The sequence below is a fragment of the Elusimicrobia bacterium HGW-Elusimicrobia-1 genome (genome assembly GCA_002841695.1).
Classification (GTDB): domain Bacteria; phylum Elusimicrobiota; class Endomicrobiia; order PHAN01; family PHAN01; genus PHAN01.
The window spans coordinates 1-52,484 of record PHAN01000009.1; the positions used below are offsets into that span (position 1 = coordinate 1).

Genomic DNA, 52,484 nt, shown 5'->3' on the forward strand with positions numbered 1-52,484 from the left:
CCAAGGCGGAATTCCAGACGGAAAACTTTACTTCGTATGCGCCGCTTAGAGGTATGCCGTTTTTGTCGGTGAGGCGGCCTTGAAGGTTCATCAGGCGGGGGACGGAGGCAAAAGAGACATTCACCAAAAATATCAAAACAACCGTCGAAAGGAACGACTTACAAAGGGAAATCGGCGCCATATTACCCCCTGCTATGCTGTTTGATCCACACTTTAGCATATACACAAATTTACCGCTGAAGTCAAGTTTTTATTAAGAGGCATCGAAACAAGACCGCCGCCCGCCGGTTTTTTGATAAAATACTCGTAATATGAATAAAATAGTCGCTTCGGCGGCGGTTTTTCTTGCGGTTACCGCCCTCTATGTTCGGGGGTTATCGCCGACGATAACATCGGACGATTCCGGAGAACTCGCGGGGGTCGCCCATACGCTGGGCGTGGCTCACTCTCCGGGCTATCCCGTTTATTCTCTGACGGGCGGGGCGGCCAAGACGCTGTTGCCTCTCGCAAATCCGGCTTACAGAGCGAATCTTGTGTCGGCGATTTCATCGGCGGCGGGTGTGACTGCTGCTTTTTTCTTTTTTGCGGCGGTATCGGGTTCCTCGGCGGCGGGATTCTGGGCCGCGCTTGCGCTGGGAGCATCCGCGCTTTTTTACGGAACAGCAACGGTTACGGAAGTTTACGGGCTGTCGATTTTTTTCTCGGCGGCGATGCTGTGGGCTCTGTCGTCGGGGATGGAAGCGGGCAAAAAACTCCGGCTGGCGTTTTTCGTATGGGGATTGTCTTTCGTGTCGCATTATATAGCGGCGTTCTGGCTGCCCGCGATTTTTTATTTCGCGTGGAAGGAAAAGCGGGTTGCCACGAGGGACATAGCATCATACGCGTTTTTCGGCGCGCTCGGAATGACTCCTTTGCTATTGATACCCGTAAGAGCCGCCGCGGGAGCCGTATACTCGTGGGAGGACCCGTCCACGGCGGCGCGGTTTCTCGACGTGGTTTTGCGTTCCAGATACGGCGCGGCCAAGCTGGCGCAGGGCGAAATGAATTTGCTCGACATTTCGCCGTGGATTCCGAAACTCCGATTTCTCGTCTCTGAACTCATCTCGTCTTTTTCGCCTGCCGGATTTCTGACCGGCTGCGCGGGACTGCTTTTAAGTTTCATCGTCAAAAAAAATAAAACGTCCGACGGAAAAGATAAAAAAACCGCGGGCGGCGGAATATTTCTTTTTCTTCTTTTTATCGGAGCGGGGCCGGCCTTTCTGGCGGCCGCAAACGTGGGCGTGGACAGAAACTCGTCGGCGCTGCTGTCGAGATTTCTTTACCTTGCGGGAATAGCGTGGTGCACTTATATCGCAATAGCGCTGGCGCGCCTCAAAGACGCGCGCGTCATCGCCGCGGCGGGGATTATTCTGACGGCGGCGGCGGTAAACGGGTCGGCCGTAAAAAACTCGTCAAGATATCATTTTACCTTCTACGATTACGCCTGCAACCTGCTTAAAAACACTCCGCCGGATTCTCTGGTCATATTCGACCGCGCGGATGAAATGGAATTTTGCGTGAGTTATCTTTTGCGAATCGCGGGAAAACGTCCCGACATCGATTTTCTCGACGCAAACGCGGGTGTTTCCAAAAGCGTTTATGGCGTCGATTACTATAAAATATGGGGCGCGGGGCGTCTTGCGCTCAGAAATAAAATCGAATCGGCTCTGATAGAAAACGCTTCCGCAGGCGGCAGGCGGGTTGTTTACGCCACATTCCTGCCGGCGCAGACCGTCACGCCTAAAACGCCGCGCGGACTTCTGCATATTTCGCGGGGCGAAAAAATTCCGGCGGTATTTCCCGACGAGATTTTCGTCCTGCGGCCTCCTGAAAAAGAAATCCGCAGCGAGGGAATTTATGCGAGTCACTTTTTGATTTTAGGAGATTATTACGCGGCGGCGGGCGACGCCAAACGGGCGGCAAGAAACTTCAAAACGGCTTTTTGGCTCGACAACCCGGGCGCGTACCACCGTCTGGGATACTTTTATTTTGAGCGGGGCGATTACTCCGCGGCGGCCGATACTTTCGGAAAACTTTTGCGGTTTTATCCGCGGGACGCCGACGCGCGGCTGAATCTGGGCGTGATATCCGAGAAATTCGGACGGCTCGACGAGGCGGAAATATTTTATCGGGAGGCCGCAATAGTCGAGCCGTCGAACGCGAGGGCGCACTACAATTTGGGCGCTTTGGAGTGGAAGAGAAGCAGATGGCGCGAAGCGGCGAAGGCATTCGGGCGGGCGGCATCCATAGAGCCGTCGAACGAGGAGTACCGAAGGTTTGCCGTCGAGGCGGCGGCGAAAAGTAAGTGATTAGTGGTTAGTGATTAGTATTTTTCTGCTGTGCCCCAATCACCAGCCATTCGCCACTGCTTTTTTGCTTTTACTAACCACTAATCACTAACCACTAACCACTGCTTTTATAATTCCACCGCCGATGATTTTATCTCCCTTGTAAAATACCGCCGACTGGCCGGGTGTCACTCCGAACGCGGGTGTTTCCAATTCTATTTTCAGTTTATCCCCTATGCGGGTCACGCGGCCTTTCATTTCTGCGGAGAGATAGCGGATTTTCACCCCGTATTCAGCGGGAAGTTTTTCGCCGGGCGCGTGCAGCAGCCAGTCGCCGACGGCAAACGTCTTCGAGAGCGCGCTTGGGCGCGGCCCCACCGTAACGCGCCTCGACGAAGGGTCGATATTCAGTACATACAACCGCTCTTTGGCCGCCACGCCTGCGCCGGAACGCTGTCCGACGGTAAATCTGAATATCCCTTCGTGACGTCCCAGGACTTTGCCGCTTTCATCGACGATGTCTCCCGCCGCCGAGGCGGACTTTTCTCCCGACGGAAACCCGCTCCGGCATACGCCTGCCAAAAATTTCTTGTAATCGCCGCCCGCGAAACACGCGTCGCGGCTTTCTTTTTTTTCGGCGACGCTCAGACCCGCGTCGAGGGCTATGCGGCGTACGGCGGATTTTTTGAGCCCGCCTATCGGAAACATCGCGGAAGCCAGCCGCATCGGAAGCACCCGCCACAGAAAATACGTCTGGTCGCGGGAAGGGTCGGCGGCCTTTGTCAAAAGTAATGTTTTGTTTTTTCCGCGTCCGGCGAAGGATGTCCGCGCGTAGTGCCCCGTGGCAAGATAATCAAATCCGAGCGAAACGGCCTTGTCGACGAGGGCGCCGAACTTTATGGTTTCGTTGCAGACCACGCACGGATTGGGAGTCCGTCCCGCCAGATATTCGGCGACGAAATAATCCGCGACTTCGCGCTTGAAGACATCGGAGAAGTTGAAGACGTAGTGGCGTATGCCCAACCTGCGGCAAACCGCCGCGGCGTCGGAAACGTCGTCGAGAGAACAGCAGCCGGAGCGATGTTTGTCGTCGGAGGCGCTCCAGAGCCGCATTGTGGCGCCGACCACTTCGTATCCGGCTTTTTGAGCCAGCAGGGCGGCGACGGAACTGTCTACTCCGCCCGACATCGCCGCCAGAACCTTTATATTTTTTTTCATCGCCGGTAATTCCCCGCCCGCCTCGACGGCGACACGCTGTCACAGCGCCCCAGCTGCCCCGCAAGCCACGGCGCGGCTTCGCACGCGGCGCGCACGGCCGCAAGAGCTCCGTTCATTTCGGCGGCGATTTGTCCTGAAATCGGCGAGGTCGCCGACAAGCGGACGTCTTTCGCCGCTACGCGATAGTAAACGAATATCGGCGCGCCGCCGGAGCTGATTTCGCCGAGCGCAAACGCGCGCGGATATATTTTCAGGAACGCTTTCTCGACGGCGGCGTCGGCCGCAGACATCCGCGACATCATATAAATCATATCCTTCCGAGGAGGAGACAAAAACTCAAAATCCGCCGAAGAAACATAACATCCGAAACGTGATTTCCACACGGTTTCGGCAAGAAATGTCACGGCCGGATTCGTATAAAAACTCATGGGCGCCGCGACGTCTCCCGAGGCCGTGAAACCGCCCGCGTTTTTTAGCGCTTCTATCTGCCACGAACCGAAAGCCTGGCGCGTTACGGCGGAGTCCGCCCAGACAGAAAAATAATTTCTCAACTCGCCGAAAGCCAAAAAAACCAGAAAAGCCGCAACTAAATATTTCGCCGACTTTTTACGCGGCCATCCGCGGTAAACCGCAGCCGCAAAGTATCCACAGAGAATAAAAACCGGCGGCTGAAGCCCTATGGTTCTTAAAGCGTGGGGCGCTTCCGACGAAAATATCGACGGAATACCCATGATAGCCGCCCAGCCGATAAGAAATCCGCCCGGATTCCCGTGCTCAAAACTTGGCCCGAAGTTTTTGCCGCAGGGCGGGCCGATAATCATATTTTTTACGGCAAGAAAAAAACCGCCCGCGAAAAGCGCGAACAGCGGCAGCGAAAACATAGGATATCCCGGGATATTGTGACGGGGATTGGCGTCGCCCTCCACACCGAACATAAGAGCGACTTTGACAAGATTTGCCGCCGCAGATCCCGTGTCCAAAACCTCGCGGGCTCGCGCCGCAAAAAACTCAGGGTGATGTATAAAGTGAATCCAGAGCGGCGCGCTCGCCATCGCCATAGCCGCAAACGCCGTCGCCGCGCCGCGCGAAATGTATTCCGCGCCGGTTTTTCCGCCGGCAACCGCCTGTCGCCGCCAACGAATCAGAAACGCCAAAACCGCCGCAACCGGAACGAGTCGGGCCGGCAAATAAGTATAAAATCCCAAGCCCAGAAAAAGTCCCGACAGGGCAAAATCCCGTTGCGCGCGCGTCCGGAAAGCCCTGAATAAAAAGTAGAAAGCAAAAACCGATACCGCCGGAAGCAATATCCCCTGGAAGGCGATGCGGCTAAAATTGATATGCCATCGACAGAAAGCCGCGACAAACGCGGCGACAAACGCCGCAAAACGCGCAAAATCGTCGACGGACTCGGGCGGACGGACTTCAGACGGCGGGCGCGGCCGCCTGAAAATCTCAAACGTCAGAAGAAATATCCCCGCGACCGTCAATGCTCCGGCCAAACCCGCCACAAGCCGCAGGGAAAATACGGACGCGCCGAAGATTTTGAAACTCACAGCCGCAAGATACGCGTACATCGCGTCGACGCCCCAAAGCCGGTTGAAATAAGCGGGGCGGTCGCTCCCGTCGACGATGTCCGACGCGCACAAGCCATAAACGCCCTCGTCGAGATAAAATCCCGGCGGGATGCCGTCGAGATTCCATACTCTTGCCCCAAGCGCGGCCGCAAAAACCGCGGCCACGGCGACGCCGTAGAGACAGCGGCCGCTCAGGCGGGATGTTTTCCCGACGGACGCGGGCGCTCTTGAAGATGATTTCATTTTGATTTGTACAGAGGCGAGATGGCCCGGAGTTTTTTCACCGCCGGCGGGAGTATGGCCAGAACATTGTCGACTTCCCGCTCGGTGTTAAACTTTCCCAGCGAAAATCTTATGGATCCGCGCGCCAGAGCCGGCGGACAGCCGATGGCCGTAATAACGTGACTGGGGTCCGTCGAGCCGGAGGCGCAGGCCGAGCCCGTGGAAACGCAAACGCCTTCCATATCGAGAGCCACGACCAGCGACTCGCCGTCCAGATAATCGAAGGCCGCGTTCAGCGTGCCGGCCAGCCGCTCCGAGGGATGTCCATTGACTCGAACGTCGGATATGGCCGAGAGTATGCCGCTTTCGAGTTTTTGCCGCAGCGAAAGAATTTTCGCGCCGTCTTGGGCCGCCGAGGCAACGCCGAGTTCAAGCGCCCGCGCCATTGCGACGGCTCCGGCCACGTTCTCCGTCGACGCGCGGCGATTGCCTTCGTGATGGCCTCCGTGCAGAAGCGGATGGAAATCCGCGCCCGAGGAAGCGTATAGACATCCGACGCCTTTGGGGCCGTAAAATTTATGCGCCGAAACGCTTAAAAAATCGACTCCCATTTTTTGGACGTTTATGTCGATTTTTCCCGCCGATTGCACGGCGTCGACGTGATAGAGCGCCCGCGGCTTGGATGCGGCCTCGCGGCGGCGGTTTGCGTTTTTGAGCAACCGGCCGATTTCTTCGACGGGCTCTATGGTTCCTATCTCGTTATTGGCGTGCATAACGCTCACCATCACGGTAGTGTCGCGCAATGATTTTTCCACATCTGCGGGGTCAACGAGTCCGTGCGTGTCCACAGGCAAATACGTAATTTCAAATCCGTGCTCGCGGGACAGATACTCGCAGGTATTTAACACTGCGTGATGCTCGACGAGCGTGGTTATTATGTGATTTCCGCGCGAGCGATTGGCAAACGCCGCGCCTTTTATGGCGGTATTATCGGATTCGGTTCCGGAGGCGGTAAAGACGATTTCGGACGACTTAGCGGCGCCCAGAAGACTCGCGATTTTTTCCCGCGATTCTTCAAGAGCGGCTTTGGCTTCCTGCCCCGCGGAGTGCACGCTCGACGGATTACCGCACAGCGTGCGGGCGGTGACGGCCATAAGTTCTATGACTTCGGGAATGGCGAAAGTGGTTGCGTTATTGTCGAAATATATGCGTTTTTTCATACTTGCGGAATTCCAAACTCTCAGATTCTGTCATTCCCGCGAAAGCGGGAATCCAGATAAAATAATGGATTCCCGATAAAAACATTCGGGAACGACGAACGGAGAAAGGAAATTTTTAACAACCAAAATAAAGTCATTGTCCGAATTATATCACAATTATCCGGACTTGGCCAAAGGAATGCCCAGCGCCTTGCAAACTTCAAAATGACAGAGCAGACGCCGCCCCTTAAAAAACCTCGCGGTATCGCAGGAAAAATCGTCTATCAGAAGAAGTCGGGAAGGCGCGCGCGACGACGATTTGCCGCCGAACCGTCTGCCGAATTCCGCCTTAAAATCCACAAGTTCTATTCCGGCCCGACGGCACGGAGCGCGGGCGACGCGATTCATTTTAAGCATCGCGGAGCGTATCGCGGCGAGTTCGCGGGAAGTTGCGTGACTCAGAATCTGTTTTGAATCAAGAAGAGGGTCGTCGAGCATATCGGATTTAAGCGTGTATTCAACAACCGGACGTCCGAACGCCTCAAGCGCCCTGACCCGTCTTTTTGCTCCGCGCGACAGATAACTGCCCCACGCGCGGTTGCGGCAAATAAACTCGACGCCGATTCGCCGCGTTTTTTCGACGACAACGTCCGTCCGCGACGGCCTCCCTCGAAAATGCGTCGGAATCCCGCCCGCTTCGAATTTCTTAAAAAAATATTCGCACATCGCGGCGGAAGCCGCGCCTTTGCCGGCGCGCGTGCCGACCACTTCGTTTCCGCCGGAATCGGGCCGGCCCGCACGTCCCAGCAGATTATCCTTGAATCTCAAAAGAAGAAAGCGTCGTCCGCGGCTTGCAAATGCCGCGACGTCCTTGGTTTTTCCCCTGTAAGAAAAAACCGGACGGGCGGGGGCGGCAGGATTTTTCATATGGCGCCTATGAAAACAAAAGAGGCGAGCATCGCGCCCGCCCCTCTTATTCGTATTTAATATCAACCGCGAAGCATCAAAGCACCGCGAGATATTTTTTAATCTCGTACTCGGTGACCTGAGTGCGGTACATATCCCACTCTATCTTTTTGTTTTCTATGAGTTTGCCGAACACGTGATCGCCCAGAGTTTTTTTGAGCAGTTCCGATTTTTCGGCGGCCTCGATTGCCTCTATGAGCGAACCCGGAAGGGTTTTTATTCCCTCTTTTTCCCTTTCATCCTCGGTAAGATGGAAAATATCTTTTTCGATGGGTTCGGGCATCGGGTATTTGTTACGGACGCCTTCAAGACCGGCGGCAAGCATTATCGCAAACGACAGATACGGATTGCAGGCCGGATCGGGGAAACGAAGTTCAATCCTGGTGGCCATTTCCTTGCCGGGCTTGTACATCGGAACGCGCACCAGCGCCGAGCGGTTTCTGCGCGCCCAGGAAATATAAGCCGGCGCCTCGAATCCGGGAACAAGCCGTTTGTAGGAATTGACCCACTGATTGGTGACTATGCACATCTCCGGAACGTGTTTAAGCACGCCCGCGATGAAATGCTTTGCCATCTCGGAGAGATGATATTTGTCCTTCGCCTCGTAGAACGCGTTTCTTTCCCCGGAAAACAGGGACATATGCGTGTGCATTCCTGAACCGTTGACGGACGCAAGCGGCTTGGGCATAAAAGACGCGTAGAGGCCTTTTGAGTAGGCCACCTGTTTTACCACGACTTTATATGTCATTACCGTGTCAGCCATTTTGAGCGCCTCGTCGTAACGCAAATCAATTTCGTGCTGCGACGGAGCCACTTCGTGGTGCGAATACTCCACTTTGATGCCCATTTTTTCAAGTATCAGTATCGTCTCGCGCCTCAAATCGCGCGCCACGTCCAGGGGCACCGTGTCGAAGTAACCGCCCTCGTCGATAATTTCGGGGGCATTGTCGGATTTGAAATAGAAGTATTCAAGCTCCGGTCCCACAAAATAGCCGAATCCCTGTTTTTTGAGTTCCGCCAGATTTTTTTTGAGTATATAACGCGGGTCGCCTTCGTACGGGGTGCCGTCGGGATTGAGGATGTCGCAAATCATTCTGGCCGAGCCCTCGCCTTCGGGACGCCACGGCATAATGGTGAATGTGGCGGGATCGGGTTTTGCTATGAGGTCCGACTCGAATATCCGGGCAAAGCCCTCTATCGACGAGCCGTCGAAACCCATTCCTTCCGCCATTGCGCCTTCGAGTTCCCTGGGCGTAATGCTGAACGATTTAAGTTTGCCCAGAATGTCGACGAACCACAAGTTGATAAACTTGATGTTTTTTTCTTTGACGATTTTCAATACTTCTTCGGCTGTATACATTGTATTTTCTCCTTAAAAAAAGAAAAATCCTCAAACTCCGTCGTCGGTATTTGCCCGCTTCGGTATTGAGGACGTCGGCGTCCGTTCTGTCGTCGGGCAGTATATCAAAATCACTTTATCTTGTCAAGGATTGACGGGTCGCTCTTCCATCTTCTGTGCAGCCAGAACCAATGGTCGGGCCTCATACGCACAAAATCTTCAAGACGGCGGGTGTAGTTTTGCGTAAATATTTTAACGGCTTCCTCCGTCGGAAGGCCTTCCGGCGGACGCTCGACTTCGGCGAAATATATTTTGAAACGGCCGTCGTCTCCGCGGATTATGAAACCCGTAACGAGAGGAGCGCCCGTCTTCAGGGCGAACGTCGCGGGGCCTTTGGGCGTGGAAGCCGGCTTGCCGAAAAACTCCACGAAAACGCCGTGTTCTCTTGCGTCCTGGTCGGAAAGCATACACACTATCTCGCCGGATTTAAGAGCCCTCAACACATTTTTGAGCGCCATCTCAAGAGGAATTATTTTAACGCCCTTGCCGAGACGAAGATTATTCAGCATACGGTCGGCAGGAGCGTTTTCCTGTTTGCCGACGAGCAAATTGACGGTGATATACTTATTCAGAGCCGCGCCCATCAGTTCCCAGTTGCCGAAGTGTCCCGAAATGAATACGGCGCCGCGCTTTTCGGAAGCGAGTTTCTTTATCAGGCCGAGACCTTCTATGTCCACGAGATTATTGATATCATCGACGGAAAGATTGGGAAAATACACAAGTTCCGACATGGACACCATAAATTGAATATAGGAATCTCGGGCGATTTTAACGGCTTCCGCCGGAGAAATCGCGGGGAACGCCGCGGCGACTCTTCCGATGACTTCTTCCCTGCGAATTCTTAAAACGCTCCAGGCGAAAATACCGAGCCATCGGCCGAATAATCTGGCGCCGGACAAAGGAAACAGCAATATCGCCTCGGACACGACGCGCAAAAGAATATACAATGAGTAATAGAATATTTTTTTAGGCATAATTTATTTCCGCCGCGCGGAACTCCGCCTTGTAAGAACGTCGGCCAGACGCGAATATTCTATATCTATGGCTTTGTCCGGACAGAGTTCGTGGCAGCACATACACTCGATACAGAGAGATTTATCGACGACAAGACGGTCTTTTTCAAAAAAAATCGCCTTTGCGGGACAGGTGTTGTAACAGATACGGCAGCGGGTGCAGACATCGGCGTCGATGCGCGGTTTCGCCCAGAATATTTTTTTAACCAGCGGCCCGAGGAATCGCGGCACCATCCTGATCTTCCAGTTCGACGGTTTTTTGAAATCGCCAATTATGAAATCTTCGAGGCGCCCGTCGCCGACAATCTCTATGCGGCTAAGGTCCGCCGTGCCCAGCCCCAGACGGGCGCACGCCTTGAGCGTGTGGTCGCGCAACGGGTCGAAACCCATTATCGCGGCCATTACGGCGTCGACGGCCACGGAATCGGCGCCCATGATTATAAGACCCGTGCGACGCTGCTCGCCGGCCGAGGGACCTTCGCCCTCCATAGACACAATGGCGTCGACTATGGAGAAACGGGGCTTCACTATCAGCGTTATGTCGGCCAGAAGCTCCGCGAAATCGTCGGGGTGCACGGCCATAAAATGGTAGTGCGCTTTTCTTAAACCCGGCACGCATCCGTAGAGATTTTTTATGGCTCCCGTAAAGAGCATAAGCGTGTGGGTTTTCATTTTGGGAAGCGAAACGAGCGCGTCCGCGTCGAGCGCGGCCTTGGCGATGTCGATGGTTTTTATTCTTTTGTTGCGGGGATTTTGCGATTCAAACGGCACGGAGCCGGTTTTTTCAAATATGACTTTATAGAGATTCTCCGACTCGCATACCGCGCCTATTCCGGTTTCGTTCCACACGCGGCCCGTGCCGGACACGGCTCCGCCGGGAGAATCTCCGGCGGAAATTTCCGTAGTGATTTTTTTGAAAACCCTCGAAACGGCTCTCAGAAATTCCGGATGAGTTGTGACGGCGACGTCGGGTTTTTTGGCGGAGAGCATATTCGGTTTAAGCAGCACGCTCTCGCCGGCCCGGAAGAACGCGGAAATCCCGCCCAGAACGTCAAAGCCCCTCTCGACGGCGGCCGCGACGCGGCCGGCATCGTAATCGGGACATCTTATGATTGCCACTTGCGAAATTTTTTTCATTGTGTTTTAGCTACGAGCGTCATTTTCATCCTGATTATTTCCGCGACGAACAAAGGCAATCTTGCGATGCGGACGAAACGTCGCGGCTCGGACATCAGCCGCCAGAGCCATTCGGCGCCCAAACCGCGGAAAATCGCCGGCGCGCGGCGGAGTCGTCCGGAAAGAACATCGAAAGATCCTCCCACGCCGACGGCAAGGCGCACGCTGGACAGAAGATGCTTGTTGCGGGCTATCCAATATTCCTGCCGCGGCGAGCCGAGACCGGCCAGAAGGATTGTAGCGCCGGAGGCGGCTATTTCGCGGGCTATGCCGGCGGACTCGGCGTCGTCGAAAAAACCATCGCGGAAACCGGCTATGCGCAAGGGCGGGAAACGCGCCGAAACGGCGCGGGAGGCGGATTCGGCCACGCCGGGCCGTCCGCCCAGAAAGTAAAATGCGGCGCGCGAAGAGGGCGCCAAAGAGGAGTCCGAAGCAAAAAGCGCATCGAGCATGTCTATTCCGGCAAGCGGCGATATCTTAAGATTATACAAAAACTTCGCCGCCCACTTTATGCCCGAAGATTCGGCCAAAAGCAAATCCGCCGAGCGCAGGATCGCGGCAAAATCAGGGTCGGCAAGAGCGTCGAGATACATCAGGGGGTTGAAGGTGACCAGGTGAACCGGCCGCGACGACGTCGAAACGGCGCCGGCGCGCGCCATAATTTCGTCGGATGTGAGGGATTCCAACTCGAAACCGCCGATCTTCAAGCGCATAACCGCGATGGCTCCGTCCGCACGCGAATGCCCGACGTCACGCCGAAATCGCTTCGCCCGCGGCACGCTCGAACTTCATGGAGATGGCCTTTGACACGCCGAATTCCTCCATTGTTATTCCGTATATGACATCGGCGCGAAGCATGGTGCGCTTGTTGTGGGTGATGATAAGAAACTGCGAGCGGTCGGTAAACGTCGACAGGAGGTTCAGGAAACGCTCGACGTTGGCTTCGTCCAGAGGCGCGTCGGCTTCGTCCAGCAGGCAGAACGGAGCCGGCCTGACCAGATAAAACGCAAACAGCAGCGCGACGGCCGTCAGCGCCTTTTCGCCGCCCGACAGAGAAATGCTCTTGGTGGTCTTGCCCGGGGGGCGCGCAATAATTTCGACGCCGCTGTCGAGTATGTTGTCGGGGTCGGTAAGAACGAGGTCGCCCTGTCCGCCTTCAAACAATTTCGCAAAAACGTTTTGGAAGTTTTCGCGCACGCGGACAAATGTCTGGGTGAGCTGCTCTTTGGTGGTCTTGTTGATTTTCTGAATTATTTCTTCAAGGTCGGATTTGGCCTTATCAAGGTCGTTTTTCTGGGCGAGTATGAATTCGTATTTTTTGTTCAGTGCCTCGTATTCTTCCGGCGCGGCGAGGTTGACGGCGCCCAGTATTTCGATGCGCTTCTTAAGTTTCGCCATTTCTTCGGCGTCCAGCAGCGAATCGGTTACCATCTGCCTGGCGGATACCTCGTTGGTCTCGTATTCTTCCGAGAGCCGCGAAAGCGACGCTTCCACTCCCACGGTAAGCGTTCTTATCTCCATCTCAAGTTTGTGTATCTCGTCGTTGATTTCGTCTTTTTCCGACGAGAACTTGCGAATCTCGTCTTCAAGCGCGTCGAGACGGCGCCGGGCTTCTTCTTTTTTGGCGAAAACACCCGACAGCGCGACGTCGAGCGTCTCTTTTTGGGCGCGGGAAGTCGAGAGCGCTTCGATTTCGGACGCTTTTAGTTTTTCGTGTCCGGATATTTCCGTTTTCCAGGATTCCATCTCCCTTATATTCTGTTCGACGGAAGATGATATCATTCGGGTCTGTTCGGATACGGATTCCATTCTGGATTTCAGCGATTCGATTTTGGGTTCAAGCGTGTAGAGTTCCGCGCGGACGGCCTCATACTCGGATCTGCGGCGCCCGGCATCAGGGAGTATCTGAGCGATTCTTGCGCCGACACCGGCCAGAGCTTTTTTCAATTCCTCGTCGGAAGCTTTTATTTGACGCGATTTCTCGTCGAGAGCCGCTATGCGCCCGCGCGATTCGGATATTTCACGTTCCGCAAGGGCTATCTCGCCGCGCAGCGTGACTACAAAATCACCGCGCTCGGCGGACATTTTCTCCATCTGGCGCGCTTCGCCGGCGAGCCATTCCACGCGGGCGGAACGGGTTTTCAGCTCGGATTCAAGGACGTTTTTTTCGTCTTCGGCGCGGGACGCTTCCAGAGATTTGGTTTCCATCCGTGCGGCGACGGCCGACAGATTGGAACGCTCGGCGGACAAATTGTCAACACGGTTTTTTACCAGCACAAGGGTATCGCCCGCGGACGACGGATTTTTCGCGCCGCCGCGCACGACGGCTTTTGAAAATATTACGCCGTCGGAATGGCGGGTGTCGGCCAGAAGATACCTTAATATATTGATGTCCGACGGACGGGCGCAAACGGCGCCTTCAAGCAGAGATTCATCCCACGCGGCGGCGGCGGGGATTTCGGCTTCCACCACGAAAGACAGGGCGCTGAGGCCTTCGCGTTTAAGGAAATCCACGGCTTCAAGCGCCGTCTCCCGCGTACGGACAGGGACGTAAAGAGCTTTTTCGCCCAATGCCCTGAGAATTATTTCCTTCGATTGTTCGGGCGCATCAAAAATATTTATGACCGCCTCGCCTATTTCCCCGGAGCGCACGCCCGACGCCTTGAGGGCTTTTATCGACGACAATGTCGGATCGCTTTCCTCGAAACGCCGCATCGCGGCGATTTCGCCTTCGAGCACCGAAACGGCCTGCGACGCCTCGGCCGCGCGCGTTCTGAGAGCGGCCAGATCCTCGGATGCCGCCGTTGAAGCGGCTGCGGCCTCGGAGAATTTGGCATCGAGAGCTTTGGTTTCCGACTCGAAAGATATTTTCTGCTCTTCCTTGGCTTTAAGCGCGGCTGATGTTTCCCGCGCGGCGGCTTCGGCTTCCTGGAGTTCCTTGCGGACCCTGTCGAGACGGCTTTGGGCGTGATCCAAATCGGACTCAAGACGGGTTTTCTCCGACGATGTTTCCATCATCAGCGGCATCTGCGCGAAAATTTTGGACGATGCGGCCTGTTCCTCTTTTTTGAGTTCGTCGAGACGCGAAGATACGATGTTATGCTCGTTTGAGGCCGTTTCGTGTCGGGCTTTTACGTCGGTGGCGGCGGTTTCAAGCGGTTCGAGTTCGGCCTGCAGCGTTTGGAGCTCGCCGGCGAGGCGGACGGAATCGGCGGTGAGCCGCTCGTTTTCTTCCTTGCGTGAGGATATTCTTTCGGCCGCGGAACGCGCCATGTCGTCGGCCTGGGATATGCGCGAATCGGCGAGTTCCATCCGCGAGGAAAGTTTGGATATTTCTTCCTGACGGGAAATTATCTCTTTGTCCGTCTCGGCGATTTCGGATTTTATCTTTTCCGTCTCGGCCAGAATCCCGCCGGAATCGGCGATGTTTCTTTCTCTTTTTTCTATAAGGGGGTCAAGACCGGCTTTGAGCGTCAGGTTTTGGGCGCGGGAGGCGTCGATTCCGGACAATAAATGCGAAAGCTCCGCGCGGCGGAGTTCGTCTTTTAATTTCTGATGCTGTTTGGCCTTGCGGGCCGCCGACTCCAGCGACCTTACCTGTTCCTCGTGCAGAATGAGCACGTCGTTGATTCTGGATATATCCTGCCGGACGCGCTCAAGTTTTCTTAACGCCTCTTCTTTGCGGAATTTATATTTGGAAATTCCGGCGGCCTCTTCTATGAGTTCTCTTCTCTGCTCGGGCTTGGATTCAATGATAAACTCGACTTTCCTTTGCTCGACTATGGAATATCCGTCGGCGCCTATGCCGGTGCCGGCAAAAAGGTCTCTTATGTCCTTGAGACGGCAGGGAGATTTATTGATGAAATATTCGCCGTCGCCGGAGCGGTAAAGTTTGCGGCCTACGGTAACTTCGGTAAAATCGATGGGGAGGGTTCCGTCGGTGTTTTCAAAAGTAATGTTGACTTCGGCCATACCCAGAGCCGGACGGCGGTTCTCGGTGCCGTTAAAGATTACATCGGTCATTTGGGAAGTGCGCAGCGACTTGGCGCTCTGCTCTCCCAACACCCATTTTATGGCGTCGGAAACATTGGATTTTCCGCAGCCGTTGGGGCCTACTATTACGGAAATGCCGGGTCCGAATTCGAGTTTGATTTTTTCGGCGAATGATTTGAATCCTACGGCTTCCAGAGATCTAAGGTACATTATTTCCTTCCTCGACTTTCAACAACCGCAGTTTCAAACCTGCGTTCGGGAAAACGCCTTGTCGTGTATTCCATATTTTACCGGATTTTATCATATAAGCGCGGGTATTGTCAAGTAAGTGTGGAGACGGATAACTACCTCCATCCTATTCTTTAACGCGGATTTCGTATTTGGAAACCATCTTGGCGGGATGATAAGACATTTTGGCCTTGCGGAGGTTGGCAAGACCGAGGTCCTCTTCCTTATTAATATATGTATACCCCATCTCAACGGCCCTTTGAGCGGACAGGCGGGACATTGTCTGATAGGAGCCCGCAAAAGACGTGTCGGCTTTTTCCAGATGCATAACCAAAGTATCGCGGTTCAGCCGCTCGCCGACCGAAAAAGCCGCGACTTCGCCTCCGACAAAAATCGCGCATCCGCAAAGATTCAGCGCGCCGAAGTTTTCAAGAAGCTCGCGCGCAGCGGCGTCCTCGTCGAGTATGGATTCGGGGGCGTCATAAAGCTTCATCCCCTTCCATTTTTTCTGCAGCCCAAGACAAATTCCGGCCGTCGCGGCATCCAGAAGACGATACTCGAAAGCATGGTTTTTTTTGAACCTGTTGACGAAATTGCGCTTGGATTGATAGCGGTCGCCGGCCAAATCGGCCAAATCGCGGGACCGGTACACATAGTCGAAATATTCCCTCTGGGGCAGAATGTCCGCGACATCGCCGGCAATACGGCGGGTAGCGTCGGCGAGATACTGCGCCGCGCAGATCATCCGCATTTTTTTTCCTTTCAGGGCAAGAAGCGCGTCAACGCACGCGCGAGCGGTTGATTCAGGCGAAACGGCGGTCATTCCCGACGGAACCGGCGGAAAAAGAAAATCCGCGCCCGAAATCCTTCCCCTTATAAGAATATGTCCGCCGAACCGCGACAGCCCCAGAACAAGCGGGTTTCTCCACGAGTAAAGGTATCCGAAGCAAAACTCGGATGTCTCCGGATTAAGCGCGGCATAGGCATCGTCAAAAATCTTTTTATGCCCCTGCGATAACGGCGTGAAAGCCGGAAAATGTGGCACGTTCTTGTTATCGGATAATGACATTATTTATATATTTTCTATCTTATGAGTATACGCCGGCCACTGCCTGAATAGTTGATAAACACAGTTTTGGTTTCGGTGAAAAAATTTAATCCTTCCTCTTCCATTTCGCGGTCGCCGTAACTGGTGGATTTAGTCCCTCCGAACGGAAGCTGCGCCTCGCCGCCGACGGTCGGTTCATTGACATGAGCCATCCCTATTTCAATATTTTCGATATACTTCATGGCATTGGCGATTATCGACCGACGGACCGAGTGTGACATCTCGGTCCAGCCCGTAACCGGATTTTATTCGTCCGACTTTTTCGATAAGTCCCTTGATAAATTCTTCTTTCACCTTTTTGTGCACCAGAACCCTGCTCGCGCGTCATGACTTTGGCTATATTTTCGGCTTCTCTTTTGGCTATTTCGGCGACTTTCAAGAGATAGCGCCCCCTTTCCGGAGCGGGCACATCTTTCCACGCTTTGTAGGCGTTTTGGGCCGCTGAAACGGCGTCGAGAATATCGTTTTCTCCCGCCGCCGGGAATTCCGATATAACATCCATGATATTTGCGGGGTTCACATTTTTTATTGTTTTGTCCGACCCGGGCCGAACCCATTTACCGTTGATAAAACTTCCTGTCCGCATTTTCATTCCTCCTGTGAAAATATCCGGCGCGAATCCCCAAGTTTCTTAACGGTGTTAATACAAGATATTTGAGGAATCTTGCTAGCGTAAATTGCCCGCCCCGCGGAAAAACTAAAAAACATCCCCGTTCATTCATTTGACGAGGACGGCATTTTTTTAATATAATCGCTTAACTTTAACCGAACACGGGCAGGTGGCGGAGCGGTTAATCGCACCAGACTGTAAAAGCGGCCCCGCCGACGAAAAATCTCAGACGAAAAAGTGAAATCACCGACGACAAACGGTGATTTTTTTATTTGTATGACTTTGTGCCAATTTGGCCGAATTTGGATGCTGAATGGACACTTTTTGGACACTTTCGGCGTCCCGCGAAAGCGCCTTTTTTCGCACCGGAGTTTCAGCGCGGCGCGGAGTTGTAACAGCGGAATTTTAGTCCCGCGCCCAGGATTTAGTATAGCATTTTGGACACTTTTTGGACACCGGCGGGCGCCGCTGTTTTGGACATCGGCGGGCGCGCTTTTTGGGGCCGCCGCGCGCCTCTATTTTGGACAGTCGTCAAAAATACACGCTTGTAAATTTGACATGTGGTTAAAATACTTGTATAATCCCATATTATGAAAAGATACCTTTTTGAACAGATAAAAACGGACATAAAGAAAAAGATGGTTTTTCTGGGTGGTCCGCGTCAGGTCGGCAAGACCACCCTCGCGCTCGATATTCTGGGCGACAAGCGCGGCTATCTCAACTGGGACGCGCCCGAGCACAGGGAGAAAATATTAAAGCGCGAGCTCCCGTCCGGCGATACGCTGGTCTTCGACGAAATACACAAATACAAGTCCTGGAGAAATTATCTCAAAGGTCTTTACGACCTCCGCCGCGGGAAAACAAAAATACTCGTCACCGGAAGCGCGCGGCTCGATTTTTACCGCTTCGGCGGGGATTCCCTTCAGGGGCGGTATCACTTTTTGCGTCTTCACCCTTTGTCCGTCGGAGAACTCGGAATCAAAACGCAAAAAGATTTTATGGAACTCCTTGAACTCGGCGGATTTCCCGAGCCGTTTTTAAGCAACTCGCGGGTAGACGCGAAACGCTGGTCCCGCGAATACAGAACCCGTCTCATCAGGGATGACCTTATGTCGCTTGAGCGTGTTCAGGATGTCGGCAATCTGGAACTCTTGATGCTCCGCCTGCCGGAACTCGTCGGCAGCCCTCTTTCATTAAACGCCCTGCGCGAGGACTTGCAGGTAAGTCATAAAGTTTTATCCAAGTGGATGGATATTCTTGAACGTTTGTACGCGGTCTTTCGCGTTATGCCTCTGGGCAGCCCCAAAATCCGCGCCGTGAAAAAAGAGCGCAAGCATTATCATTTTGATTGGTCGTTGGTTCCGGCTCTGCCGCAACGTTTTGAAAATCTCGTGGCATCTCATCTATTAAAAATGGTTCATTTCGAAGAGGACACTAAAGGCCGCGATATGGAACTGCGCTATTTCAGGGATGTCGATGGGCAGGAAGTTGATTTTGTCGTGACGGAAAATAAGAAACCCGTTTCATTTGTGGAATGCAAATGGTCGGACGATGACGTGAGTAAATCCCTCATCTATTTGAAAAGAAAGTTTCCGAATGTCCCCGCGTGGCAGATCCACGCCGCGGGCAAGCGCGATTATCAGACGGCGGAGGGGATACGCGTCGCCCCGGCTTTGACATACCTTCGAGATTTGATATAGACGGAATTACTGCCGTTTCGCTCACTCGGGGAATCGGTGGGATTTCCGGGGATTTTGAATTGAATCGCGGACGCTCTTCTTCTTGACTTGCAGCGGCGGCAAGTTATTTAATGTCAACTAAAGTGGACAATCGTCCATTAAAAATGACATTGACGGCGGGATTGCGATCCCGCGTTTGAAATTTAGCGCGGCATTTTCTTTTTGACTTTGTAGTCCATCGTAATATGTTTTAACGGTGCTGGTGAGGCAAACTCAAGGCACTCGTTGGTTATCAAGTGTAAATACTTGATGCCTGGCGAGTGCTTTTTTTTATTTACCGTCGTTGCTTTTGTCCGAAAATATCCCGAAGGGATACGCCAAAAATCTTTGTCCTTTGTATTTAGGCTTATTCTAAGTGTTTAAACTAAAAGCTTGTACTAAAAGCTTACAGGAATTCGAATGTGTTGAAAAATCAGAGCGAACTCGTATGCGAAAGTGGCAAAAAGTGACATATGCGGTGGCAAAAAGTGACATGTCCGGTGGCATAGGGTGACATATCAAGTGGCAAAAAGTGACATATCCGATATGACGCGAGAATCGAAGCAGGAGATTATAAAAGTCGAGGGCAACTTCATCGAGCTGTTCCCCGCTCGCTTTGAACGGGCGCGGTCTCGCCGCAGCCGTCCGGACTCTCCGGTGGAAACCATAATCACGCCCAACGGCAAAATCACCGTCAACCACCACAGCCGACTTTTCAGCGCATTCGATATGGATGTGATGCTCGCGGCTTTTGCTCTTGCGTATCGTCACACTGAACGCCGATTCCAGGCGGTATTAGCCGACTTCGCCCGCGTTATGCGGCTCAACCCCTTCGGCAAGAATCTGGTCAAAATCCGCGAATCGCTGAACGAACTCGCGCTGACCCCGGCGGAGTTCGTCGAGTCGTGGCGGGACAACAAAAACCGGCGGTACACAAGCGAGGCGGTTACATCGTTCATCGCTTATCGGCTGGTTGCCCGCCGGGAAATCGTCGAGTCCAAACTCAGCCCGAAGGAAATACGGGACGGCTCGTGGATTGCCATACCGGATCTTTTTTACGATAGTATCGACGGCGGTTATTTCAAGTATATTGACACCGAAGTTTATTTTTCGCTCCCGTCGGGATTGAGTCGCGCCGCATTTTTGTATCTTGAAAAACGGCTGGGGTTGAAAAATTATTACGAAGAAAATATCGGCTCGGCTCTCGCGAACATCATCAAGCGCCCGGCAAAGCCTCAGGACATAAAGGACTTCAAACGGCGCACACTGCCAAAACTCTCCGGCGTATTTCATTTCGACAAAACCAAACTTGATAATGGGACGCTCGTCATTGCCCGCCAGCTTTCGTTTCGCAGCGCGTCGCCGGGAACAGCGACCACAGCGGCGGCGGAAGCGGCGACAGAGGAGAAAGCAGATGCGGCGGCAACGGCGACAACGGCAGCTGTCTCGGTGGGAGCGGCTGCGGAAACGACAGCGGTTGCGGGCGCGGCGGCAGCTGCGGAAACGGCAGCGATTGCGGATGCGGCGGCGGTTGGGATTGGGGCGACGATTGCGACCGTGGCGGCTACGGCGATGGCGGCGGCGGAAGTGTCGGCGACGATTGCGACCGTGGCGGCGACAGCAGACGGAGATTTTACCCCCCGCACCGCGATGGGCGTCTCAGCCGATTTGCCAAGTAACCCCGCGACGCCGAGCATCCGGGGCGATGCTCGTCCAGTCCGGCCATCACTCCCTAAAAACCTCGCCGCTCACAGCGACACAGCCCAAGTTTCACAACCGCGCGTGGCCCCGCCGCCCCGCAAAAAACTCACATCTCACGGCGAGTATGTTTTGGAAAGGGCGTGTATATTTTGTAACCGCGACGACGATTATTTCAAGAACGTCATCAAGAAATACATCTTCATTTTGGGGTCGGACCTTGTTGACGGGGCAATAGGCGATACCCGCGACGCCGACGCCGAATCAAAGGACAGGTATCTCATTCATCTTCTTAAAAATATGTAGCAATCCATGAAGGCGCGAGAGCCGGAAATATTGGCTTGACCTGACACGGCGCCGCTTATATTTTGTCAGTATTTTTGTTATGCACCATTGCACAATGTGCTTCCGCTAAATTTCCGCGTCAATGTCCGCGCTTTCAGTTTCGTGTAATTCCGCTTGGCACAGGGTCGCGGCAGCGCAAAAATTATCACCGGCTTCATAAGGAGCGACAATCGCAATGCTTACTTCGATGAAACTCTCCGGCAACATAGAAGACATCATGGCCTATCACTGCCGCGAAGAGAACTACTACTTCAAACAGGGCCGCGACCTGGTGGACGAGCTGGCCGACAAAGGCATCAAAGCGCGCAGCGAGGAGGCCTTGAGTTACGTCCTCGTGCGCGGCAAACTCTGCGAGCGGCTGGGCTTTACGGACGGCCAGAAGATAAGCGAAATTGACTTTGAGAACCTCTTGGCTGGGCGAAATTCTCGCGGCGATAAAATCGCCCGCGCTCACAAATGCCACGGCATAGACCTGACCTTCTCTGCGCCGAAATCGGTAAGCATAGCCGGGCTGGTGCTCCATGATGGAACGCAACGGGCTGTAATGTACGCGCACCAGAAATCCGTTGAAGACACGATGAGGGAGATAGAAAAACGCGCCTACGGCCGGCTCACTTCGAACACGAAAGACCACACCGGCAAAATGGTCTGGGCCGAGGTACAGGACGGCTATAGCCGCGAGAGAGACCCCCACCTTCACACCCACTGCGTGGTGATGAACCTCACCGAAGTCGGCGACAAGGTCGTGGCTTTAGACGGCAGAGAAATTATGAAGCGCGACTTCAACCAACTATTCGGCGCGCTCTACCGACAGCGACTGTCCGAGCGACTTTACAAGGATCACGGTTACGAAATTGACTACGCCAAAAACGGCGAGTGGCGACTTAGGAAAGTGCCGCGCGAACTTGAGGAGAAGTTTTCCAAGCGTCGGCAACAGATACTCGACGCGGAAAGCGAAGGACTACGCGGTATTGACGCCTGGCGCAAGACCCGCAAGGACAAAGACAACAAGGCCGACAAGGCCGCCGTCCTCGCCAGTTGGCAGAAAACACTCGCCGAGTTCAACCATGCCCGGAAGACCAAACCGGCCGACCGGCAAGACGGCGCGGCGTGGCGCAGAGACTGGAGCCAGAAAGCGGTTTACAGCGTCGAGGCCGAGCAGGAACGGGGAGGCGACAGGGAAAATGCGAGTAACAAAAAAAAGTGGCAGCTCGCCCTGAGACGCGCCACGCAAAACGAGGCGACGACGACAAAAGAGACGTTGCTCCATCAGTTTGTTTGTGAACAGATGCGCGACGAGAAATGGAACTCCACGACCTGCGAGCGCGTCGTCGTCGAACTCGATGAACAAGTAAAGCAGGGCAACATCATCGAAGTTGACGGACACTACACATCTTGGGAAATGGCGCGTAGTGAGCGGGAGTATATTTCATTTGCGGACGATAAAAGCGAGACGGTCATTTCCGCGCCGAGGGAAAAAATCATCGATTGGGAGAAAGAACAGGCGCGTAAACTCTCCCCGATACAAAAAGAGGCGGTGGCTGGAATTTTATCAAGCCGTGAGCGGTTGGTCGTTGTTCAAGGCGACGCGGGAGCAGGCAAGACCACGACGCTAAAAGCCGTCGCCGATATTTACAAAAACGAGGGCTTTGAAGTTATCGGACTTTGTATGCAGGGCGTCGCCGCACAGAAACTAAAACAAGAAACGGGCGTTGCGGCGTTCACGCTCAAATCTTTTTTCAGCCGCAACCCACGCTCTTTCCGCGAGTCGTCGGGACAGCGTGTGCTAATCTTCGACGAAGCGAGTATGCTTGACAGCCGAAACGCCGCGAAACTATTCCGCTCGGCAAAAGAAAACGGCGATAAAATAATTTTAGTCGGAGACCGCAACCAGTTGGAGTCAATCGCGGCGGGGAGGGCTTTTGAGCGACTCTGTGAAATCAAAGAGCGCAAAGGCCTTTTGATTGAGATGAACGAAAACTTCCGTCAGCGCGACGAGCGGCTGCGCGAAGCCGTTGTCGAGGCCCGAAAAGGCAGGATGAAAAAATCATTAGACATACTTGATAAGCGCGGCGACATTATCGAGATATCAAACAGATTTATCGGCGGAAAGAATAGCGCCGCCGAACGCCGCAGCATTATCGCCAAACAATACGGCAAAGACACATTGATAATCACAGGCACACAACAAGCCAGAGACGAGCTGAACCTTTTAATCAGAACATCTTTGAAATCCGACGGCAACCTGAAAAAAGAAAAATCGTTCGACCTTGCGCGAACCAACCGTGAAGGAATCGACGAACCCCTGAAAATGAATATCGCCGAAGGCGAGTTAATCGTATTCACAAAAAACGAATACAAGAATTACGACGTCAGAAACGGCGAGCGCGCGACGGTCGTAAAACTTCACACATTAAAGCCGCACACCATCACCGTCCGCACAGAAGACGGCCGCGCAATCGACATCGACACAAAAAAATACAAAAACATCGACTACGGCTACGCCCTCACCACCTACAAATCACAGGGTCAGACCTACGACAAAGTAATCGTAGACGCCGACACATCCGGCGCGCCCGCCTTAAACGATATGCGCGCGCAATACGTCAACATCACACGCGCCCGCGACAGCGTAAAAATCTACACCGACGATAAATCCGACCTGAAAGACCTCGCTCGACGGTTAGAGCACAAAAGAGACACGCTCGGCAGAACCGACATTACACTGGAACAGGCGATTGAAAAAGAGGGAACTTTAGAGGCGGGCCTTAAAGCAAGTTACCAGAGCGAGCGGGAACTGACAAATGATGAGTCCGAAACCAAAAGCGCTGGGAGAGGGCGTGGGCGGGGGTTTGTGAGGAGGATATGACAGTAAATATTCCTCCCCATAACATACAAAATTCAGCGGCGCTTGGCGAGTATCTCTCTGGCAAGCTGTCTGCTCGTTCCGGCCGCTTCCCTTTTTCTGACGCCGTCGGCATGGTAATGGATATACCAGATTTTCCCCCTTTTGTAGAGCCCTCTTTCTTTTGTGTTATTCATAAAGACCCCCGTTGCAGAACGACCGTACTTTTGAAACCAATGCGTCGGTTATCGCTCATCCTTTTTCTGATTTCAATTCCCGTAGTATCGGTGTCTTCAGTGATTGCGCATCGGGAAGCTTGCCCTTAAATTCTTTGGGCAATTTTTTTGTGATGTAATACTCGGCCACGCCCAGCGGCTTTTTGACGCTACGCAAGGCGTATTCCACGACGATATCGTCTTTATCCGCGCACAGGATAATTCCTATCGGCGGGTTCTCATCTTTTAATCTCGTTTGTTCATCCAACAGGTGCAGATAAAAATCCATTTTCCCTGCATATTCGGGTTCAAACTTTCCGGTTTTAAGCTCAATCGCCACAAGGCATTTGAGAATACGGTTGAAAAACAAAAGGTCAACGAAATATTCGTTGTTCCCCAAGACAAGCCTGTATTGGTTACCGATGAAAGAAAATCCTTTGCCAAGCTCAAGCATAAACCGCTTAATCTTGTCCACCAAGCGCTTTTCTAATTCTCGTTCCAAGACCTCTTTTGTGATGCCAAGAAAATCAAGATTATAAACACTTCTCACGGCTTCATCCGCCTGTTCAGCAAGATACACCGGCAAGACATTAGGAAAATTATGGGTTTTCTGCCTAAGGCTTAATTTATAAGCGCCGGCTTTTATCTGATTGAGAAGCACGTTTCTTGACCAACCCATGTCGCGGGAAGATCTGATATAATATTCCCGTTCTTTATCGCCATCGACCTTTTCCATAATCAACAAATTATGTCCCCATGGAATTTCTGCAACAGCTTGTTGCAGAAATGGCTTATCCTTGTATTCCTCATAAAATCTGCGCATATTCCAAACGTTTCTCTCTGAGAATCCGGGCGATTCCGGAAATACCGCTTTCAAATCACGGGCAAGCAACTCAACTATAGCATCTCCCCACTTATACTTTTTTTGCCGTTCCGCAATCGTTTTACCGATGTCCCAATATAAAAGTATAAGTTCTTTGCTGACCGACCGAATCGCCTGAATCCGCGCCGTAACAATCCGCGATTTTATTTCGTTCAAAAAAATAACGTATTCTTTGCCTGTTATATTTTTCATTTGGACTTCAATAACTTTCTCTTTTGTCTCGGGACTGATTTGATGATTATACCTGTTTTTTCAAAAATTTCAAACGCGACAAACGCCCGTTTTACCTCAGAAGGATTTTTCGTTTATCAATGATTTTGTCAATATCCTGTTTGTCGAATTTGACCCGCCGCCCTATTTTGACATACGGCAGTTTCCTTTGATTTACCCAGTTATATATCGTTCCCCTGGGAACGGCGATATACTCGGTAAGTTCGTCAATAGTCAGCAGACGTTTTTCCATTTAATGTTCCTCCCGCATAAGCGTATTGTATGGCGGATTGCGCCCTGTATCTTTTTTTTACCTCAATCTCGACGGCGCGGCCGGCGCAGACGTCAAAAACGACATCGCCGTGGATTTTTTCCCGCCTCAATCGTTCGACGAAAGCGAGGCACGCTTCAAGCGGGATGGGCATTTCGCCGCAGGATAGGCCCGACGCCATATTTTTGCGGGTTTCGTCCCGCACGACGACTTCGCCTTTGACAAGTTTTACCACGATACTGCCGGTAATCCCGCCCGCACAGAATTGATTCAGATTTTCTTCCAGGTCCCGCGAGACGTTTCGCATTTTTGTCATACTCCGGATATGGTTAAATTTGAACTCTTAAATAAAAAAAGGCGCCCGCCAGTCCCTGTAATACAAGAACTGACAAGCGCCTCGGGCCTTTTCCCGTCAGCGCCGACAATAAAATGTTCCGCCGTCGGCCGCGCGGGGCCGACAATTACATTAATTTTACCTCAAGAGGATTTTCTCCTCTATTTATTATCCGTTTCTTACTGGCTCACATTTATATCATCAATATAAAACTCGGCGCCCAGACTATTGGAGAATCCCTCGGCGCGGAGGTTGAGCGTTGCGTTTTGCGTCGGAGTACCGGCGTTGATTGTGATTAGCTCCCAGGCGTCCTGCGCGGCGCCGGTGGCCGAAATGCTCGTCGTCGTTATGCCGCGACCGCTTAAAGTAAGTTTCGGTTTTGTCGCGGAGCCGCCGTAACTTGTGTTGTAGCGGATGTATGCCGTTATCGTCAGAGCCGCTCCCGCTTTTACCGGAACGTCCCACTCCCAGACCGCGTCGCCGACGAAGCCGAAAGAATTGGGCCCCGTTCTTGCGGGTTTGCCTTGCGCGGATTTTGATTGGAACGCCCCGGGCTTTGTGCGCCACTCCTGATTTGAAGAATATCCGGAAACATTGTCGAGAACGTCTCTTGAGCGAACGCGGCAGTAATATCTTTTATTCCGCAAAAGTCCGGTGAATGTATAACTCGCGGCAATCCAGCCGGAATTATAAACATTACCGCCGAAATTGCCGCTCGTCGAGATTTCGACATAATACGGTGTCGCGTGAAGCCCCCCTCCCGAGTCTGTCGCGCCGCCAGAGGTTATCGTTATCGAAGAGACGCCCGAGGCAAAAGATATTACGGTCTGTCCCGACGGAGGTATCGTGTCAATCTTGACACAGTAGGTTGACGAGTAAACCGACCATGCTCCGTATGTGTCGGATGTGCGGACGAGCCAGTAATAGGCTCCGCTCGCAAGCGCGCCCGGCGGCTGATACTGCGCGGCGCCCGACGATGTGTCTCCTGAATCATTGGCTATTGCCCCGGTAAAGCCGTAAGGTGACGTTGCGGATTTGTTCGTGTGTGTGGCTATCTGGACGCGGAAGCCCGTCTGAGAGTCCGACTCATCGTCCACGAAGTTCCATTTGAATACGGGCTGGGTCGAGGAAATCCAGACGCTGTCCGCCGGAGAAATCAAATTCGGCGAGGTGGCGGTGTTTGTCGCGTATTGGATATTAACTTCAAGTAATTGCGGAGTTGAGGTAGAGACGCTCGTCGTGAACGATGAGATATACTGTATATAGCGCGCTCTCGGCGAAGCGATGGGTGTTCCGGTATTGACGGTGAACCATTCGCTTGCGGGCGACCACGCAGACCACGAGCCGTCGGGGGTTGATGTATCGCCTGTTCTGGTTTTGAGTTTTATCGAGGTGCCGGCGGGCACGCTTTGGCCCCACGAGACCTGTCCCCACTTCGAGCCTTTCGAGCCGGTGTCTATAGCGCGGGATTGGAGTTCGGCGGAGGGACGATAACATAAATATCTTACTATTACGATGCCGGAGCCGCCGTTGCCGCCTGCGGCACCAGCAACTCCATTACACCCACCCCCACCCCCACCGCCACCTGAACCAGTATTAGCGCCAGCGTTACCACCAGAATTTGGTGTTGGTGTCCCAGCAGTACCATTTGCTCCACTATTTAAAGCACTTCCTCCACCAGTACCAGCAGTAAAATTATAACTTCCACCACCACCACCGCCACCAAGTCCACCATTACCAGCATTATTATCAAGACCTGTACCACCGCCGCCAGCTGCCCAATAAAGATTTGTGCCATTGATTGAGTTAGAAACACCGTTTGCTCCGGCAGGTGCATTTGTGAGAGCGCTATTTCCATAACCACCGCCACCACCAGAGCCGTTCGAGGCGTAATAACCACCTGTACCACCACTTCCATTACCTGCACCACCCGGATTTGCTCCTGCATACGTGGACCCACCACCACTACCACCAGTAGCCCTACCAGAACCAGCATTAGTCGAAGGGTAGTGGCCTCCATAACCGCCACCTCCTGCAGTCAAACCAAACGCCGTGGTATCTTGCCCTGCCGATGCAGCAGTTCCAGAAGTTCCAGTAGATGTAGTCCCTATGCCGCCATTACCAATTATAATATTATAACCTTGCGCTGTTACATTTGTTGAACCAGACAAAACTCCCCCTCCGCCTCCTCCTCCGCCATTGTTTCCAGAACCTCCTCCTCCGCCACCAACCACCAAATATTCAACAGCCATAGTAGTATTTGGTGTGAATGTTCCGTTTGAAGTGAAAGTATGAATGGTATATTCACCTGAATAAGTAATTGTGCCACCTATGGCTTGAACTGTTGAAATCTCGACATAAGCAGCGGCACCGGTGCCTTTTACCGTCACCGATGACTTGACGAGACCGGCGTTGAAATCCGTGTCGGTTGTGTCGGTGGCTGTAGAGTAATTGATGGCATAGATTTTGAGCGCCGAAATGGCGCTTAGGAAAAATATGTAACAAGCGGCTATTAAAATGGGTCGTAAAGGCAGTTTGGGGGTATGGCGCGAGAGACGGCGAGACGGCCTTGAAAACAAAAACCCCGAGGTTTCATGCTTCCTCGGGTGTTTGGTTTTGGGTCGTTTGGGGGTTAACGCGCTTAAAGCGCCTTTTAATGCTTCATATTGACAGCAGATAGATAGATAGATAGATAGATAGATAGATAAGGAGCGTTTTTCATATCAGGGCCTTTTTGGGGGCATTTTGAGGCTAAAAACGGAGCGTTTAGGGGCGTTATTTTTGTCATTTTGTGAACTCTGTTTTTCGGGGCGAGGCCGGTGGCAGCGTCAACCTTGAGGCTATACCGCAATAATCCCCGCCTGCTACTGGAAAGATTCTACAAAAAACTTGTTACGAAGTTGTTACGGCGTCAAGGGTATGGCGGCGGCGCCGGCGATTCCGGACAGGGAGCGAAGAGCCGCGCGTTTCCTTTATGACTTTACTTCCTATTCTTTACATAAACTCAAAAGCGATTCCTTTTTGGGGCGGCTGAGAGACTTAATTTGCATTTCGCGGATGAGAGCTTCGGACCTGTTTTTCAATGTTTCTGTGTAAACAAGTTTTACGGGTCGATGGATGCGAGTATAGGCAGCGCCTTTGCCACTGTTGTGCTTTTCAATCCTTTTTGAAAGATTCTTGGTGATGCCAGTGTAAAGAGAACTGTTATTGCACCTTACTATATATACCTGCCATGGTTCCGAAACTGAGGAGATGTGTTTATCCTCACTTTTTTCTTTCATCCGATTAAGCATTGATTTGTATTTGGAGTTCATAGTGGAGAATTAACACCAGATTAAGACGTGAAAATTCAATATCTCAACCCGTCCATAACTCCGTCCCGCAACTCGCACTATTTTTAATCCGGAAACTTCTCATCTGCCGGCGCACCGCCCAAACCCCAGTTTTCTTTTTCGACTTCGCCGATGACCACCTGAACGGCTTCCGGCGGACAGCCGATTGATTCAACCACAGCAGATGTCACGTTTTTAATCAGTTTTTTCTTCGTTCCTTTATCCCTGCCCTTCCACAAATCAATCCTCACAAAAGGCATGTTGTGTTCTCCTTAATCCGACAAAAAAATATATTAGCAGCGCCCACCCTTTTCTTTTTATACAATTTTTTAATGTTTAACTACTTTAACAACGATATTTTGACTCTTTTCAAAAGCAGTAACAAACCGTTCTATATCTCTAATAAAACCTGTATCGTAAACAACAAATAATAAATTACCATATTTTGTTTGATAAGCAAGTATATCGTCATTTATTTCTGCAATTATTTCTTTCTCACGAGTAGATTTGTTACACAACTTAATTTCTATTATAAGGTCTATTTTAGGAAGTGTAAAATCGGGAATATATGTTTTAGATGAATATTCTATTTTCTCTGCTTCCCGTGAATATTGAATATCAGCACCAACAAGTAAATTTTCAAGTGCCTCTTGAATTTCAATTTCTATATCAGGTTTTTTTCTAATCATTTTTCTAATTTTAAATTCTACAAGATTTATAATCTTAAAAATTTCACTAGATTCTGGAATTGTATTTTTGCCTTCATATACCAAAATCAAGTCCCTCTTCTGAAGATAATCATAAGCTGCAATTAATAAACCATGAGCACTTTCTAAGTCTTGTAAATATGCTATATGATGCTTTTTTTCTATAGATTTTTGCGGATTCCAAGAACCCTCAGGGTCCATTGGCCCTCCAACCAATAGAGAACCAGTAACTGACCAGTGAAAATTGGTAAATGTTGCATAATACCGAGAATTTCTGCCAAAAACTTCTTCTAAAATAATAATTACTCTATCAATCCACTGTACATGTTCTGCGGAAAATCTTTTTGATTTAGATAAAGTATTAGTTGTCTCTGCTAATATTTGTAATTCTTGCAAAGCTTCATCTTTTGTCCATTTTTTTGTCATTGTTTTCTCCAAAATCATTTTTTCAAGTTTTAAAAATCGGGAAAATATTAAGCGTTCTCATCCCCACCCCCCAAAAAACTATTCGCCTTGTGTGTCGTATGCTTGTTTTATTAAATCAAGTGCATAGTTTAATTTATCCATATTGTTAATTTTCATTTCCCTTGTTACCGTCCAGCCCCTTTTAGAAATATCTTTTGCAAACTTCTTCTGGTCTTTAAAGGTTCTCTCATTAACTCTCAGCTGGATTATCAGCCATTTTTTTCTCACATGAACAACCAAAAAAGTTGTTTTAACAGAATATTTAATATAATTGGGAGCATATCCTTCTTCAATATTGTCTCCCATCTTAAATACTCCATCTCTTAATTTGTCTAATAATAACTTCCCCTCTTTATCGGCTCTGTTTCTATGGTCTTCCAGTGTAATTTCTTTATGAGTCTGTTTACCGTTATAAATTTTCTGTTTTTTGAACTGATTTACAATAGGGTCAAGATGAATATCTAATTCGTTTTCGTGAAGAGTATAACTATAGCATTCAATTTCAGCGTCTAAATGCTTAATCAAACTAATATCCCAGTTAGAATATTGTTTTGCTACGCAAATTAAGCGAATTTTTGACCAGTCAACATCAATTTTTTTAGTAGTGTTATTCTCTTTAACAATTCTCTCAAACTCAAACTTTGTAGGTCTCTGCTTTAACCAATCATAATAAAAAACTATTTGGTTCAATACCGTATCTTCTTGCTTGTGCTTATATTCAATAATGCAGGGGTTCCCATCTTCGGTAATCGCAAGAGTATCAATTTCTCCGCTTGGTATTTTATGAAAACTTTTAAGAAAATAACATTGTAAGAGTTGGTTTAAGTAGCTTTCAATATATTTTTGTAATTGGTGTTCTGGGTTCCCACCGCTAAATTCCTGAGGTTTAATTATTTTGCCTGTTTTTAAATTTATCCTTGCCATACATATACCTCTTCCCCACCTTGGACTACCCCAACTGATTTTATATATAGTGTCTGATTATAGTTCATATTGTGGCTATTACAGGAACAGTTGTAGTATTCCTACCAAAAATCATTTTCTCAAGGTTTCAAATCAGAGGCACCCCAATTACTCATATAGTTTTTACACCAAATCTTATATCCAAGCAATTCTTTCGAAATCATTGGCACATCTCCCTAACAGTCGATTATTACAAACTCAATAACTGTTATCTTCCATTATCTTGCTATTTATATTCCACTCTCAATACGGTCAAGCAATAAGTATACCTTTACATAACTGCACCAACAAAAGCATCAACCCAACTATGACAAATATGAGTTGAAGCCAAACAAAAATAGTATTCGATTCGGCTTGGATAAGGCTTTGTTTCTCTACTGATCTTTCCCAGATATTGTCATCGGTAATCTCTTTTCTGGCTATACCTTCTACAACACTATATTTAGCTCGATGCCATGCACGAAAGAAATAATGATCTACAACCAACTGTACAATGCCCATGGGAATGGAAATTGCGATGAGCACCATAGCGAACATAAAGAGATATTTATCAAGCACGGTAAATTTCGTTACCTCTGTTCTGCTAAGCACATAAGGTCCCAAAGTCACAAGCACGGTGGCGGTAAGGATCAATTGCCGCACTAGTTCACGGAAGACCTCATTGGCTTCGGCCCTGTATCTTTCAGCATAATCTTCAAATTTGGTCTTCTGTTGACGTATATATTCATTGTTGGCCATAGTGAAATCCTCCAGGACAATGAATTCTATAAAATCTATTATTTAGATTTTTTGCTTGGAGCATCAGCTTTGGTATTATTGCCCGATAGTTTGGTGGTTGAAACAGGTTGGCTCGGAGTTATTGGCTTGGGATCTGGAAGCGTAGGGCTTGCCAAACTACTTTTTCTAATTATTTTATTGCTTTCAACGTTTTTAACATCTGGGGTCGTCGGACTAGCCAAACTTAACCCTCGGAATTCACCCACATCCTTTTTCTTTTCCTTATCCATATCCCGCCTCCTGATTAAATCGGTCATACTTGTTTTAATCCAACTCTCCGCCTCTTTTTCACCCTTCTCTATTGCCATTTCAACGCCACGCTTGGCGATGTCGAGAAGGCTTTTTGATAATGCTTTTGCGTTATACATCTCCGTGATTTTCTTCTTAAGCTTATCCTGAACAATTGCGGGCAAATCAGGTAAGATTATCCGTTTAAATTCATCATCCCCAATAGCAGTTAAAATTGTGCCGGAGCATCCTTTTTTAAGTTGTAATTGACCGACCAATGATCTGAGCAATACAAGCAAGGTTTCGGAATTTATCCTTTCTGAATTGATAACAAAAAAACCTGTTGAACATAAAGCGTTATCTAAATCATCGCTTACCAAAGCAATGCTTGAAAGAGCCCCTTCAATGGTCGAAACAATGACATCTCCGGCATCAACCTTACGCCTTGCCCTGGTAGGCAATTCTTTGCCTTGCGCTTCGATAAATCCGTTGATATTTCCATTAGCTGAGATATTCGCAAGCTCAATATAACGGTAAGTCACATCGTCTTTAGGCTGAAAATTCTTGTCCTTAACCTTAACAATCTCGGCCAAAGGTTTATAGCCTTTTCTATATTGCTTAATACGTTCGACGACTTCCTCATACTTCGGCTGGAAGTATTCGGCATCGATGCGCTCGCTGTTCTGTGTGTCGGAGAATCTCTTGACGAAGGATAGATAATGCTTCGGCTTCCAATTTACAAGGCCAAGCTCGGAGAGAAGGGTTTGTTCGGCTTGGGAATAAAGAGATATTGAATTTTCTAATAGTTCAAATGATTTTCTGACTATATCAGATATACTATTTTGCAGGCCAAGCAAAATCGGAACTGCCATGTTTAATACTGCTGGATTTCCAACATTTCTTTGTCGGATGCCTTTTGCCCAGCGTTCAATATGGTCCCTGCAATATTTTGAGGAAAGAACTATAAATAAAAATTCAGGTGCGTTGATTTTGTCTTGCTTTTTTAGTCTAAGAAGCGCAACTCTCTGATTCCATGACAATTTTTCTTTGGGCGGATTAAATATTAGTTGCACTTTTCCGACATCGGGAGGATCGCCGGTTAAGGTCATTAAAATATCATTGTGTTTAAGATATTTTGCCTTAAATTCCTCAAAATATTTTCTTGAAACTCTTTCCCATGAATTAAAATCTCGTTTTTGAGTAACATCACCTATCTTTGAAATATAAATTTCTCCTTCAAAAGAAAACTCGTTTGAATCAAATGCATGCCCATTAGAAAAACTAACACAATCAATCAAAGAAAGTATATTTATCCGGTTCAACTGATTTTCTTCTTCAATATATTTTGGCAACCAAAATTCCGACTCGTATCTGAAATCAGAATTTTCTTTTACCGTTTTATAATTTACAATGGATATTTGCATAATCAGACCTTTTTAGATATCTGAAAAATTGCGATTTTCAAGACCTGCCAACATAATTTAGCCGTATGCTCATCTGGATTAAAATGTTCGCTTGCTTGCGCATAAGGATGAATATAATTCCTAAAATTACGCAGTGCATGACTAAATTTTTTAACATCTTCATTTAGGAAATCGATCTCTTTTGCGACATCTATTAAATTGCTTAGAGCCCATTCATGAAATTGTAAAACTTTTCCGCTCTTATCTTTTGGACTTGATGTCGTCACATTAAACTTTTGTGGATTATTTGATGCGATTCCAAGCAGTATACCTTCGAGTGTGCTACCACAAAGAAAAATGGTTGCTAAAGCCGCCTTTGAGTGCAAACATTTTTTTATCTCGTCAAGCCTTTGTTCAAGTATGCTTGTTATCGCTCCATCCAGTTTTAAAGAACTAATCGAAACTTCTTTAAATTCTTTTTTTAGGAATTCATCTTCCGTGATATTTTCTTTACGCACCGATTTGCCGAGTAATCTATCGCCGATTTCCTTGCCTTTATCAACAAGGTTTTGAGGAAAATCGCTTTGCTTGAGAACCCCAATCAAAATTTGATTTTCGATGTATTCAATAAGTTTAATAATTGACTTGCCAGCCAAAGGATCTTCAGATACTTGCCAAAAGCCCCTCATACGGTTGGCTTTTGATCCGCTGGCATAATTATATTTTCCTTCATAGATATTAATACCAACATCATCATGGAAAAATTCTCCCATTGTTCTATCTGAAAAATTAAGGACGTAACCTCCGCTCATTTGAAAAAGTTTCTCTAATACTTGCTTGTCATTTGTAGATAGATTTGCCATTGTCAAAATTAGATCATTTCCAAAAACTTAATTTCTCTTTTTTCGCCCAATCAATAAACGCCTCGGCGATACCATCAGGAAGCTCGCCTTTATGGTTATGCAAATCGTGTTCAACGATTATGTGACCATATTTATCGAGTTTTGGCTTACCATTGCCATTCTTGACGTAAACATATTCACCAGAATTATCTTTGCCTGATTTATCAGAAACAGCAAAGAAAATGGGATAATCCTTTCTCTTAGGACAAAGTTTATCGTCCCATTTTTGCAGAAATAGAACACTTGTCTTTGTTCCGGCGTGAGGCTTAAAAGTGTTGCCGTGCAGGCCCACAACTGCTAATATGCGGGCTTTGTTGGCTACATATTTTCGAAGGTCTTTATCTGAAAAATTATTAAGCCTACCCTGAGGCAAAACTATACCAAGACGTCCGCCGGGTTTTATAAAATCGAGATTGCGTTCGATGAAAAGAATATCACGACCAACCTTTGACTTAGGTTTGTTTTGTTTATTATAACCGAGTTCATATTTATGAATGATGCGAGATTCTTTGATGTCACCGGCAAAGGGCGGATTAGCCATCAGGATGTCAAAAAGGAATTCCTTGTTCTGGCCTTTATCTTTCTTGAGAGCTTCAAGTCGTTTAAAACCACTGCCATAAGTCATAATCCAATCTTCATTCTTAGTGGTCTCGTTCCAGCGATCATAATCGAGAGTATTTAAATGCAAGACGTTTGTTTCACCGTCACCGGCAATCAGATTAAGTGTTCTGGCGACACGGACGACCTTTTCATCAAAGTCAATACCGAAGACTTTAAGAACGTCCTCTTTTTCTTCTTGTGAAATCTCGGTATTTTCAAATAGATGGCCGGTTAACTGAAAGATGGTATGAACTGTAAATCCGCATGAGCCCGAGGCGGTGTCAATCATGTATTCGCCTTTTTGGGGATTGAGCATCTTGACGCACATGTCAATGACATGTCGAGGCGTGAAATACTGTCCCTTTTCGCCTTTAGAGGACTTACTCACCAAATATTCAAAGGCTTCGTCAATAACTTGGAGATTGGAGTTAAATAGCTTTACGTCTTGCAAACTGGAAACGCAGACGGAAAGATGAGACGGTGAAAGGTCAATCCTGCTTTCATCAGGGAATACCCCTGGCCACTTCTTTTTGGCCTCGTCAAAAAGTCTTTGAATCTTTTTCTTTAATTCACCCTCTGATTGCCCAGTGTTTCTAAACTCAAGCACTCGGAAATCATTATCATCGACTTGCGAAATAACTTGTTTTAGTTTCTCATAATCACCATAATCTTTCTTTAAAATACGTTTAATTTCTCGATCCAAATAATCTTTATCTTTACTGCTTTTCATTTCATCATACAGTTTAGTAAAAATGAGTTTGAACACTTCTTCAAACGAATCAACACCTGCGCCAGCAAGAACCTCATCTTCCATTTCGGTGACTATCGTTTTTAATGATTTTCCCTCATTGGGAATTTTATCTTTCACAATTAAATTCTTCCATGTGAATCGCTCTTTTATGATGTCTTCAAGGGTCTGATCAGCCTTTGGAATATCAGTTATATCCTCAAAGAAATTCGGGTCTTTGCGGTTATAGTGGGAAATCTGCCCCCCATTTGACCAAACACCAATCGGGGCCCCGGTAGCATTGCAATATGATTTAAGCTGATCTTTGCCATCCTTGAGTTTGGGCTTCTTAACCTCAACAATAATATATTCAACCGTCGGCCGGTCTTTATCAAATACTACGATATCCGCCAACTTGGTTTCTCTGCCAAATTGAACAGGGTGTTCAAAGCGGATGCGCTTTTTGGGGTACCCATAATCGTTGATGAGTTTTATCGCGTAGAGTTGGCGAACGATTTCTTCGGGCTTAAGCTGAACCTCTTTATCCCGAACGATACAGCTGATATAGGGTTTGTTCTTCTGAACTTTTATTCTAGATTCGAGAGATTTGATAACGGCAGGAGAAAAGAGCGAAAGGTCGTAACTTGAGTCCTTCAGAATGGAACGTAAAGTTATGTCATTTTTACCGTTTGGCATGTTGGGCCTTCCTTTGTGTTTGACGTCAGCAACCGCGACGAAGACGCCCGGGCTATGTCGTTTCTGCCGTCAAGAGGTTACAAAACATCGTCTGTCCCCGCTCTATTTTGGGTGTCGCGTTATTCTATCATTCTATTGGATTTTATTCAACACAAATTTATCTCGTTTCGGCCTTTATCCACTTCTCAAAATCCGCATTCGCAGTGACCGGGATTTTCATTATGCAGGGCGTCTCGTAGGGATGGAGTTTTTCGACGGCGGATCTGACTTTTTGCCAGTTTGCGGTTCTGGTCTTTACGATGGCGACAACCTCGCGGGCGGTTTCGATTTTTCCTTTCCACCAGTAGGAACTTTCTATCGGGAAGAAGTTGGCGCAGGCGATGAGGCGTTTTTTAAGAAGGTGCGAAGCGATTTTCTTGGCGGTTTTTATGTCGGGGTTGGTGATGTAGATGATTATGAAACTCATAAATCCCCTCTTATTTGAGGCGCAAATTATTGTATGAAATTACGACGGCGCTTCAAACTGAAACCGACTCCGAATATGCGGATATTCCGTCGCACGCCCCGCTCCTCATCACACCACAAAATCCAGATAATTTTCCTTTGTTATCACTTTGTAGACGGAGTTTTTGTATGCTTCGCGCCATTCTTTCGGCGCGGCGTTTTTCTTGCGGTCTTTGCCCCACTTGATTTCGTAGCCGTGAAGTTTGCCGCCGCGCTCTTCGATGAGGTCTATCTCTTTTCTGTCGTAAGTTCTCCAGAAGTAGTTGTTGGCGCGGAGCCGTTTATATTCCTGCTTTTTGAGCATCTCCACGACGATATAATTCTCCCACAACATCCCGACGTCGTTGCGCATCGAGAGCGGATTAAAATTGTTTATCAGCGCGTTTCGGATTCCCGTGTCCTGAAAATAATATCTCGGATTCTTGACGATTTCATTGCGCAGGTTTCTTGAGAAACCCGTCATCTTGAAGACGACGAATGATTTTTCAAGAAGGTCGAGATAACGCTCGATGGTATTTTTGCTCATCGCAAGATGTGTGCCGAGTTCGGTGTAAGAAACCTCTTTTCCGATTTGAAACGCCAGCAGTTGAAGAAGTTTCCCGAGTTTGTCGGAGTGCCTGACACCTTCGAGTTCCAAGATGTCTTTATACAGATATGAACTTACGATTTCCCTCAAGTACTCTTTTTTTATCGAGTCGCCCGCGCTGACGACCACTTCGGGATAACTGCCGTAGAGAAGGCGGTTTTCAAGACGGGCGGATGTCTCGGCGCGCGTCTCAACCGCCGAAAGTTCAAGTTGAGAAAGCGGAAAGAGTTTCAGAGTGTATTTCCGTCCGGTGAGCGGCTCGCCGACTTCTTTCGCCAAGTCGAACGACGAAGAACCGCTCGCAAGAACTTTTATTCCCTCGATGTGATCCAGAATCAGTTTTATGTTCAGGCTGATATCTTTTACTCTTTGCGCCTCGTCTATCACAAGTATTTTGTTCTTTCCGACGAAGTTTCGGAGTTTCTCTATCGAGCGGCTTGAGAGATAATCCTGAACGGTTATGTCTTCGCCGCTTACGAAAAGATATTTTTCTTTGAAGTTTTTGCTCGACTCTTTAAGGAGCGTGGTTTTCCCGCAACGGCGCGGGCCGTAGATTATAAGGGCCTTGCCTTTTTTAAGATATTTCGGGATGTTCTTCAAATGATATTGCGGGATATACACGGCGGGCTCCTTCGGGTTTATCAAAATACGGTCATTAAACTGACTGAATTATATAAAATACGGTCAGGCAATGTCAAGCGCGACGGCGGGAACGCCCTATATTATCGGATGCAACCGCTAACCCCAAAAAATGCCGGTCGGGTCACGACGGACTTCATCAAGAAGCGCGGCGAAACTTTTTGTCGGTTTGACGAGCGTATAAATGTGCCAACGATTATTGCGGTCTCTGTAATAAAGCGTCCACTCTTGACGCCCGGCGACAAACCGAAATCTGGCGACATTCGTTTGCGTCCACCTCGACGGGTCGCGGAAGTACGGTCTTTCTTCCAGAAGCGTGACGGCGTTCCCCTTTATCGCAAAAACAATCCGCAACTGATGACGCACTTCCGGCGGTGCCATCGTATCACAGAAGTTCCGCAGCGAATTTTCAATCTTGACGCGAATGTTTTCCGGCAAACTCATAGAATTACCTCGGTAGAATTGCTGTTTATTTTCAAAAAAAACCGCGCTCGCGAACGGGCGGCGCTACCGTCCGATTTGTCTTGAAAGTTCCGCCGCGAACGCCCTTTCAAAATCGCGCGCGACGGCGTTCTGGTCGGCGGGCAAAAACGCGCCGAGTTCCCGCCGGAAATCTATCTTTTTGGCGTAAGCGATTATCTTGTCCTTCATCCCCGCCAGACGGCGTTTCTGAGCCGGCGAAAGCATTCCCTTTCGCATAATGAAATAAAGGTCGTAGAAGTCGCGCGGTTTTTTCCTGTCCATCAACGCCCCGAATACCTTTTCATCCACCAGTTCTATTTGCGGAAGATGAACGAGCGTATAACTCGGCACAAAATCACTCGCCACGCTCTCCACCTCGCCCCGTCCGCCGACAGCGCGCCGGGCCGATACGTTTATCTCGACGCCCGTCGGGCGGTAGTCGTGAATCCTGAAAGTCGCCGTGCCGAAATATCCGCCGCTGGTGGCGCCGGATTTGGCTCCTATTTCAACCCTTATGCCGACTCTTTCCGCCGCCGCAAGCGCGCGCAGAAACAAATCTTCCACGAACGGTTTTATTCTGTCGGAACGCACGCCCGACAGAGAAAAGTCCAGGTCCTCCGAAAATCGCGGACTGCCGTATACGATACGCAGAGCCGTCCCGCCCTTAAACAAAAGTTTTTCCGACTCGGGCAGTTTGTAGAGTTCGGCCAGAAATACGTGCTGAAAATATTCGCGCACCACGTTCGGAAAAACCGCCGTGCGGTATTGGAGGGCTAATTTTTCGAGTGTTTCTGCGGTTATCATCGCAATATCTTCTTTATTGTTTCATCAAGAGCCGCGTTGGCGAAAAGTCGGGCGTAGCGCGCGGCTTTTTTGATGTTGATTTTATCTTTTTTGAAGCGGTTGAGCGGCTCAATGCCGTCGAGAACTCGGAAATAACACGAGTCGACGAACGCTTTTTCCGGGTCGGCTATAAAAAATCCCGCGCCGCCCTGTTTTTGGGCGGCGTATCCCGTGAAAGCGGCTTTTTTTATCCGTCGGTACGAATAGATTTTATCCAATGCGGTGAAACGGCGGGTCGCCTTGGGAGTTACCGAGGTAATTTCGTAAACGCTCTCCGGGATGACGCCGTGATACGAAAGGGCGAACTCCAAAGACACGTAAGAGGGCTCGTATAGTTTATTGGCGATGAAAGGTTCAGGCGGAAGCGCGTCGGGCAGGGCGTAGAGTCCGCGTTTGATTCTTACGATGAACCCCTTTTTGGCGTAGCGATGAAGAAGAAAATCAGCCGCGACTTTGGAACTCCCGAACAAACGCCGGACCTCGGCGGAAGCAAAGAGTTTTATTCTCTTTTCCCTGATGATTTTGTTGAAATCGTGCCAATTCACTAATTTAGCCATATTGCTAATTTAGCAAAATAACTAAGGAATGTCAAGGGGCTGCGGGCGGGATCGCCCTATATTATCGGATGCAACCGCTAACCCCAAAAAATGCCGGTCGGGTCACGACGGACTTCATCAAGAAGCGTGTCGAAATTTTTCGTCGGTTTGACGAGCGGGTAAATGAGAAATATCAAATCATCCAAATATAATCCGTCACCCTGTCAAGTCATCAAGAAATGTAACCCGTCCTTGATAAGTTGGTTGGCTTGACAAATTTTTATTTTTTTGCTATCATACATTTGTAACAATATCAAAAACAGTGTGGAGTTAGAAGGAATAAATCCTGCACTATAAATAAAGAAAACCTTCCTGCGGATAAAAGCCGCGGAAGGTTTTTTATTTTTGGAGGTTTTATGAGATTTGCTCAAAAAAAGAAAGATTCTTCTTTGAAATTTTTAGCGGATATTGTGGCGAGCAAAAAACGGGTTATTATTGTATTTTCTCCGCTCTTAAGCAAGGAAAAATTCATGATGAGGCTTCTTTGCTTGAATTCTGGGATAGATTGTTCAGATATGGATGAAAGGACAATACCAAAATCTGAGTGGCCGAAGCTTACTTTTGCTGCTGATAACTTATGTAATTCAAAACTTTATATTGATGATTCATCTAATTTAACATTACTGGAAATGAAAAAGAGAATTGAACGTTTAAGAAATTCTTTAGCGACGAAAAAGTTGAATATAGACCTCGTGGTTATATATACTACAGAAGCGTTTTTAAGCGGTAATCCCAAAAATAAAAAAATATTATTGTCACAAATTATGAAAATAGCGCCCGCTTCCGCAGGATTGATGCTTCTTTAGTAAACAAATTAAAAAAACTTCGTATAGAAAAATCTGTGTGGGGTTTTTTATTCAGGAGGAGGTTTTATGGCAGGAGTGCAGGCAAAACTTTGTGGGAGTTGTGGATTCGGCAATAAGGCCGACGAGTGCGTAAAGTGTGGGCAGCCTTTTGCTACCATTGAAGCACAATTATGCAATAATTGCGGTTTTGGAGCAGCCGGTGATAATTGTGTCAAATGCGGAGCATGGGTCGGCAGTAATTCTGTGCCTGCTAAATTGTGCAGTTCTTGTGGTTTTGGTTCCGGCAAAGACAACTGTATTAAATGCGGCAATTGGGTTGGATAAAATTAGAAATTAAATCCTTAAGAGGCTATCCGACCCCGACTTGTCGGGGCGAGGTGTGCGTCATTCCCGAGTGCCTTTATCGGGAATCCATTTTACGTTGGAAATACCGAACCTCTGGATGCCCGATTACGGATTTCGGGCATGATAATAGAGGTTGTCGACAACCTCTCAAGTATCTCAAAAAAGATTAAATAAAATGATTGAAGCCGAACTGCATCATAAAATAGAAAAATGTGAAGATGTCCTAACTTCATCTGTATTTGGTTTATTAAAACATAAATTTGCGACTGGTTTATTAAAAGATTTTTTAGGGCGAGCGAGATTATATTTTAATGAAAAATATGATGAGAAAAAATTATTTGAAAATGAGATTTTAAAGAATAAACTATTTGACAAGGAATATAAATTTATTTTTTGGAAGAGATATGAAAAATATGGCGAACCAGATATTATTATTTCTGGCAGTGATTTTGTTGTATTAATCGAAGTAAAAGATGACGCGAAAGAATCTTCTCAAAATCAATTAGCAGATTATTACACTTTATTAGAAGAAAATTATGCCACTAAAAAAAATATGTATCTGATATATTTGACAAAGGATTTATATCAACCTGAAATTTCCGATGATATTACTAAATTAAAGGGTAAAAATTTTTATTGGCTTTCTTGGTATGATATTTGCCATGCTTTAAAAAATACAGATGAAAAAAAGAATGAGGCATTGTATGAAATAGCAGAATATTTAAAAGAATATCTGAGAGAATGCAGAGATATTTTTCTTTTTGATGGTTTTGGTGAATATAAAGAAGTGAAAAAAGAAAAACCTTTGTTTTGGAGAGGAGAAACAATTATTTTTTCAGAATATAATAAGATAGGTTTAAGTAAACCTATTTTCTGGGGAGGCGAAAATGCTTGATAAGAGTAAGAATGTTTTTGATATGGTAAGGCAGATGCAAGATTTGTATAAAGAGATAGGTGGGTTTATGAGATACTTTGAAAAAATTGTCGGTGAGAATGACTATGAACCAATTACAAATTCTTCAACCGTGATAAAAGAAATTTCTCAGTCTTTGAATGATTCAGAATCTTGGCTTCCAATATGGATGTATCGGACATATCAGAATAAAAAGAATAAAAATGAGTTAATGTCAATCAATATTGCTTTAGATTATCCACTTTATCGCGATAGAATAATAGAACCATTAGTATTAATATCTAAAATTGAGGGCAAAAAAATTGACCGCGAATTTGCGTGGTATCCGTGGGATATATATTTTCATTTTAGAACACGTGAAAAACAAGTTGAAAAACAAAAAGACAAAGTTTATCTTTTAAAAGATTTAGATTTAGATAATAAAGATACAGAAGAAGAAGGAGTGATAAAAGGTAATTTTGAGGCAATTGAAAAATTAAAATTTATTGCAGTTCCTCTGATGGAAATTGAAAATGAAAAAGCAATAAAAGCAATAATAGAAAAATTGATAAACCCCCTTTTAGAAGTAGAATAGTAAAACATCTAACAAGTTTACTTTTTTGATTATTATAACAGTGTGGCGTTGGAAGGAATAAATCCTGCACTATAAATAAAGAAAACCTTCTTGCAGACAAAAACTGCGGAAGGTTTTTTATTTTTAGAAACGGGAGGGTAAAAAAATGGGGCCGCCAACAGAATTGCATAAATCGACAATGGAATGGGTAGCGGGTTCTCTTGCAAATGCGATGCAGTCCCCGGTTAAATTATTAGATACTTTTTTTGTGGATATTGATTCAGAAGAGATTTGTTTATTTTTCGGTTGCAAAAGAGACGAGTTGTTTTTAATAAGAGGGGGCGTTTTTTATTACAATGAAAAATTTTTTAAGATTTTAACCGAATATTTTACCGCGAATGGTTTTACGAAAATAAAAGAGACTGGCAAATGGAAAACAGCAATGAATCTTGCCATACATTCGGGCGAAAAGTCCAATCCGCTTATTGACGGGCTTCAATTCTATGAAAATCATAAAGATAAATTGGTTTTGTCCTGCGGATGTTTTAATCCGTTTGAAAGAAGGACCTTTTTCTACATAGATTTTATTGTTCACAAAGAGTGCAGGGAAATCGTTTCAACGATTTACAATCGTATTTTCTCCGATTGCTCTCTGAAAGGAAAAATTATTACAAAGGACAGGGAAGAAATTTGCCTTGATAGAAAATATTCTTTCGATGAACTTGTTCTCGATAATGAAAAAATACAACTCATCAAGGAAAACACAATCGGGTTTTTAAAAAACAAAGATATTTTTAGTAAATACAACATACCGTTTAAACGTGGGATTATTTTGGAAGGTTCGCCCGGGAACGGAAAAACACTCCTCGGCAAAATATTGGCTTCAACTGGTATGTTCACGGTTATATGGATAACCCCCAGGGGTTTTACGGGGTCGGAAAGCGCCGAACTGGTAAAAAGGATATATGAATTTGGGAATAAACTTTCGCCGACATTAATATTTTGGGAGGATGTGGACCTAACAATTTCAAACAGGCAAGGTAACAAAGATAATGCAATATTAGGCGAACTGTTAAACCAACTTGACGGATTAAACGCCATTTCGGGCATAGTAACTATTGCGACTACAAATATGACGGAAGCGCTGGATAATGCATTGAGTCATAGACCTAACAGATTTGACCTGCGCATAAAATTTGATAACCCCGATTACAACACAAGAATAAAAATGCTTTCTAAATTCACGGAAGACGTAATTTTGTCGGACGATATAAAGTTTGAAATTATTGCAGAAAAATCGGAAGGGTTCAGCGGCGCCTGTATGAAAGAAATGGTTCTGGAGGCAAAGAAGTTCGCTATTATTGATGGGTCTTACAATGAGATGGATAAAATTATATTGAGAAAAGAATACATGGATAAATCATTAGAAAAAACTAAAAAAATAGTAGAAACAGTGACGCCTCTTGGTTTTTAGCGATATTGGTTTTTAGCGATAATGGAAAAAGGCGGCAAAGGTATTTTTTGCATCTTTGTCTTTCCCCCGCCTTTTAATTATCCCATAGTAAAGCCCCTACTTGACAACGCTCAAGATATTTAGGTAGAATCACCGGCAGATGCGGATTGGCAAACAATCGCATCGCCTCCGGCGCCCCGGTTTGTGGGGCGGCGGCGAAGCAGATAGTGTCGTAATTTCACATTAGTGCTTGTGGGGGATGCCCAAGGCACTTATTGGTTCCGCAGAAGGCGGAACTGGTAAGTGCCTTTTTTAATTTACGCGGGTCCGCGACAAGTTCAAACACTTTGACTTGACAAGAGGCCGTAATTTGAGTAAAATCATGACAGTAGTAGGCAGTGTCACAATATCGTCACAGGTGCTTGTGGGAGACAAACCCAAGGCACTTATCGAGCAAGTCGGGGACTTGCGCGGTAAGTGCCTTTTTTAGTTTCAGCGGGCGCGCGATAAAATCGGCGTAAGGGTGTAAATATGTCCGCCAAAATAAACGAACTCAAACTTAAAAATGCGTTACACCGGTTCTGTAGCGGCGAAACAACGGGCCGGATCCTGGCGAAACTCGCCGACGGAAACATCGTCCACGTGGAGACGATGGAGCAAACGTTTCCGCGGGCGGGGGCGCCGGTCGGCAAGCCCGACGTGCTTCCGGCAAAGTGTGCCGCTTTCATAGAGCGGCGCATCGGGACGGACTTCTTCGGCGACATTACCGTCGATATCATTCACGGCAAGATTCTCGACGTCAGAGTCAAAAAAATATACAAGCCGCGAGACATTGAAAAAGAAATCTGCGGCGCGGGGAGCGCTCGATGAGCATCAAACGACTGCTTAATATAGACGAAGCCGCCGAGTACACCGGATTGAAAAAGAACACGCTTTATTCCTGGGTGTGCCAGCGACGACTGACTTTCGTGAAGTGCGGCCGGCGGACGATGTTCGACATAAAAGATTTGGAGCGGTGGATTGAGGCGAATAAAACCGAAGAAAAGAAAATTGCCGCGAAAAACGATATTTTGTAAAATACTTATGCGGGGAGAGAAACCAATGGGACTCACGAGAAAAGGCGATAACTGGTTCATCGATTATTACGCCGGCGGCCGTCGGAAGAGAGAGAAAATCGGCGCGAGCAAAAAACTCGCCGAGCAGGTTCTCGCCAAAAGAAAAACCGAAATCGCCGAGAACAGGTATCTGGACATCAAAAAAGAGAAAAATATACCGTTTCAAAAGTTGACCGAACTTTATCTGTCATACGCGCGGACGAACAAAAAGTCGTTTTCAAACGACATTCATTACATGAAAAAATTCATCGAGTTCTTCGGCGACAGAAACATCTCAGGGATAACGCCGCTTATGGTCGAGCAGTTCAAAGCCGCGCGCAAAGACGCCCTCTCCGAAGCGACGATAAACCGGTATCTTTCCGTCTTAAAACATATGTTCAACAAGGGTATCGAGTGGGGGCTTTGCGACGGCAATCCCGTCAAGAAAGTGAAGTTGTTCAAAGAGAACAATTCGCGTATCAGGTATCTGGAATTTGACGAGATGAATAAGCTACTCGATAACTGCTCGGATTTCCTCAAACCCGTCATATTGACGGCTCTGAATACCGGAATGCGGCAGGGCGAAATACTCAATCTTAAGACGGAAGATGTTGACTTAAAAAGAAAAATAATATATATTAGAAAAAGCAAAAGCGGCGAATCGAGAGAGTGCCCGATAAACTCGGTTCTGTCGGAAACTTTTCAATCGCTCGAAAAAAATCCGAAAAGCCCGCACATTTTTTTGGATAACGAAGGGCAGAAACTGGGCCGCTTCGTGGTGAGATATTCTTTTGAAAAAGCGGTCAAACAGGCGGGCATCGAAGATTTTCACTTTCACGATTTGAGGCACACTTTCGCTTCGCATCTGGTTATGGCAGGCGTGGATATTATGACAGTCAAAGAACTTTTGGGACACAAAACACTGAAGATGACTTTGCGTTACAGCCATCTTTCGCCCGGTCATAAGAGCGCGGCGGTCGAGACGCTGGGCGCGAGCTTGCGGAAAAATATGGACACTTTTTGGACACTTGAGGGTGGTCGGGAAGAAAAAGGCGTTTCGGATGGTATACAAAAATCACTGAAAAATGATACAATAGATGACAATGGGCAGGTGGCGGAGTGGTTAATCGCACCAGACTGTAAATCTGGCGTCCTTAGGACTGCGAAGGTTCGAATCCTTCCCTGCCCATTTTGATACAGTAGTCAGCGAATAGTGGTGAGTTAAACCTGTTTTGGTCCGCAAGCCCGCGTCTTTACATTAAAAGAGAGCGGGTTTTTTGTTTTTACTCTCCGCCGAGAAAATCGTTTTTAATCTTACGCTCGAACAAATCGCCCAGAATTTTAAGCCCCGCGATGCGTGCTTTTTGAAACGCTGTTTTATCGTCGGGATTGGACTCGCTGCCGGATGCGGCGGCGGCTATTATAACCTTGCCGGAATCTCTGACCTCGACGCGGCCTTCCCATCGGTAATATTTCCACGCGACCTGAGTCGCGCGCGAAAACTCCGAGACGTCGAACCGCGCGTCGACATCCATCGACACGGATGCGGAGTCCGTCGAAGCTCCGTCGGCGAAGGCGACCACGGCAAATCCCAGTTTTGTCAGGCGTCTTGTAAGCTCGACGGCAAACTCCCCGGACAAGCCGTCGGCGGCGTTTACCCTGAAAGTCGTGCGGCTCTTGGCGTCGGCGATTTCGGACTCTATCGAGGAAAATGACAAGTCGTCGGGCAGGGGCGGCGACGGCATGTCGTCCACGACTCGGCGGCGCAGATAAAGGCCGTCGCGGACAGAGGCGGCGGAGCGCGCTTCGGATAGATTTTTGAGTTTTTCCGCGAAGGACATTGTCTGTCGCGCGGATTCCAGCGACTTCATTACTTTTTCTTCTGCGGAAAGTATTTTCAGCGAAAGTTCGCGGCGGTATTTGGCCTTATCGAGCACCGCCAGCGCCCAGTAGACCTTGTCTTTTTTGTCGTACCACATCTGGGCGATTTCCACGCCCTCGACGGTATCGACGACTTTGCTTTCGGTCTTCTGAACCACGTCAACGGATATTTCCGCGCGGCCGCCGGTGGCTTCCGAAGAACGTTCGGAAGACGTCTCGACAGTCGCCTGCTCGATGCGCATACTGAATGCTTTGGCGATTTCCGCCCGGGCGACGTCGCGCGAGGAATCCATCGTGGAACCGGCGCCCACGCCCGTTATGAAGCCGGCGGCCGGATATTTTTTGCTCTGCCCGGAAAGCCATTCGGGCGCGGCGAAACCTGTCGAGGCGAAGAATAAGGCCAGAACAGCCGCGGAAATAATTTTTTTTGTCATTTTCGTCTCCTTAAAATCACATCGCCGAACGCAACGCCGCAAAAGTTCTGCGGCCTTTACGCACGGACACGCTTTTGATTGTTTCCGACGTCACTTTATATCCGGCGTTGTCGTAAAAATCTACCACGATATCGTAAGTCCCCGTCGCCGCCGGCAACCTTGCCAGAAATATTTTATCCGGAAGCGTTCGCCACGACCTTTTGTCGGCCAATTCCGTGGCCGCCGCCGCGCCGGCGACGATTTTTTGGGCCAGCCAGCCGAGCGCTCTGTCATTGCTTGATTTGGCGACTTCCGCGCCGATTTTTTTTGAAAGCGCGTATTTTACGGCTGAACGCGCGATGGTCTTTGCGCGGATGCGGCCGATTCTTTCGTCGAGAACTTTGACCGCTATGGCGCCTATGTCCTCGGCCATCTCGGCGCGGGCCGTCGCGCTCGCGGGGGGCGCGTTACCGTCGGGCGGCTGTTCGGCGGAAGCCCTGAGCGCGACATCGAACCGCGCCGCGCGATAGGGCGACGGCGCATATTTGGGAAAGGCCATAACGACTTGGTCCTCCGCGGCAATAGAGCGGGCAATACGTCCGGCCTGCTCCACTTGCGAGACGTCGTCGCCGCGGGCTTCCACGGAACCCACGTGAATCCAAGCCCGCCCGAAACTTATCTCAAAGAACGAATCAATCTTTACGGGCGACAACCCCGCGTAAAGCACAATGACTATCTCGCCCGAATCCGCGGCGGCGACATCTTTTGACTGAACCCCGCGCTTGCTTATTATCTCCCGCGCGCGATCTTTCATTCCCAGCCGCTCCGCGGTGCGGACGGCATCGGCGGCAAGACGCGCGGGCGGAGGTGTGCCGTAGTTTTTCAGGTAAGCGTCGTAGGCGTCGAGCGCTCTCAGGTAAGAAACATGAGCGGAGTTGATTTCCCCCGCTTCCTCCTGTATCAACCCCGACAGATACCGCGCGAACGCGTCTTCGCGGTAGGACATTTTTCCGTCGTAGTGCGTTTCCAGAGTTCTTAGCACGTGATCGGCGCGGCGCGTTTCGACCAGGGCGGCTTCGTAATCGTCGAGGAGCACATAATTCAGCGCCGAAAAAACGTGAATGAGAACCCGCTCAAAGTCCTCGCCGTAATAAGGTCTTACGTTATCGCTGACCAGAAACGTGGCCGCTTCCGCGGATATGCTTTTGGTGAATAGTTCGCGCGAAAGCTGCTGCGCCGTCTCAAAGGCCTCGTTCGACGCGCGGTAATCTCCCGCCAGATGCAGCAAAAATCCTCTGTCTAAAAAATAGAGCAGATCGTTCTTGGCTCCGTAAATTTTCTTGCGCGACTCTCCGGCGAAAGCGCCCGCCTCGGCGTACCTGGAATCCCGCACAAGGCCGTTAATCCTCTCGTAATATCCGCCGGTGGATGCGCAGCCGGCGACAAGAAAAAGCGCGGCGGGCAGCAACAACCGTTTCATTTTATTATATCTCGGCGGATTACGGCCTGTAATTAGGACGCTCCACGACCTTTTTGATTTTTTTCTGGCCTATCCAAACTTTCTCGTTAGTCAGTATATTTATCATCTCGAGTTCAACCTGATAATATTTAAGCTGGGTCTTTCCGGCCTCGTCGAGGATAGTGTTAATCTGGCCTTTTACCATAAAGTCGGCGCCGTGCTCCTGGCCCATACTTTTGGCGGTTTCGATTGAGGCGTGTTCCGCCTGCTCCATACGCTCTTGTCTTATCTCGCCGCGCTGCTCGCTCGACGCCACGAAAGATACTCTGCCCGAATTTATCAACTCTCTTTCGAGATCCTTTACGAATGTCTCGGTGTTGATATGCTCGTGGCTTTTATTGAGCACGCTGCCGACGATAACGCGCGGCTGGGCGCCTTTTGCCGACGAGAAATTGCTTATCCAAGCGCGCGAGAGGGCGTCTTTTATCATCTCTTCGGACACCATGCGCGAATCCGTGTCGTTCCAGTTTCCGCTCAAATCAATCTGTTCTTCCACGCCCACGCGCTGAACCTTGGGCACCGTGCGGCAGCCCGACAGAAATACCGCAGTCATCGCGGCGGCAAAGCAAAAAACAAGAATCCTCATACGGCCTCCATAGACGCGGAGCGCCTCCCATCGGCGTCCGCTTTTTCTTAGTTGAACATTGCATAATATTATACATATTTTGACGCAAAACAAAAGAGGCGTGCCGACGACACATTTTGATAAAATATCCGCATGGCAAAGCATCCAAAAAAAAATACGGGCGGCGGAATCGATTTCGACGCGCCGTTTTTGACGTCGCGGCTTATAACCTGCATAGGCAACAAACGCTCCCTGCTGCCTTTCATAAACAGCGCCGTGGCTGAGGTAAAAAAACGCCTCGGTAAAAAAAAGTTATCGGCGCTCGACGGTTTCGCCGGCTCGGGCGCGGTCGCGCGGCTGCTGAAATATCACGCATCGGAACTTTGGGTCAATGATATGGAGCGCTACAGTGAAGTCCTCAACGGCTGCTATCTTTCCAACCGCTCCGAGGTCGACATCGACTATATCCAAAACACTATTAACTCTCTAAACGCAAGAAAGTCCGACGACGGCGGCCGCGGATTCATCGCCAAAAATTACGCCCCCGAAAACGACAACGACATAAAATCGGGAGAAAGGGTATTTTACACAAGCGCAAACGCCGGGGCCATAGACAACATCAAGCGGATTATTTTTAGCGAAATCCCGGGCGCGCAAAGGAATTTTTTTTTGGCGCCTCTTCTGGTCGAAGCGTCGATTCACACCAATACTTCGGGGGTATTCAAGGGATTCCACAAAAAATCCGGAGTGGGCTGTTTCGGCGGAAGAGGCGGCTTCGCTCTTTCAAGAATCAAAGGCGGGATATCGCTTGAAATGCCGGTCTTCTGCGGCGCCGAATGTCCCGTCGTCGTAAAAAAAACCGACATCAACAAACTATCGGCATCGAAAGAACTTCCGCCGGAGCTGGATATAGCGTACTACGACCCGCCGTACAATCAGCATCCATACGGCTCGAATTATTTTATGCTTAATATAATAGCGTCCCGCGCGGCTTCCGCAAAAATCCAGGACGGTGAAAGCGGTATCGCGCTGGATTGGAACCGTTCCGCGTACAACAAGCGCGGACAGGCGGCGCAAGCCATGGAACGTCTTATTGAATCCACGCGAGCCAAATATATTTTGATTTCCTACAATAACGAGGGCCTGATAAAAACCGATGAACTGTCGGGAATTTTAAAAAAATACGGAAGCTGTGAAACAATGAGCCGCGAATATAATACTTACAGGGGATCAAGAAATCTGAACGGCCGCAATATAAAGGTAAAAGAGATTCTTTGGATTCTTAAGAAACGATAAGAATACCGCGGCATAAAATCGGCGGTTGCAATTGTTTATGCAATGTTGATTTTGTGAAACTGCCGGTTGGACAACTGATCTTTAATTATTGAATCGGCGCACTTTCATTTTCCGGAAATTTTCAATTTATCTCTCAATGCGAGCATTTTTTGATAATCTTTTTCGGAATATACCCCGACAGGGGTTTTTAATTTTATTTCCATCTTCGGAGATCCCGCGTTTTTCCACGCGCTGTACCACAGAGAAGCCAAATCCTCGGCCGCTTTTTCAACCTGGCGGCGCGTCATGTCCGCAGTATCCGCCCAAAGCGCTCTAAGATTGTTCCCGTGCCCGGTATCCGCGGCAAGTATAACGGATATCTTGTCATGAGAGTCGATTATGAAATCGAACGCGAAATTAAGGGGGTCGGCCACATATCTAACGTTATCGGCGCGCGGGACGGCGCCGTCAAAAAATACGTCGGCTGTCCGCGATTCATACCTGAAATGTATCCCTTGATTGCCGGTGTACTGTCCATCGTAATTTTCAGTCGTGTGAAGCGGCTGGTGGGCGTCGGCGACATAATGTCCCATAACCGCGGCGCACAACATCGCGTAGTTGAATGTTTCAGAACTCTTTAAAAATAAAGTGAGCATCTCGCAATGCTCCGCTATCGTCCATGGAACAACACCGTTTGAAACCGCCTCGCCTTCGCCATATTTTTCGATAACATCATTAAGGGATTTCCTGATACTTCCGAACGGGGGCGGTCCGAAAAAATCTATGTCCACGTAATGCCGGTATTGCTCGCCGTCGAGAAAGCCCTTCCACTCGTCGGGGGCGGCGCTCTGCGAAACCAGATATTCAGCGCATGACTTAAAACTTTTCATCTCCGCGGGCAACAGCATCGCCGCCTCGCCGTTGATGTATCCGTGTATTTCATAGCCCCATCCGAAGACAGGCGCCCGCCACAGAGAGGAAACGACGCAAAATATACAAGCGAATAAGTACGCCCGTTTTACCTTGCTCATAGATTTATTCTTCAGTATACGTCATACGTCGTCAAGCGATTCGGGACACTTTGCGGTTTTTTATTGAAGTGCGTTTCAAAACAAGTATAGCATATAGACACATCACGCCGACTTCATCAATTGTGATAACTTACACCCGACCACTCATCATACCGCACTCAAACACCTCTTATCGCCTGTGGGAATGCGCCGGGCCCGAAATATGCGACGTTAAAGAATTGATTTGTAATGTCGGGGGTTTTTTGTTATAATAGCGCTCGCCGTTGGGTCGACCGCGGGAGTAGTTCAGTGGCTAGAACATCTGCCTTCCAAGCAGAATGTCGCGGGTTCGAATCCCGTCTCCCGCTTTCTCTTTGAGACGGCAGGACGCCCGCCGGCCGCATAAAAAAAGCTTGCGCCCGGATAGCTCAGTCGGTAGAGCACTTCATTGGTAATGAAGAGGTCAGCGGTCCGATCCCGCTTCCGGGCTTTTAAAAAGACGTGAGGGGTGAATGGAGAAGTGCGAAGGGTTAAAGAAAAATCACTCTTCCCCCTTTACGATTTACGGTTTTTCAACTCTTTTCACCTTGAGAAACAGGAGGAAACATTTATGGCAAAAGCTAAATTCGACAGAAGCAAACCTCACGTAAACGTAGGCACGATAGGCCACGTGGA

General features: G+C 48.6%; 48 protein-coding genes, 3 tRNA genes and 1 pseudogene. 15 read left to right on the forward strand and 37 right to left on the reverse strand.

Translation table 11 applies throughout. From position 1 onward, the window contains the following. Positions 1-181: hypothetical protein (locus tag CVU77_05965; protein PKN01225.1), on the reverse strand; the 181-nt coding region annotated here is incomplete at its 3' end. 130 nt (positions 182-311) lie between these two features. Between CVU77_05965 and CVU77_05970 the strand changes: the two genes are divergently transcribed. Then, positions 312-2,348, forward strand: a complete 2,037-nt coding sequence (locus CVU77_05970) for a hypothetical protein (GenBank protein PKN01226.1) — start codon at positions 312-314, stop codon at positions 2,346-2,348. An 87-nt stretch (positions 2,349-2,435) separates the two neighbouring features. Here the strand turns inward: CVU77_05970 and CVU77_05975 are convergent, their stop codons facing one another. From CVU77_05975 to CVU77_06030, 12 genes are all read right to left on the reverse strand, one after another. Continuing rightward, entirely contained in the window at positions 2,436-3,545 is a 1,110-nt protein-coding gene (locus tag CVU77_05975) for a tRNA 2-thiouridine(34) synthase MnmA (GenBank protein PKN01227.1), read from the reverse strand. After that, positions 3,542-5,362 carry a hypothetical protein gene (locus CVU77_05980; protein PKN01228.1) on the reverse strand — a complete coding sequence of 607 codons (1,821 nt, stop codon included), beginning with the start codon at positions 5,360-5,362 and terminating at the stop codon, positions 3,542-3,544. Before CVU77_05980 ends, CVU77_05975 begins: the two co-directional genes overlap by 4 nt. Continuing rightward, positions 5,359-6,561, reverse strand: coding sequence for a cysteine desulfurase NifS (locus CVU77_05985; GenBank protein ID PKN01229.1), 1,203 nt, complete (start codon positions 6,559-6,561; stop codon positions 5,359-5,361). Before CVU77_05985 ends, CVU77_05980 begins: the two co-directional genes overlap by 4 nt. 156 nt (positions 6,562-6,717) lie before the next feature. Then, positions 6,718-7,467, reverse strand: coding sequence for a phosphoribosylaminoimidazolesuccinocarboxamide synthase (locus CVU77_05990; GenBank protein PKN01230.1), 750 nt, complete (start codon positions 7,465-7,467; stop codon positions 6,718-6,720). 76 nt (positions 7,468-7,543) lie between these two features. Beyond that, a complete protein-coding gene (locus CVU77_05995) occupies positions 7,544-8,866 on the reverse strand; it encodes a glutamine synthetase (protein ID PKN01231.1) in 1,323 nt (440 codons plus the stop codon). A gap of 110 nt (positions 8,867-8,976) precedes the next feature. Then, positions 8,977-9,879, reverse strand: coding sequence for a hypothetical protein (locus CVU77_06000; protein ID PKN01232.1), 903 nt, complete (start codon positions 9,877-9,879; stop codon positions 8,977-8,979). A gap of 3 nt (positions 9,880-9,882) precedes the next feature. Continuing rightward, complete coding sequence (locus CVU77_06005) at positions 9,883-11,055, reverse strand: hypothetical protein (protein ID PKN01233.1); 1,173 nt, start codon at positions 11,053-11,055, stop codon at positions 9,883-9,885. Then, the gene (locus tag CVU77_06010) at positions 11,052-11,807 is read right to left on the reverse strand and encodes a glycosyltransferase (protein ID PKN01234.1); all 756 of its coding nucleotides are present in this window, start codon (positions 11,805-11,807) and stop codon (positions 11,052-11,054) included. The genes CVU77_06005 and CVU77_06010 overlap by 4 nt, the downstream gene beginning before the upstream one ends. Before the next feature lie 37 nt (positions 11,808-11,844). Beyond that, complete coding sequence (locus CVU77_06015; protein PKN01235.1) at positions 11,845-15,297, reverse strand: hypothetical protein; 3,453 nt, start codon at positions 15,295-15,297, stop codon at positions 11,845-11,847. Between the two features lie 145 nt (positions 15,298-15,442). Further along, a complete protein-coding gene (locus CVU77_06020; protein PKN01236.1) occupies positions 15,443-16,384 on the reverse strand; it encodes a hypothetical protein in 942 nt (313 codons plus the stop codon). Between the two features lie 14 nt (positions 16,385-16,398). Continuing rightward, entirely contained in the window at positions 16,399-16,644 is a 246-nt protein-coding gene (locus CVU77_06025; protein ID PKN01237.1) for a hypothetical protein, read from the reverse strand. Then, positions 16,617-17,015 (reverse strand): hypothetical protein, encoded by a 399-nt coding sequence (locus CVU77_06030; GenBank protein ID PKN01238.1) that lies wholly within the window; start codon positions 17,013-17,015, stop codon positions 16,617-16,619. Before CVU77_06030 ends, CVU77_06025 begins: the two co-directional genes overlap by 28 nt. Positions 17,016-17,623: 608 nt before the next feature. Here CVU77_06030 and CVU77_06035 point away from each other — a divergent pair. From CVU77_06035 to CVU77_06045, 3 genes are all read left to right on the forward strand, one after another. Then, positions 17,624-18,733 carry an AAA family ATPase gene (locus tag CVU77_06035; protein ID PKN01239.1) on the forward strand — a complete coding sequence of 370 codons (1,110 nt, stop codon included), beginning with the start codon at positions 17,624-17,626 and terminating at the stop codon, positions 18,731-18,733. A gap of 564 nt (positions 18,734-19,297) precedes the next feature. Then, positions 19,298-20,755 (forward strand): hypothetical protein, encoded by a 1,458-nt coding sequence (locus CVU77_06040; protein ID PKN01240.1) that lies wholly within the window; start codon positions 19,298-19,300, stop codon positions 20,753-20,755. 214 nt (positions 20,756-20,969) lie between these two features. Then, positions 20,970-23,663, forward strand: coding sequence for a hypothetical protein (locus tag CVU77_06045; protein ID PKN01241.1), 2,694 nt, complete (start codon positions 20,970-20,972; stop codon positions 23,661-23,663). Between the two features lie 228 nt (positions 23,664-23,891). Here CVU77_06045 and CVU77_06050 read toward each other — a convergent pair whose 3' ends face one another. The 20 genes from CVU77_06050 to CVU77_06145 all read right to left on the reverse strand — a co-directional run bounded on the left by CVU77_06050 (position 23,892) and on the right by CVU77_06145 (position 40,128). Then, positions 23,892-24,929, reverse strand: a complete 1,038-nt coding sequence (locus CVU77_06050; protein PKN01242.1) for a DUF1016 domain-containing protein — start codon at positions 24,927-24,929, stop codon at positions 23,892-23,894. A 91-nt stretch (positions 24,930-25,020) separates the two neighbouring features. Then, positions 25,021-25,200: a transcriptional regulator gene (locus CVU77_06055; protein PKN01243.1), complete on the reverse strand. Its 180-nt coding sequence runs from the start codon at positions 25,198-25,200 to the stop codon at positions 25,021-25,023. Next, positions 25,175-25,534: a hypothetical protein gene (locus CVU77_06060; protein ID PKN01244.1), complete on the reverse strand. Its 360-nt coding sequence runs from the start codon at positions 25,532-25,534 to the stop codon at positions 25,175-25,177. The genes CVU77_06055 and CVU77_06060 overlap by 26 nt, the downstream gene beginning before the upstream one ends. A 197-nt stretch (positions 25,535-25,731) precedes the next feature. Continuing rightward, positions 25,732-26,958 (reverse strand): hypothetical protein, encoded by a 1,227-nt coding sequence (locus CVU77_06065; GenBank protein ID PKN01245.1) that lies wholly within the window; start codon positions 26,956-26,958, stop codon positions 25,732-25,734. A 254-nt stretch (positions 26,959-27,212) separates the two neighbouring features. Further along, positions 27,213-27,572, reverse strand: a complete 360-nt coding sequence (locus CVU77_06070) for a hypothetical protein (GenBank protein PKN01246.1) — start codon at positions 27,570-27,572, stop codon at positions 27,213-27,215. A gap of 129 nt (positions 27,573-27,701) precedes the next feature. Next, entirely contained in the window at positions 27,702-27,881 is a 180-nt protein-coding gene (locus tag CVU77_06075; GenBank protein PKN01247.1) for a hypothetical protein, read from the reverse strand. Positions 27,882-28,539: 658 nt separating this feature from the next. Then, positions 28,540-28,833: a hypothetical protein gene (locus CVU77_06080; GenBank protein ID PKN01272.1), complete on the reverse strand. Its 294-nt coding sequence runs from the start codon at positions 28,831-28,833 to the stop codon at positions 28,540-28,542. Between the two features lie 116 nt (positions 28,834-28,949). Then, positions 28,950-29,144 (reverse strand): 4-oxalocrotonate tautomerase, encoded by a 195-nt coding sequence (locus CVU77_06085; GenBank protein PKN01248.1) that lies wholly within the window; start codon positions 29,142-29,144, stop codon positions 28,950-28,952. A gap of 69 nt (positions 29,145-29,213) precedes the next feature. Next, entirely contained in the window at positions 29,214-29,792 is a 579-nt protein-coding gene (locus CVU77_06090) for a hypothetical protein (GenBank protein PKN01249.1), read from the reverse strand. 303 nt (positions 29,793-30,095) lie between these two features. Continuing rightward, positions 30,096-30,980: a hypothetical protein gene (locus CVU77_06095; protein PKN01250.1), complete on the reverse strand. Its 885-nt coding sequence runs from the start codon at positions 30,978-30,980 to the stop codon at positions 30,096-30,098. Between the two features lie 291 nt (positions 30,981-31,271). Further along, positions 31,272-31,757 carry a hypothetical protein gene (locus tag CVU77_06100; GenBank protein ID PKN01251.1) on the reverse strand — a complete coding sequence of 162 codons (486 nt, stop codon included), beginning with the start codon at positions 31,755-31,757 and terminating at the stop codon, positions 31,272-31,274. Between the two features lie 38 nt (positions 31,758-31,795). After that, positions 31,796-33,448, reverse strand: a complete 1,653-nt coding sequence (locus tag CVU77_06105) for a hypothetical protein (protein PKN01252.1) — start codon at positions 33,446-33,448, stop codon at positions 31,796-31,798. 2 nt (positions 33,449-33,450) lie between these two features. Further along, positions 33,451-34,290 carry a hypothetical protein gene (locus CVU77_06110; protein PKN01253.1) on the reverse strand — a complete coding sequence of 280 codons (840 nt, stop codon included), beginning with the start codon at positions 34,288-34,290 and terminating at the stop codon, positions 33,451-33,453. 13 nt (positions 34,291-34,303) lie between these two features. Then, a complete protein-coding gene (locus CVU77_06115) occupies positions 34,304-36,352 on the reverse strand; it encodes an SAM-dependent methyltransferase (GenBank protein PKN01254.1) in 2,049 nt (682 codons plus the stop codon). Between the two features lie 157 nt (positions 36,353-36,509). Beyond that, complete coding sequence (locus tag CVU77_06120) at positions 36,510-36,818, reverse strand: divalent-cation tolerance protein CutA (GenBank protein ID PKN01255.1); 309 nt, start codon at positions 36,816-36,818, stop codon at positions 36,510-36,512. A gap of 108 nt (positions 36,819-36,926) precedes the next feature. Further along, on the reverse strand, positions 36,927-38,063 hold the full coding sequence (locus tag CVU77_06125; protein ID PKN01256.1) for an AAA family ATPase: 1,137 nt from the start codon (positions 38,061-38,063) through the stop codon (positions 36,927-36,929). A gap of 117 nt (positions 38,064-38,180) precedes the next feature. Further along, entirely contained in the window at positions 38,181-38,525 is a 345-nt protein-coding gene (locus CVU77_06130; protein PKN01257.1) for a transposase, read from the reverse strand. A 63-nt stretch (positions 38,526-38,588) separates the two neighbouring features. Next, complete coding sequence (locus CVU77_06135) at positions 38,589-39,347, reverse strand: hypothetical protein (GenBank protein ID PKN01258.1); 759 nt, start codon at positions 39,345-39,347, stop codon at positions 38,589-38,591. After that, positions 39,344-39,931: a hypothetical protein gene (locus CVU77_06140; GenBank protein ID PKN01259.1), complete on the reverse strand. Its 588-nt coding sequence runs from the start codon at positions 39,929-39,931 to the stop codon at positions 39,344-39,346. Before CVU77_06140 ends, CVU77_06135 begins: the two co-directional genes overlap by 4 nt. A gap of 89 nt (positions 39,932-40,020) precedes the next feature. Next, positions 40,021-40,128 carry a hypothetical protein gene (locus CVU77_06145; GenBank protein ID PKN01260.1) on the reverse strand — a complete coding sequence of 36 codons (108 nt, stop codon included), beginning with the start codon at positions 40,126-40,128 and terminating at the stop codon, positions 40,021-40,023. A gap of 210 nt (positions 40,129-40,338) precedes the next feature. Here CVU77_06145 and CVU77_06150 point away from each other — a divergent pair, with 210 nt between their 5' ends. From CVU77_06150 to CVU77_06185, 8 genes and pseudogenes are all read left to right on the forward strand, one after another. Then, the gene (locus CVU77_06150) at positions 40,339-40,788 is read left to right on the forward strand and encodes a hypothetical protein (GenBank protein ID PKN01261.1); all 450 of its coding nucleotides are present in this window, start codon (positions 40,339-40,341) and stop codon (positions 40,786-40,788) included. A gap of 520 nt (positions 40,789-41,308) precedes the next feature. Next, a complete protein-coding gene (locus CVU77_06155; GenBank protein PKN01262.1) occupies positions 41,309-42,028 on the forward strand; it encodes a hypothetical protein in 720 nt (239 codons plus the stop codon). Then, positions 42,021-42,620, forward strand: coding sequence for a hypothetical protein (locus tag CVU77_06160; GenBank protein PKN01263.1), 600 nt, complete (start codon positions 42,021-42,023; stop codon positions 42,618-42,620). The genes CVU77_06155 and CVU77_06160 overlap by 8 nt, the downstream gene beginning before the upstream one ends. A 145-nt stretch (positions 42,621-42,765) precedes the next feature. Then, positions 42,766-44,073, forward strand: coding sequence for a hypothetical protein (locus CVU77_06165; GenBank protein PKN01264.1), 1,308 nt, complete (start codon positions 42,766-42,768; stop codon positions 44,071-44,073). A gap of 510 nt (positions 44,074-44,583) precedes the next feature. Beyond that, entirely contained in the window at positions 44,584-44,922 is a 339-nt protein-coding gene (locus CVU77_06170) for a hypothetical protein (GenBank protein ID PKN01265.1), read from the forward strand. Next, positions 44,919-45,128, forward strand: a complete 210-nt coding sequence (locus CVU77_06175) for an excisionase (GenBank protein PKN01266.1) — start codon at positions 44,919-44,921, stop codon at positions 45,126-45,128. The genes CVU77_06170 and CVU77_06175 overlap by 4 nt, the downstream gene beginning before the upstream one ends. Before the next feature lie 7 nt (positions 45,129-45,135). Continuing rightward, positions 45,136-46,101, forward strand: a pseudogene (locus tag CVU77_06180) (hypothetical protein). A 150-nt stretch (positions 46,102-46,251) separates the two neighbouring features. Beyond that, positions 46,252-46,335: transfer RNA gene (locus tag CVU77_06185), tRNA-Tyr, on the forward strand. Positions 46,336-46,429: 94 nt separating this feature from the next. On the opposite strand, the gene CVU77_06190 is transcribed toward CVU77_06185, so the two are convergent. Genes CVU77_06190 through CVU77_06200 form a run of 3 tightly spaced genes read right to left on the reverse strand, consistent with a single transcriptional unit; the run spans position 46,430 to position 49,545 of the window. Then, the gene (locus CVU77_06190; protein ID PKN01267.1) at positions 46,430-47,461 is read right to left on the reverse strand and encodes a hypothetical protein; all 1,032 of its coding nucleotides are present in this window, start codon (positions 47,459-47,461) and stop codon (positions 46,430-46,432) included. Between the two features lie 16 nt (positions 47,462-47,477). Further along, entirely contained in the window at positions 47,478-48,920 is a 1,443-nt protein-coding gene (locus CVU77_06195) for a hypothetical protein (protein ID PKN01268.1), read from the reverse strand. 19 nt (positions 48,921-48,939) lie between these two features. Then, the gene (locus CVU77_06200) at positions 48,940-49,545 is read right to left on the reverse strand and encodes a penicillin-binding protein activator LpoB (GenBank protein PKN01269.1); all 606 of its coding nucleotides are present in this window, start codon (positions 49,543-49,545) and stop codon (positions 48,940-48,942) included. Between the two features lie 132 nt (positions 49,546-49,677). Here CVU77_06200 and CVU77_06205 point away from each other — a divergent pair, with 132 nt between their 5' ends. Beyond that, positions 49,678-50,820: a DNA modification methylase gene (locus CVU77_06205; GenBank protein ID PKN01270.1), complete on the forward strand. Its 1,143-nt coding sequence runs from the start codon at positions 49,678-49,680 to the stop codon at positions 50,818-50,820. A gap of 104 nt (positions 50,821-50,924) precedes the next feature. On the opposite strand, the gene CVU77_06210 is transcribed toward CVU77_06205, so the two are convergent. Next, positions 50,925-51,830 carry a hypothetical protein gene (locus CVU77_06210; GenBank protein PKN01271.1) on the reverse strand — a complete coding sequence of 302 codons (906 nt, stop codon included), beginning with the start codon at positions 51,828-51,830 and terminating at the stop codon, positions 50,925-50,927. Positions 51,831-52,104: 274 nt separating this feature from the next. On the opposite strand from CVU77_06210, the gene CVU77_06215 reads away from it, so the two are divergent. Next, positions 52,105-52,177 (forward strand) — tRNA-Gly (locus CVU77_06215). 49 nt (positions 52,178-52,226) lie between these two features. Next, positions 52,227-52,299 (forward strand) — tRNA-Thr (locus CVU77_06220). Positions 52,300-52,484 lie beyond the last annotated feature (185 nt).

Bases quoted from the DNA above. Each gene is read 5' to 3' on its own strand.
- CVU77_05970 (PKN01226.1), top strand. From the start codon at position 312: ATGAATAAAATAGTCGCTTCGGCGGCGGTTTTTCTTGCGGTTACCGCC.
- CVU77_05975 (PKN01227.1), bottom strand. From the start codon at position 3,545: ATGAAAAAAAATATAAAGGTTCTGGCGGCGATGTCGGGCGGAGTAGAC.
- CVU77_05980 (PKN01228.1), bottom strand. From the start codon at position 5,362: ATGAAATCATCTTCAAGAGCGCCCGCGTCCGTCGGGAAAACATCCCGC.
- CVU77_05985 (PKN01229.1), bottom strand. From the start codon at position 6,561: ATGAAAAAACGCATATATTTCGACAATAACGCAACCACTTTCGCCATT.
- CVU77_05990 (PKN01230.1), bottom strand. From the start codon at position 7,467: ATGAAAAATCCTGCCGCCCCCGCCCGTCCGGTTTTTTCTTACAGGGGA.
- CVU77_05995 (PKN01231.1), bottom strand. From the start codon at position 8,866: ATGTATACAGCCGAAGAAGTATTGAAAATCGTCAAAGAAAAAAACATC.
- CVU77_06000 (PKN01232.1), bottom strand. From the start codon at position 9,879: ATGCCTAAAAAAATATTCTATTACTCATTGTATATTCTTTTGCGCGTC.
- CVU77_06005 (PKN01233.1), bottom strand. From the start codon at position 11,055: ATGAAAAAAATTTCGCAAGTGGCAATCATAAGATGTCCCGATTACGAT.
- CVU77_06010 (PKN01234.1), bottom strand. From the start codon at position 11,807: ATGCGCTTGAAGATCGGCGGTTTCGAGTTGGAATCCCTCACATCCGAC.
- CVU77_06015 (PKN01235.1), bottom strand. From the start codon at position 15,297: ATGTACCTTAGATCTCTGGAAGCCGTAGGATTCAAATCATTCGCCGAA.
- CVU77_06020 (PKN01236.1), bottom strand. From the start codon at position 16,384: ATGTCATTATCCGATAACAAGAACGTGCCACATTTTCCGGCTTTCACG.
- CVU77_06025 (PKN01237.1), bottom strand. From the start codon at position 16,644: ATGTCACACTCGGTCCGTCGGTCGATAATCGCCAATGCCATGAAGTAT.
- CVU77_06030 (PKN01238.1), bottom strand. From the start codon at position 17,015: ATGAAAATGCGGACAGGAAGTTTTATCAACGGTAAATGGGTTCGGCCC.
- CVU77_06035 (PKN01239.1), top strand. From the start codon at position 17,624: ATGAAAAGATACCTTTTTGAACAGATAAAAACGGACATAAAGAAAAAG.
- CVU77_06040 (PKN01240.1), top strand. From the start codon at position 19,298: ATGACGCGAGAATCGAAGCAGGAGATTATAAAAGTCGAGGGCAACTTC.
- CVU77_06045 (PKN01241.1), top strand. From the start codon at position 20,970: ATGCTTACTTCGATGAAACTCTCCGGCAACATAGAAGACATCATGGCC.
- CVU77_06050 (PKN01242.1), bottom strand. From the start codon at position 24,929: ATGAAAAATATAACAGGCAAAGAATACGTTATTTTTTTGAACGAAATA.
- CVU77_06055 (PKN01243.1), bottom strand. From the start codon at position 25,200: ATGGAAAAACGTCTGCTGACTATTGACGAACTTACCGAGTATATCGCC.
- CVU77_06060 (PKN01244.1), bottom strand. From the start codon at position 25,534: ATGACAAAAATGCGAAACGTCTCGCGGGACCTGGAAGAAAATCTGAAT.
- CVU77_06070 (PKN01246.1), bottom strand. From the start codon at position 27,572: ATGGAGGCCACTACCCTTCGACTAATGCTGGTTCTGGTAGGGCTACTG.
- CVU77_06080 (PKN01272.1), bottom strand. From the start codon at position 28,833: ATGAAAGAAAAAAGTGAGGATAAACACATCTCCTCAGTTTCGGAACCA.
- CVU77_06085 (PKN01248.1), bottom strand. From the start codon at position 29,144: ATGCCTTTTGTGAGGATTGATTTGTGGAAGGGCAGGGATAAAGGAACG.
- CVU77_06090 (PKN01249.1), bottom strand. From the start codon at position 29,792: ATGGACCCTGAGGGTTCTTGGAATCCGCAAAAATCTATAGAAAAAAAG.
- CVU77_06095 (PKN01250.1), bottom strand. From the start codon at position 30,980: ATGGCAAGGATAAATTTAAAAACAGGCAAAATAATTAAACCTCAGGAA.
- CVU77_06100 (PKN01251.1), bottom strand. From the start codon at position 31,757: ATGGCCAACAATGAATATATACGTCAACAGAAGACCAAATTTGAAGAT.
- CVU77_06105 (PKN01252.1), bottom strand. From the start codon at position 33,448: ATGCAAATATCCATTGTAAATTATAAAACGGTAAAAGAAAATTCTGAT.
- CVU77_06110 (PKN01253.1), bottom strand. From the start codon at position 34,290: ATGGCAAATCTATCTACAAATGACAAGCAAGTATTAGAGAAACTTTTT.
- CVU77_06115 (PKN01254.1), bottom strand. From the start codon at position 36,352: ATGCCAAACGGTAAAAATGACATAACTTTACGTTCCATTCTGAAGGAC.
- CVU77_06120 (PKN01255.1), bottom strand. From the start codon at position 36,818: ATGAGTTTCATAATCATCTACATCACCAACCCCGACATAAAAACCGCC.
- CVU77_06130 (PKN01257.1), bottom strand. From the start codon at position 38,525: ATGAGTTTGCCGGAAAACATTCGCGTCAAGATTGAAAATTCGCTGCGG.
- CVU77_06135 (PKN01258.1), bottom strand. From the start codon at position 39,347: ATGATAACCGCAGAAACACTCGAAAAATTAGCCCTCCAATACCGCACG.
- CVU77_06150 (PKN01261.1), top strand. From the start codon at position 40,339: ATGAGATTTGCTCAAAAAAAGAAAGATTCTTCTTTGAAATTTTTAGCG.
- CVU77_06155 (PKN01262.1), top strand. From the start codon at position 41,309: ATGATTGAAGCCGAACTGCATCATAAAATAGAAAAATGTGAAGATGTC.
- CVU77_06160 (PKN01263.1), top strand. From the start codon at position 42,021: ATGCTTGATAAGAGTAAGAATGTTTTTGATATGGTAAGGCAGATGCAA.
- CVU77_06165 (PKN01264.1), top strand. From the start codon at position 42,766: ATGGGGCCGCCAACAGAATTGCATAAATCGACAATGGAATGGGTAGCG.
- CVU77_06170 (PKN01265.1), top strand. From the start codon at position 44,584: ATGTCCGCCAAAATAAACGAACTCAAACTTAAAAATGCGTTACACCGG.
- CVU77_06175 (PKN01266.1), top strand. From the start codon at position 44,919: ATGAGCATCAAACGACTGCTTAATATAGACGAAGCCGCCGAGTACACC.
- CVU77_06190 (PKN01267.1), bottom strand. From the start codon at position 47,461: ATGACAAAAAAAATTATTTCCGCGGCTGTTCTGGCCTTATTCTTCGCC.
- CVU77_06195 (PKN01268.1), bottom strand. From the start codon at position 48,920: ATGAAACGGTTGTTGCTGCCCGCCGCGCTTTTTCTTGTCGCCGGCTGC.
- CVU77_06200 (PKN01269.1), bottom strand. From the start codon at position 49,545: ATGAGGATTCTTGTTTTTTGCTTTGCCGCCGCGATGACTGCGGTATTT.
- CVU77_06205 (PKN01270.1), top strand. From the start codon at position 49,678: ATGGCAAAGCATCCAAAAAAAAATACGGGCGGCGGAATCGATTTCGAC.
- CVU77_06210 (PKN01271.1), bottom strand. From the start codon at position 51,830: ATGAGCAAGGTAAAACGGGCGTACTTATTCGCTTGTATATTTTGCGTC.